Annotated in this window: 51 protein-coding genes, 2 other RNA genes, 1 pseudogene and 1 other annotated feature (1 of these 55 running past the window's edge); of the genes and pseudogenes, 52 read left to right on the forward strand and 2 right to left on the reverse strand. The window is 42.0% G+C overall.

Annotation, left to right across the window (positions count from 1 at the left end; all coding sequences use genetic code 11):
* Positions 1-95: 95 nt before the first annotated feature.
* On the reverse strand, positions 96-1,451 hold the full coding sequence (locus GT508_RS04440) for a radical SAM protein (RefSeq protein WP_161143652.1): 1,356 nt from the start codon (positions 1,449-1,451) through the stop codon (positions 96-98).
* A 613-nt stretch (positions 1,452-2,064) separates the two neighbouring features.
* On the opposite strand from GT508_RS04440, the gene GT508_RS04445 reads away from it, so the two are divergent.
* From GT508_RS04445 to GT508_RS04460, 4 genes are all read left to right on the forward strand, one after another.
* Positions 2,065-2,778, forward strand: coding sequence for an IMP cyclohydrolase (locus GT508_RS04445; RefSeq protein WP_161143653.1), 714 nt, complete (start codon positions 2,065-2,067; stop codon positions 2,776-2,778).
* 24 nt (positions 2,779-2,802) lie between these two features.
* Positions 2,803-3,981, forward strand: coding sequence for a phosphoribosylaminoimidazolecarboxamide formyltransferase (locus GT508_RS04450; protein WP_161143654.1), 1,179 nt, complete (start codon positions 2,803-2,805; stop codon positions 3,979-3,981).
* A gap of 278 nt (positions 3,982-4,259) precedes the next feature.
* Positions 4,260-4,844 (forward strand): manganese efflux pump MntP, encoded by a 585-nt coding sequence (locus GT508_RS04455; RefSeq protein ID WP_161143655.1) that lies wholly within the window; start codon positions 4,260-4,262, stop codon positions 4,842-4,844.
* Positions 4,845-4,933: 89 nt separating this feature from the next.
* A complete protein-coding gene (locus tag GT508_RS04460; protein ID WP_161143656.1) occupies positions 4,934-5,515 on the forward strand; it encodes a TetR family transcriptional regulator in 582 nt (193 codons plus the stop codon).
* Between the two features lie 9 nt (positions 5,516-5,524).
* Here GT508_RS04460 and GT508_RS04465 read toward each other — a convergent pair whose 3' ends face one another.
* Positions 5,525-6,367 (reverse strand): YitT family protein, encoded by an 843-nt coding sequence (locus GT508_RS04465; protein ID WP_161143657.1) that lies wholly within the window; start codon positions 6,365-6,367, stop codon positions 5,525-5,527.
* A 147-nt stretch (positions 6,368-6,514) separates the two neighbouring features.
* On the opposite strand from GT508_RS04465, the gene GT508_RS04470 reads away from it, so the two are divergent.
* The 48 genes and pseudogenes from GT508_RS04470 to GT508_RS04705 all read left to right on the forward strand — a co-directional run.
* Entirely contained in the window at positions 6,515-7,630 is a 1,116-nt protein-coding gene (locus GT508_RS04470; protein ID WP_161143658.1) for a 4-hydroxybutyrate dehydrogenase, read from the forward strand.
* A gap of 61 nt (positions 7,631-7,691) precedes the next feature.
* A complete protein-coding gene (gene eno, locus GT508_RS04475) occupies positions 7,692-9,026 on the forward strand; it encodes a phosphopyruvate hydratase (protein WP_161143659.1) in 1,335 nt (444 codons plus the stop codon).
* Positions 9,027-9,075: 49 nt separating this feature from the next.
* Positions 9,076-9,318 carry a preprotein translocase subunit SecG gene (gene secG / locus GT508_RS04480; RefSeq protein WP_161143660.1) on the forward strand — a complete coding sequence of 81 codons (243 nt, stop codon included), beginning with the start codon at positions 9,076-9,078 and terminating at the stop codon, positions 9,316-9,318.
* A gap of 83 nt (positions 9,319-9,401) precedes the next feature.
* Complete coding sequence (rnr, locus tag GT508_RS04485) at positions 9,402-11,558, forward strand: ribonuclease R (protein WP_161143661.1); 2,157 nt, start codon at positions 9,402-9,404, stop codon at positions 11,556-11,558.
* A complete protein-coding gene (gene smpB / locus GT508_RS04490) occupies positions 11,545-12,009 on the forward strand; it encodes an SsrA-binding protein SmpB (RefSeq protein ID WP_028086856.1) in 465 nt (154 codons plus the stop codon). Before rnr ends, smpB begins: the two co-directional genes overlap by 14 nt.
* A 22-nt stretch (positions 12,010-12,031) precedes the next feature.
* Positions 12,032-12,262: a hypothetical protein gene (locus GT508_RS04495; protein WP_138375637.1), complete on the forward strand. Its 231-nt coding sequence runs from the start codon at positions 12,032-12,034 to the stop codon at positions 12,260-12,262.
* A 196-nt stretch (positions 12,263-12,458) separates the two neighbouring features.
* Entirely contained in the window at positions 12,459-14,213 is a 1,755-nt protein-coding gene (locus GT508_RS04500; protein ID WP_118309255.1) for an ammonium transporter, read from the forward strand.
* 209 nt (positions 14,214-14,422) lie between these two features.
* Positions 14,423-14,773: a transfer-messenger RNA gene (gene ssrA, locus GT508_RS04505) on the forward strand.
* Positions 14,774-15,047: 274 nt separating this feature from the next.
* Entirely contained in the window at positions 15,048-15,926 is an 879-nt protein-coding gene (locus tag GT508_RS04510) for a DMT family transporter (protein WP_117597039.1), read from the forward strand.
* Between the two features lie 87 nt (positions 15,927-16,013).
* Complete coding sequence (locus GT508_RS04515; protein WP_161143685.1) at positions 16,014-16,736, forward strand: response regulator transcription factor; 723 nt, start codon at positions 16,014-16,016, stop codon at positions 16,734-16,736.
* Positions 16,699-17,979: a sensor histidine kinase gene (locus tag GT508_RS04520; RefSeq protein WP_161143662.1), complete on the forward strand. Its 1,281-nt coding sequence runs from the start codon at positions 16,699-16,701 to the stop codon at positions 17,977-17,979. Before GT508_RS04515 ends, GT508_RS04520 begins: the two co-directional genes overlap by 38 nt.
* A 235-nt stretch (positions 17,980-18,214) precedes the next feature.
* Positions 18,215-18,913, forward strand: a complete 699-nt coding sequence (locus tag GT508_RS04525; RefSeq protein ID WP_028086861.1) for an ABC transporter ATP-binding protein — start codon at positions 18,215-18,217, stop codon at positions 18,911-18,913.
* A 14-nt stretch (positions 18,914-18,927) separates the two neighbouring features.
* Positions 18,928-21,240 (forward strand): ABC transporter permease, encoded by a 2,313-nt coding sequence (locus tag GT508_RS04530; RefSeq protein WP_161143663.1) that lies wholly within the window; start codon positions 18,928-18,930, stop codon positions 21,238-21,240.
* Positions 21,241-21,418: 178 nt separating this feature from the next.
* The gene (locus tag GT508_RS04535) at positions 21,419-22,612 is read left to right on the forward strand and encodes an L-aspartate oxidase (protein WP_161143664.1); all 1,194 of its coding nucleotides are present in this window, start codon (positions 21,419-21,421) and stop codon (positions 22,610-22,612) included.
* A gap of 76 nt (positions 22,613-22,688) precedes the next feature.
* The gene (gene nadC, locus GT508_RS04540) at positions 22,689-23,543 is read left to right on the forward strand and encodes a carboxylating nicotinate-nucleotide diphosphorylase (RefSeq protein WP_161143665.1); all 855 of its coding nucleotides are present in this window, start codon (positions 22,689-22,691) and stop codon (positions 23,541-23,543) included.
* A 77-nt stretch (positions 23,544-23,620) separates the two neighbouring features.
* Positions 23,621-24,145: a transcription repressor NadR gene (locus tag GT508_RS04545; RefSeq protein WP_118224914.1), complete on the forward strand. Its 525-nt coding sequence runs from the start codon at positions 23,621-23,623 to the stop codon at positions 24,143-24,145.
* A 65-nt stretch (positions 24,146-24,210) separates the two neighbouring features.
* A complete protein-coding gene (locus GT508_RS04550; protein ID WP_055281304.1) occupies positions 24,211-24,801 on the forward strand; it encodes a TetR/AcrR family transcriptional regulator in 591 nt (196 codons plus the stop codon).
* Positions 24,802-25,105: 304 nt separating this feature from the next.
* Positions 25,106-25,810, forward strand: a complete 705-nt coding sequence (locus GT508_RS04555; RefSeq protein WP_055281306.1) for a DUF5058 family protein — start codon at positions 25,106-25,108, stop codon at positions 25,808-25,810.
* A 24-nt stretch (positions 25,811-25,834) separates the two neighbouring features.
* Positions 25,835-26,506, forward strand: a complete 672-nt coding sequence (locus GT508_RS04560) for a hypothetical protein (RefSeq protein WP_118224913.1) — start codon at positions 25,835-25,837, stop codon at positions 26,504-26,506.
* Positions 26,507-26,528: 22 nt separating this feature from the next.
* Positions 26,529-27,803, forward strand: coding sequence for an amidohydrolase family protein (locus GT508_RS04565; RefSeq protein ID WP_161143666.1), 1,275 nt, complete (start codon positions 26,529-26,531; stop codon positions 27,801-27,803).
* 89 nt (positions 27,804-27,892) lie between these two features.
* Positions 27,893-28,510 carry a cytidylate kinase-like family protein gene (locus GT508_RS04570; protein WP_028086866.1) on the forward strand — a complete coding sequence of 206 codons (618 nt, stop codon included), beginning with the start codon at positions 27,893-27,895 and terminating at the stop codon, positions 28,508-28,510.
* A gap of 448 nt (positions 28,511-28,958) precedes the next feature.
* Complete coding sequence (locus GT508_RS04575) at positions 28,959-29,810, forward strand: putative manganese transporter (protein WP_055281314.1); 852 nt, start codon at positions 28,959-28,961, stop codon at positions 29,808-29,810.
* A gap of 96 nt (positions 29,811-29,906) precedes the next feature.
* Positions 29,907-30,473, forward strand: coding sequence for a DUF6465 family protein (locus GT508_RS04580; RefSeq protein WP_117597052.1), 567 nt, complete (start codon positions 29,907-29,909; stop codon positions 30,471-30,473).
* 91 nt (positions 30,474-30,564) lie between these two features.
* The gene (locus GT508_RS04585) at positions 30,565-31,524 is read left to right on the forward strand and encodes a TMEM198/TM7SF3 family protein (RefSeq protein ID WP_161143667.1); all 960 of its coding nucleotides are present in this window, start codon (positions 30,565-30,567) and stop codon (positions 31,522-31,524) included.
* 107 nt (positions 31,525-31,631) lie between these two features.
* Positions 31,632-32,465 carry a PHP domain-containing protein gene (locus GT508_RS04590; RefSeq protein ID WP_161143668.1) on the forward strand — a complete coding sequence of 278 codons (834 nt, stop codon included), beginning with the start codon at positions 31,632-31,634 and terminating at the stop codon, positions 32,463-32,465.
* Between the two features lie 117 nt (positions 32,466-32,582).
* On the forward strand, positions 32,583-33,857 hold the full coding sequence (gene leuC, locus GT508_RS04595; RefSeq protein ID WP_055281321.1) for a 3-isopropylmalate dehydratase large subunit: 1,275 nt from the start codon (positions 32,583-32,585) through the stop codon (positions 33,855-33,857).
* Positions 33,857-34,348, forward strand: a complete 492-nt coding sequence (locus GT508_RS04600) for a 3-isopropylmalate dehydratase small subunit (protein ID WP_055281323.1) — start codon at positions 33,857-33,859, stop codon at positions 34,346-34,348. Before leuC ends, GT508_RS04600 begins: the two co-directional genes overlap by 1 nt.
* 22 nt (positions 34,349-34,370) lie before the next feature.
* Positions 34,371-35,858 carry a threonine synthase gene (thrC, locus tag GT508_RS04605; protein ID WP_118378265.1) on the forward strand — a complete coding sequence of 496 codons (1,488 nt, stop codon included), beginning with the start codon at positions 34,371-34,373 and terminating at the stop codon, positions 35,856-35,858.
* A gap of 282 nt (positions 35,859-36,140) precedes the next feature.
* Positions 36,141-37,745, forward strand: a complete 1,605-nt coding sequence (gene pckA, locus GT508_RS04610) for a phosphoenolpyruvate carboxykinase (ATP) (protein WP_161143669.1) — start codon at positions 36,141-36,143, stop codon at positions 37,743-37,745.
* Between the two features lie 81 nt (positions 37,746-37,826).
* Positions 37,827-38,007: non-coding RNA, 6S RNA (gene ssrS / locus GT508_RS04615), on the forward strand.
* A gap of 104 nt (positions 38,008-38,111) precedes the next feature.
* Positions 38,112-39,488 (forward strand): SpoIID/LytB domain-containing protein, encoded by a 1,377-nt coding sequence (locus GT508_RS04620; RefSeq protein WP_330576884.1) that lies wholly within the window; start codon positions 38,112-38,114, stop codon positions 39,486-39,488.
* A 117-nt stretch (positions 39,489-39,605) separates the two neighbouring features.
* On the forward strand, positions 39,606-40,430 hold the full coding sequence (locus GT508_RS04625; protein ID WP_055281327.1) for a YihY/virulence factor BrkB family protein: 825 nt from the start codon (positions 39,606-39,608) through the stop codon (positions 40,428-40,430).
* A gap of 54 nt (positions 40,431-40,484) precedes the next feature.
* Positions 40,485-40,712: a binding site (T-box leader), on the forward strand.
* Between the two features lie 69 nt (positions 40,713-40,781).
* Positions 40,782-41,801, forward strand: coding sequence for a phenylalanine--tRNA ligase subunit alpha (pheS, locus tag GT508_RS04630; RefSeq protein WP_028086877.1), 1,020 nt, complete (start codon positions 40,782-40,784; stop codon positions 41,799-41,801).
* A 36-nt stretch (positions 41,802-41,837) separates the two neighbouring features.
* Positions 41,838-44,258 (forward strand): phenylalanine--tRNA ligase subunit beta, encoded by a 2,421-nt coding sequence (pheT, locus tag GT508_RS04635; protein ID WP_161143670.1) that lies wholly within the window; start codon positions 41,838-41,840, stop codon positions 44,256-44,258.
* A 56-nt stretch (positions 44,259-44,314) separates the two neighbouring features.
* A complete protein-coding gene (sppA, locus tag GT508_RS04640; RefSeq protein ID WP_055281331.1) occupies positions 44,315-45,298 on the forward strand; it encodes a signal peptide peptidase SppA in 984 nt (327 codons plus the stop codon).
* A complete protein-coding gene (locus GT508_RS04645) occupies positions 45,279-46,073 on the forward strand; it encodes an RDD family protein (protein ID WP_055281333.1) in 795 nt (264 codons plus the stop codon). The genes sppA and GT508_RS04645 overlap by 20 nt, the downstream gene beginning before the upstream one ends.
* Positions 46,074-46,101: 28 nt before the next feature.
* Entirely contained in the window at positions 46,102-47,127 is a 1,026-nt protein-coding gene (queA, locus tag GT508_RS04650; RefSeq protein WP_161143671.1) for a tRNA preQ1(34) S-adenosylmethionine ribosyltransferase-isomerase QueA, read from the forward strand.
* A gap of 28 nt (positions 47,128-47,155) precedes the next feature.
* Positions 47,156-47,296: pseudogene (locus tag GT508_RS04655) on the forward strand (superoxide dismutase family protein); the annotation flags it as partial.
* 147 nt (positions 47,297-47,443) lie between these two features.
* Positions 47,444-48,583, forward strand: coding sequence for a cobalt-precorrin-5B (C(1))-methyltransferase CbiD (gene cbiD, locus GT508_RS04660; RefSeq protein ID WP_161143672.1), 1,140 nt, complete (start codon positions 47,444-47,446; stop codon positions 48,581-48,583).
* A 65-nt stretch (positions 48,584-48,648) separates the two neighbouring features.
* Positions 48,649-49,407 (forward strand): precorrin-4 C(11)-methyltransferase, encoded by a 759-nt coding sequence (gene cobM, locus GT508_RS04665; protein ID WP_028088208.1) that lies wholly within the window; start codon positions 48,649-48,651, stop codon positions 49,405-49,407.
* 1 nt (position 49,408) lies between these two features.
* Positions 49,409-50,452: a cobalt-precorrin 5A hydrolase gene (locus tag GT508_RS04670; RefSeq protein ID WP_118224898.1), complete on the forward strand. Its 1,044-nt coding sequence runs from the start codon at positions 49,409-49,411 to the stop codon at positions 50,450-50,452.
* The gene (gene cobJ / locus GT508_RS04675) at positions 50,445-51,173 is read left to right on the forward strand and encodes a precorrin-3B C(17)-methyltransferase (protein WP_022416227.1); all 729 of its coding nucleotides are present in this window, start codon (positions 50,445-50,447) and stop codon (positions 51,171-51,173) included. Before GT508_RS04670 ends, cobJ begins: the two co-directional genes overlap by 8 nt.
* Positions 51,170-53,323, forward strand: a complete 2,154-nt coding sequence (cobK, locus tag GT508_RS04680) for a precorrin-6A reductase (protein ID WP_161143673.1) — start codon at positions 51,170-51,172, stop codon at positions 53,321-53,323. The genes cobJ and cobK overlap by 4 nt, the downstream gene beginning before the upstream one ends.
* Positions 53,323-54,765 (forward strand): cobyrinate a,c-diamide synthase, encoded by a 1,443-nt coding sequence (locus GT508_RS04685; RefSeq protein WP_161143674.1) that lies wholly within the window; start codon positions 53,323-53,325, stop codon positions 54,763-54,765. The genes cobK and GT508_RS04685 overlap by 1 nt, the downstream gene beginning before the upstream one ends.
* A 21-nt stretch (positions 54,766-54,786) precedes the next feature.
* Positions 54,787-55,875, forward strand: a complete 1,089-nt coding sequence (gene cobT / locus GT508_RS04690) for a nicotinate-nucleotide--dimethylbenzimidazole phosphoribosyltransferase (protein WP_161143675.1) — start codon at positions 54,787-54,789, stop codon at positions 55,873-55,875.
* The gene (locus tag GT508_RS04695; RefSeq protein WP_055213705.1) at positions 55,872-56,441 is read left to right on the forward strand and encodes a bifunctional adenosylcobinamide kinase/adenosylcobinamide-phosphate guanylyltransferase; all 570 of its coding nucleotides are present in this window, start codon (positions 55,872-55,874) and stop codon (positions 56,439-56,441) included. The genes cobT and GT508_RS04695 overlap by 4 nt, the downstream gene beginning before the upstream one ends.
* Positions 56,413-57,219 carry an adenosylcobinamide-GDP ribazoletransferase gene (locus tag GT508_RS04700; RefSeq protein ID WP_055213704.1) on the forward strand — a complete coding sequence of 269 codons (807 nt, stop codon included), beginning with the start codon at positions 56,413-56,415 and terminating at the stop codon, positions 57,217-57,219. The genes GT508_RS04695 and GT508_RS04700 overlap by 29 nt, the downstream gene beginning before the upstream one ends.
* 197 nt (positions 57,220-57,416) lie before the next feature.
* A protein-coding gene (locus GT508_RS04705) for a bifunctional adenosylcobinamide kinase/adenosylcobinamide-phosphate guanylyltransferase (RefSeq protein WP_006426280.1) crosses the window boundary here: on the forward strand, positions 57,417-57,671 show its 5' portion. It continues 126 nt past the right edge of the window; the window shows 255 of its 381 coding nt (coding positions 1-255); the start codon lies at positions 57,417-57,419; its stop codon lies beyond the right edge, outside the window.

A 57,671-nucleotide genomic window follows, 5' to 3' on the forward strand; every position in this document is an offset into this window, starting at 1 on the left:
GTTTCTTATGGTATGGAACCTGAACAAGAAGCCTTATCTATTGTTTCCTTCAAGGACTGAGAGGCCGCTTCCCCGTTAATAAATTAAATCCCAATTTACTTTTTGGCTTCTAGCCTCTCCGCCCAAAGCTTATCTGCCATTTTGGTCCAGGCTTCGGCATAAGGTTTGCATTTATCGCAGAGATGCTGTACATCTTCCGGTGACTGTGGGTCGGTAGAGTGGGCACCGGTCTCTTTTACCATCTTTGGTAAGCATTCCGGATTCTCAAGCATTGGACATGGGCGCAGCATGTTGTCATTGAATGGCTGTCCTTTTCTGTATGCCTGGAAGATCGGACTCTTTAATGCATCCAGAAGACTGACTTCATGAATATTTGCATTTGAATAATGAATGAATACACAAGGATCCACATCTCCGGCTGCATTGATGTGCAGGTAGTAACGTCCGCCCGCGATACATCCGCCGATGTATTCCGCATCATTCTGGAAGTCCAGACTGAAGATTGGTTTGGAGCTTCTGAAAGCACGGATACGTTCGTATACAGCTTTTCTCTGCTCTGGATTTGGCATAAGTTCCGGAGCGGCGTCATTTCCAACTGGCATATAGTGGAAGAACCAGATGAATAACGCACCGGCTTCGATGATCATATCGTAGAATTCTTCACTTGTAATATCTTTGTAGTTCATACTTGTATAACAGGTTGAGATACCAAATGGAAGGTTGTGTTCTTTTAATAACTGCATAGCATGTTTTACTTTATCAAACACACCAGGACCACGGCGTCCGTCATTGGCAGTTTCAAATCCTTCCAGACTGATTGCAGGAACGAAGTTCTTAACTCTTAACATTTCCTGACATAATTCTTCATCGATCAGTGTACCATTTGTGAAAGATAAGAATTCACAGTCAGGATGACGTTCGCAGATTGTGATGATATCTTTTTTACGTACCATTGGTTCCCCACCGGTATAGATATACATGTATGTACCAAGTTTCTTTCCCTGTGTTACGATGTCATCGATCGTTTCGAGAGAAAGATTCAGTTTATGTCCGTATTCTGCAGCCCAGCATCCGGTACAGTGCAGGTTACAGGCTGAAGTCGGATCTAATAAAATCGCCCAAGGAACATTACAGTCTTCTTTTTCCTCGGTTTCCTTCTGAAGAGCAGAACCCTTCAAAGAAGCGTTAACAATAAAGTTTGTAAAGAAAGTTTTTCGTACACCTGGATCCAGCTCCCATACTTTCTGTGCAAGCTGATACCAATTACCTTTTTCGGCGATACCCTGACGGATCGCATTACGCTGACTTTCATACCAGCCTTCTGGTGCAGCCTTGTCAACGATACTCATAACCTTTGGAATATTAGTTTCAGGATCCTTATCCATGTAGTTAAGTGCTGCCTGAATAGCGGAAGCAAAGGCGGCGTTTTTTACTGTGTCTACAACATTCATAGTGTTACCTCCTCATTTTACTGCATTATATTCTCTTTGCAGTTACCTTATCTTAAAACTTTTGATTTTCAGATTCAAGCAAATGCGACATTAATCGTATATTGTCGTATTTTGGCAATTGCCATGCAAAAAGAATCAGCGTTTATTCAGGCATTGGGCAAATGATAGTTCCTAATTTTTGCAGTTGGAATCTTCATTACCGGAATCTGATAGCGTATGTCCGTTTAAGGAAATATCTGTTGTTGTCTCGTCTCCATAGACCAGGGAAGCTGCGTAATGTTAAAGCTTTTCTACCAGTGCACGGGAGGCTTCATCAATGGAGTAATAAGTGCCGGATTCAAATCTGGCTGCAGCCGGAAAGCAGAAGAGCGGCCATAAGACAAGGCAGTGCGAGTACATGTAGATGTTTCATGAGAAATCCCCCTTTTCATAAAATAAATCTTGTTCTCCGAATTATAACATAGGTCGCTTTTGTGCTTCAAATTGTAAATTGTACTTATAAAAAAACGAACTTTTTTAATTATACTTATAAAAAGGGGTGGAAAAATAAGAAGGTTTTATATATAATAGGGATAGAAACGTTCAAAACCACATAGGAAAAGGAGATGTATTCATGGAAATGTTATCAATCGAGAAGGAACTGCAGGGCAATTCTTACCCGGGACGTGGCATTATTATAGGAAAGAGTGCAGATGGGACAAAAGCAGTAACTGCTTACTTCATTATGGGAAGAAGTGAGAATAGCCGTAACCGTGTGTTTGTAGAAGAAGGGGAAGGCATCCGCACACAGGCATTTGATCCATCAAAGCTGACAGATCCAAGCCTGATCATCTATGCACCGGTACGTGTACTTGGCAACAAGACGATCGTAACCAACGGAGATCAGACGGATACTATCTACGAGGGCATGGATAAACAACTTACATTTGAACAGTCACTCAGAAGCCGTGAATTTGAACCGGACGGACCGAACTATACACCTAGGATTTCAGGTGTTATGCATATTGAAAACGGAACTTTTAACTACGCAATGTCAATCTTAAAGAGCAACAACGGCAATCCGGAAAGCTGCAACCGTTATACATTTGCATATGAGAATCCTGCAGCAGGAGAAGGACATTTCATCCATACATACAAATGTGACGGCAATCCGCTTCCGAGCTTTGAAGGAGAACCAAAACTGATCGCAATTCCGGATGATATGGACGCATTTGCCGGAAGCTTATGGAACAGCCTGAATGCTGAAAATAAAGTATCGTTATTTGTGCGTTATATTGACATCGCAACAGGTACATATGAGACAAAGATCATCAATAAGAACCAGTAAGAGGAATTGATAAGGAGAAGAGATATGAACGAATTAGAACTGAAATATGGATGTAATCCGAACCAGAAACCTTCCAGAATCTATATGGAAGACGGAAGTGAACTGCCAATCAAGGTTCTGAATGGAAGACCGGGATATATCAATTTCCTGGATGCATTTAACGGATGGCAGCTTGTAAGTGAGTTAAAGAAAGCAACCGGACTTCCGGCAGCTACATCATTCAAGCATGTATCTCCTGCAGGTGCCGCAGTCGGACTTCCACTGAGTGATACGCTTGCAAAGATCTACTGGGTAGATGATCTCGGAGAATTATCTCCGCTTGCATCTGCATACGCAAGAGCAAGAGGCGCAGACCGTATGTCTTCTTTCGGAGATTTTATTTCTCTGTCTGATGTATGTGACGTGGATACTGCCAAACTGATCAAACGTGAAGTATCCGATGGTGTGATCGCTCCTGGATATGAACCGGAAGCGCTGGAAATCTTAAAAGCAAAGAAAAAAGGAAACTACAATGTAATCCAGATCGATCCGGATTATGTACCGGCTCCGATCGAACACAAGCAGGTATTCGGTGTTACATTTGAGCAGGGAAGAAATGAATTAAAGATTGACGATGATTTCTTCTCAAATATCGTGACAGAGAACAAAAAACTGACAGAGCAGGCTAAGATTGATCTAGCAATCTCTATGATTACATTAAAATATACACAGTCCAACTCTGTATGTTTCGTAAAAGACGGACAGGCAATCGGTATCGGTGCAGGACAGCAGTCCAGAATCCATTGTACACGTCTTGCAGGAGGCAAAGCAGATAACTGGTGGCTCAGACAGTCACCGCAGGTTATGAATCTTCCATTCGTAGAAGGAATCAGACGTGCAGACAGAGACAATGCGATCGATCTCTATATGGGAGACGATTACATGGACGTGCTTGCAGACGATGCATGGCCGGCAATCTTCAAAGAGAAACCGGAAGTATTCACAAGAGAAGCCAAGAGAGAATGGCTGGACAAACTGACCGATGTTGCACTTGGATCAGATGCATTCTTCCCATTTGGGGATAATATCGAGCGTGCGCATAAGAGTGGTGTAAAATACATTGCACAGCCGGGTGGATCCGTACGTGATGACAATGTAATTGCAACATGTAATAAATATGATATGGTGATGTCATTTACCGGAATCCGTTTATTCCATCACTAATCGGGATATAATATAAGAGACACATCCTAAAGTTGATACTATATATGTCGCAGAAAGCGGGAAGGTTACGTAAGAGCGTAGCTTTCTCGTTTTTTAGATACCAAAGTATTCAGGAATAAAAGAGTTACGGGAGTTACTATATATCATATTTATATATCGAGTATATTTGGTTTTTATACAAATAGAGGAAAATGTAGTACGATTTCGGTATCTATATAGCATTTGTTTCTTCAAAAACGATTCTAAATAGGCTAAAATAGGAGAAAAGAAAGAAGGCGATGCAATTGTCAACGATGGAACTGTTGATTGTATCCGTTGGATTATCGATCGATGTATTTGTGGCGGCGGCCTATATGGGAGCCGGATTTTCAAAGATCAGATGGAAGAATCTGGTCCTCTTAAGCGTTCTGTTTGGCGGTATCCAGCTTGGGGTACTGGTATTTGGAAACCTGATCACATTGTTGCCATTACTGTCTATTACCAGAACGAAGACGGCGGCTGACAGATGGGAAGGTCTGACAGTGCTGATCTTTGCAGCACTTGGCATCTATATGATCCTCAAAGGAATCCGTAAAAAGAAGGTGTTGGAACGCAGAAAAGATGAGATCGAATGGAAGAAAACAACGCTTCTTGCACTGGTAACGAGTGTCGATGCGTTCTTTGTCGGAATGGGACTTGGATTCCTGGATACAGCCATGATCGAAGAGTCATTGGTGTTATTCCCGGTAACGGTTCTGGAAGCGGTAATCGGTATATTTGCAGGATACAGACTGGGACTGAAAGAAAACAGACGTGCATACTGGGTCGGGGGAGCACTCCTTTTACTTGCCAGTTTCGACGTAATTCTCCATTATTATACGTAAAAAATGGAGCAATTTGACGGTAGATTTTGCCGGATAGCAGGGGTATAATAATTTACTACAAGTTATCTGAGAAAAATTAAGGTGATGAGATGGAGCGAAAAAGTGAATTGACAAAAGCACTATTGGGGGAAAAATTTAAAGAACTGGTAGCGAAAAAAGGATTTGAAAAACTGACGATCAAGATGATCACAGATGCAGCAGGGGTAATTCGCCCGACATTTTATAATTATTTTCAAGATAAATACGAAGTGATGGAATGGCTTTTGTGGGAAGATGTATTTAAAGAAGTCTCGAAGCTTATGGAGCAGGAACGTGGAATGGAGTCCTTAAAGCTGCTGTTCCGGAAATTTGAAGAAGATAAGACTTATTACGAAAAAGTATTTGAAGTGACCGGTCAGAATTCTTTTGAGGAGATGTTATATGGACGGATTTTTAATATGGAAGAAATTCTGGTAAAGCATCATCCGTTAAAACATTTAAGTAATATGCCACACGTCGACGAAAAGGTATTTCTGGAATTTCATGCAATATCATTGGTGAATGGACTGAAATATTGGCTTATCCGGGAAAGCAAAAATATTTCGGCGGGAGATGCAATGGAATTTTATCAGTATATGATGTCACATTCAATCCTGGATCTGTTGGACATTGAGAATACGGAGAAAAAATAAAGGGTTTCACTACACAGAGTGGAACCCTTTTCCTATAATCTCGCTGGTATTGGATATCAGTAAGAATGCACCAGTTGTATGAGCTTTTATGAAATTACGAAGCTTGATTGCTTCATTTGGACTAAGTACAGTCAGGATGATATATTTGTCATCGCCTGTGAAGGCACCCTGTGCGAGTACGATTGTTGCACCTCGTTTCAGGTCATTTTTGATAAATTCACAGATTGGTTCCGGCTCGCTGCATACCACGTGGAAATACTTCGAGCGGTTCAGACTTTCAATCAGACTGTCGATCAGTGTCGAACGCATCGTAAGACCGAGCAGTGAATAAAGACCCGTCTTAATGTCAAATACGAAGAAACCGGCGATTGTGAATAAGATATCGGAAGCAAGCAAGCCTTTTCCGATGTCAACGCTGGTGTATTTCTTCAATATCATGGCAATAACATCCGTGCCCCCGCTGGATGCTCCGATATTGAACAGAATGGCCGAACCGATGGCAGGAAGTACAATCGTGAAGATCAGTTCCAGCAATGGTTCGTTGGTAAGCGGGTGGCTCATTGGATAGATACGTTCCAGTCCGGACAGCGTGACAGAAAGTAGGATACTACTGTATGCAGTCTGTGCAGCAAATTTTTTTCCGAGAACGAAAAGCCCTATGATCAGAAGGAGCATATTCGCAATGAAGGAAAAATCACTGGCCGAAAGAGGAGTGAACTTGGCAACGAGTACCGCAAAACCGGTGATACCACCAAACGTGAAGTTGTTGGCGAACTTGAAAAAGTAGATACCCACTGCCATGATCAACGTACTGACAGTGAGTAATGTAAAGTTTTTTAAATGTTCTTTCATTTGAAAATTCCCCAGTTTTCCTTTTGTAATTATTAAATTTTTATATCCTCAATGATTGTAACGCTCATATATGGAAAAGTCAACGGATTGGTGATATATTATTAAGAGACAAAATATTCAGAAAAATGACGGGGAGGACAAGAAAAAATGAAACTTTTTTGGCAGAAGGCGGAAGTTCAGAAGTTTGAGCACGCAAAAGATTTTGCAGAAGAATATAATATAGGAAAGAAAGACTTTATTCTTGCAAGTAAAAGCACGTATGAAGCGTATTTTGCAGCGCTTGGATTAGAGGCACATGTAGAATATAAAAGCAAATATGGAAAAGGTGAGCCTACGGACGAGATGATCGATGCATTACTGGCAGATTTCCGTAAGACAGACTGTGACAGAATTATTGCAATCGGAGGAGGAGCAGTTATCGATATGGCTAAGATCCTGGTGCTCGCAGGAGATTATAGTGCGGAAGAAATCTTTGGAAGAAAGGTTCCGCTTAAGAGAGCAAAAACGTTGATCGCAGTACCAACTACGTGTGGTGCGGGTTCTGAGGTCTCGAATGTATCAATTGCAGAATTTACAAAGCTGCATACCAAGATGGGGCTTGCTGTCGACGAGATTTATGCAGACCGTGCGGTATTGATTCCGGAATTGCTGACAGGACTTCCATATTCATTTTTTGCAACGAGTGCGATCGATGCATTTATCCATGCGATTGAATCTTATGTGTCTCCGAAAGCTACTTTGTATACACAGATGTTCAGTATGAAGGCAATGGAGATGATCATGGAAGGCTTCCGTAAAATTGCAGAACATGGAGAAGCATTCCGAATGAATCTGCTGGATGACTTCCTGACGGCAAGTAACCTTGCCGGAATTGCATTTGGCAATGCCGGAACGGGAGCGGTACATGCCATGTCTTATCCGTTAAGTGGTGTCTATCATGTTACACACGGAGAAGCAAATTACCAGTTCCTTACAGCGGTATTTGCAAAATATCAGGAATTGGATCCGGATGGAAGAATCAAGAAATTAAATAGTTTCTTAAGTAATGTTTTAGAGTGCGATGCAGACTTGGTATATGTGGAGATCGGAAAACTTTTGGATCAGATCATTGCAAGAAAACCATTGCATGAATATGGAATGAAGGAAGAAGAGATCGAGAGTTTTGCTAAGACTGTAGAAGAGACACAGCAGAGACTTCTGAATCAGAGTTATGTAAAACTGACATGGCAGCAGATGGCAGAGATTTATAAAGAACTGTATTAAAGGTTGAATGGTTTATTCCGCATCGGAACATACTATCCTTCATAAGAGGAGGATAGAAATAATGTATAAGTATTTACCCATTACGGATGTATACGCAAGAGAAATACTTGATTCAAGAGGAAATCCGACGATAGAAGTGGAAGTGCTGGCAGGAGATGAATTCTGCGGTCGGGCAAGTGTGCCATCCGGTGCATCGACCGGAAAGTATGAAGCACTGGAATTACGGGATAAAGAAGAACGGTACGGAGGGCTTGGCGTACAACAGGCAGCAGATCATGTTAATGCAAGGATTGCACCGGAAGTGATAGGTATGAACGTGTTGGATCAGGCGGCAGTCGATCAGACGATGATCAGGCTTGACGGGACAAAGAACAAGTCCAATCTCGGAGCCAATGCCATGCTTGGCGTGTCTCTTGCGACTGCAAGAGCAGCGGCCGGGGCGCTTGGACTGCCGCTGTATTCGTATCTTGGCGGTACGAATGTAAAGAAACTTCCGGTTCCGATGATGAATATCATGAACGGTGGAAGACATGCAGATAATACGATCGATATTCAGGAATTTATGATCATGCCTGTAGGTGCAGGAAATTTTAAGAATGGACTTCAGATGTGTGCAGAAGTATATCATGAACTGAAACAGCTTTTGAAACAGCTGGAATATAGTACTGCAGTGGGAGATGAAGGTGGATTTGCACCGGATCTTCATAATGCGGATGAGGTTTTGCGCCTGATGGTAAAAGCGGTAGAGAAAGCAGGATACCAGCCGGGAAAAGAAGTTGCGATCGCACTGGATGTAGCTGCATCGGAATTGTATGATAAGAATTTTAAGAAATATGTTTTCGACGGTGAGGCGAAGAAAAAAGGGTACAAGATTGTCCGTTCAGCAGAAGAACTGATTGATTACTATGAGGAAATGATAGAAAAATATCCGGTTGTATCCATTGAAGATCCGTTGGATGAAGATGACTGGGAAGGATGGAAAACTCTGACAGACAGGATCGGAGAGCGGGTACAGTTAGTCGGTGATGATCTGTTCGTGACGAATACCCGAAGGCTTGCGAAAGGAATACGGAGAAAAGCAGCCAATGCGATACTGATCAAGGTAAATCAGATCGGGACTTTGACAGAAAGCTTTGAAGCAGTGAAGATGGCGCAGAATGCAGGATATAAGACTGTGATCTCACACCGGTCAGGAGAGACTGCAGATACCTTTATTGCAGATATTGCAGTAGCGGCAGAGGCAGGGCAGATTAAGACCGGGGCTCCATGCCGGTCAGAACGGGTGGAAAAATATAATCAATTGCTGAGGATTGAAGAAAGACTGGGAGATGTGGCTGAGTATCAGAACCCATTTGTACAAAAGACGGATGAGTTGAAAGATTCACTTGCCTTATAAGAAACCCTGTGATAAAATAAATGTGGTTTATCCGCAGGAGGTGTGAATAGTGGACATTTTAAAGATTGTATTAATGATAATATTTGCAATAGACTGTATCGCATTAACCATAATCGTGTTAATGCAGGAAGGTAAGTCAGCAGGGCTTGGTGCCATTAGTGGTATCGCTGATACTTACTGGGGACAGAACAAGGGACGTTCTATGGAAGGTGCACTGGTGAAGTCTACAAAATTCCTTGCGATTTTGTTTATTGTACTGGCAGCAGTGTTGAATTTAAAAGTATTTGCATAGGATAGAGCATATTTTTAGAAGATGAAAGGGACACTCCTGTATGGGGGTGTCCCTTTTTCAACGATGCAGGAGAGTATATAAATATGAGTAAGAAATTTGATAAGAGAAAAAAAGTCGTTTATGACCTGATTTGCGACGATTTATATACACCGATGAAATTTAAAGAACTGGCCATGCTTCTGCGTGTGGCAAAAGAAGACAGGGATGAGCTGCGCCAGATACTGGAATCACTGGAACAGGAAGGAAAGATTTATCTTTCCAAGAGAGGAAAGTACTGTAAAGGACATGCAAAGCGTCTGACCGGTGTATTCCGTGCAAGCCTTAAGGGATTCGGTTTTGTTGTACTGGATGAAGATGGTTCGGCAGATGTATTTATCGGAGAAGATGATATCTGTGGGGCGTTCGACGGAGACCATGTCGAGATTGTGCTGACAAAAGAGCCGGAGGGAAGAAGCCGTGAAGGAAAGATTGTGAAGATCCTGGAGCGTGGACTTTCGAAAGTGGTCGGACTGTATCGTATGAAGCCGGGCAAAAAGTTTGGATTTGTAATTCCGGATAATCAGAGACTGGATCAGGATATATTTGTACCGGTTGAAAAATCAAGAGGAGCAGTGGACGGACATAAAGTTGTAGTGGAACTGACTTCTTATGGAGAAAATGGGAAAAAACCGGAAGGAAAGATAGTGGAGATCATCGGACATCTGAATGACCCCGGGACGGATATTATGTCAATCGTAAAGGGGTATGATCTTCCGGTAGAATTTCCGGATAAAGCGTTAAGACAGGCAGAACGCGTAGCAAAGCCGGTCAGTGAAGCGGATATGAATGGAAGAAAAGACTTGCGTGACTGGCAAATGGTCACGATCGACGGGGAAGATGCAAAGGATCTGGATGATGCCGTGTCACTGGTAAAAGACGGTGAAAATTATATTTTGGGTGTGCATATTGCAGATGTAACAAATTATGTGCAGGAGAATAGTGCACTTGACAGAGAAGCTTTAGAAAGAGGAACCAGTGTTTATCTCGTAGACCGTGTAATCCCGATGCTTCCACATACGCTTTCGAACGGAATGTGTTCATTAAATGCAGGTGAGGACCGGTTGGCATTGAGCTGCATTATGACGGTAGATCCGTCAGGAGAAGTGATTGCCCACGAGATTGCCGAGACGGTAATCCATGTGAACCGCAGGATGTCTTATACCAGTGTGAAAAAGATCCTGACTGATCATGATGAAGCTGAAACAGAAGAATACAGGGAACTGGTTCCGATGTTTGAACGGATGCAGGAGCTTTCCGGTATTTTAAGAGCCAGAAGAAAGAAACGAGGCTCGATTGATTTTGATTTTCCGGAGACCAAGATGATTCTGGATGAGAACGGAAAGCCGGTCGATATCAGACCATATGACAGAAATGTTGCGACGAAGATCATTGAAGATTTTATGCTTCTGGCAAATGAGACGGTGGCAGAAGACGGTTACTGGCAGGAACTTCCATTTTTATACCGGTCCCATGAAACACCGGATGAAGAAAAGATCCGTACGCTGGCAACATTTATCAATAATTTTGGATATTCTATGCACATAGGAGTAAATGAAATTAGACCAAAAGAAATTCAAAAGTTGCTTACAAAAGTAGAAGATACTCCGGAAGAGGCAATGATCAGCCGACTGGCATTACGTTCCATGAAGCAGGCAAAATATACGGTGGAGAATGATGGACATTTTGGACTGGCAGCTAATTATTATACACATTTTACTTCTCCGATCCGTAGATATCCGGATCTTCAGATTCACCGGATTATCAAAGATAATCTGCGGGGAAGAATGAATGCGGATAAGATGGAACATTACCGGTCTATCCTTCCGGAAGTGGCAAAGCGTTCCAGTGAGATGGAGCGTCGTGCAGATGAAGCAGAACGTGAGACAGTCAAATTAAAGAAAGTAGAATATATGCAGGCGCATATAGGAGAAGAATTTGAAGGTGTGATATCAGGAATAACAAAATGGGGCATGTATGTGGAACTTCCGAATACGATAGAAGGTCTGGTTCATGTAACGAATATGACGGATGATCATTATGAATATAATGAAGAACGCTATGAGATGATGGGTATGCATACACGGAAAGTGTATAAACTAGGCGAAGGACTAAGAGTCCGGGTGCTGGATGCAGACCGTCTGATGCGTACGATTGATTTTAAGATTGTAAATCAGGGAGGTGCCGGAGATGGCGAAGAGTAATGACAAGATGGTTGCAAACAATAAAAAGGCATATCATGATTATTTTATTTTGGATAAGATCGAAACAGGAATTGCTCTGCACGGGACAGAAGTGAAATCACTCCGTATGGGAAAATGCAGCATAAAAGAATCCTTCATCCGTATTGAGAACGGAGAGGTATTCATATATGGTATGCATATCAGCCCTTATGAAAAAGGAAATATCTTCAATAAAGATCCGCTCAGAGTCAGAAAATTACTTCTTCATAAATCAGAGATCAACAAACTGATCGGTAAGACAAAAGAAAAAGGAATGGCGATCGTGCCTTTGAAAGTCTATTTTAAAGGAAGTCTTGTAAAAGTAGAGATCGGTCTGGCAAAAGGTAAGAAATTATATGATAAACGTCAGGATATCGCAAAGAAAGACCAGAAGCGTGAAGCAGAACGCGATTTCAAGATGAAACTCAGATAGAATACAGACAGGAGAGGACAAAATGGTACCGACAAAGAAAGAAGAATTAAGAGATCTGGTCACACAGACTACAATGGAGACTTATGAGGAGCTGACTCCGCATCTGGTACAGCTCATTAATGAGACAAACAGCAATCCGAAACTGACAGAGAGCCAGAAACAGGATGAGATTTCTTTACATATGATGGGATTTGTAAAATCCTGTACCAATGAGATTATCATTGAAGTGCTTGGAGAAATCCTTGGATTGTGAAATTGTGGAAAAAATATGAGAAAAATAAAATCTGGTTGTGATAATTGAACGAAATTATATATAACAACAGAAAAATATCAGAAAATTCCTTGACAAAGAAAGTTCTGAGCGTTAAACTACGGGACATAAAGCAAGGGCGCTTCGAAAATAATATTTCGAGGCGCTTTTTTTTTGACAAGATGAAGGAGGAACTATTATGACAAAAGAAGTATTATCAGCCATACAGGATGCTGTAGGCACGCAGGTATTTGGAATTTGGTTTCTGATAGGTGCAGCATTGGTGTTTTTCATGCAGGCAGGATTTGCGATGGTAGAGACAGGATTTACCAGAGCGAAGAATGCAGGAAATATTATTATGAAGAATCTGATGGATTTCTGTATCGGAACTTGTGTATTTATCCCGCTTGGATTTGGAATTTTACTTGGTGAAGATGCACTTGGTGGATTTATCGGAACTCCGACACTTGGAATTTTTACAGATTATGCAAATTTTGACTGGTCTCATTTTGTATTTAACTTAGTGTTCTGTGCAACAACGGCAACAATCGTATCCGGAGCAATGGCAGAACGAACAAAATTCTTATCTTATTGTATTTATTCAGCTGTTATTTCAGCTATTGTATATCCAATTGAAGCACACTGGATCTGGGGAGGCGGATGGCTTGCAAGTCTAGGCTTCCATGATTTTGCCGGATCATGTGCAATCCATATGGTAGGCGGTACAACTGCTTTTATCGGAGCTGCAATGGAAGGTGCCAGAATTGGTAAGTTCACAAGAAATAAAGAAGGAAAAGTCACAAAAGTACATGCATTTCCTGGACATAATATTGTAATCGGTGCACTTGGATGCTTCATTCTCTGGTTTGGATGGTATGGATTCAATGGTGCGGCAGCAACAACCGGATCACAGCTTGCTTCAATTTTTATGGCAACAACGATCGCACCTGCAGTAGCAACGGTTGTATGTATGATCTTTACATGGGTCAAGTATGGAAAACCAGACGTTTCCATGTGTCTGAATGCTTCGCTTGCAGGTCTGGTAGCAATTACAGCACCTTGTGATGTTGTAGATGCAGCAGGATCCGTTATTATCGGTGTTGTAGCAGGACTGCTGGTAGTATTTGGAGTATGGTTCTGTGATAATGTAGCTCATGTGGACGATCCTGTCGGTGCAGTTGCAGTTCACTGTTTAAACGGTATCTGGGGAACAATCGCAGTTGGTCTTTTTGCAACAAAGACAGCACCGGAATGTACACTCAAAGGTCTGTTCTACGGTGGAGGGTTCCATCAGCTTGGATTACAGCTTCTTGGTGTTGTAAGTGTTATGGCATGGACAATTGTGACTATGACAATTGTATTCAAAATAATTGATAAAACCGTTGGACTGAGGGTATCAGAAGAAGAAGAAATTGTTGGTCTGGATTCAAAAGAGCATGGTCTTGCATCTGCATATGCAGGATTCAGCTTGATGGATATCACAGAAGGAAGTATGAGTGTCAATGAAAATACAGAGCTTGGTGAAAATGATTATGATGAAGCGTCAGATGTACAGCGAGCAGCATCTGTCAAAGTAACCACACCTGTAGATCCGTCAACAGGTATACATAAAGTAGTCATCATTGCAAAACTTTCAAGATATGAGAAACTGAAGACAGCCCTTAATGATCTTGGTGTAACAGGTATGACCGTCACCCAGGTTATGGGATGTGGAGTTCAGAAAGGTGCAGGTGAGAAATACCGTGGAGTTGAGATGGATGTAACGGTACTTCCAAAGGTTAAGGTAGAAGTTATCGTCGGAAGCATTTCAGTAGAGAAAGTGATTGACACTGTGAAGAGAACACTTTACACTGGGCATGTCGGAGATGGAAAGATCTTTGTTTACAATGTACAGAAAGTTGTGAAAGTTCGTACCGGTGAGGAAGATTACGAAGCATTGAAGGATGTAGAGTAAGGAGAATGTTTACGGTATTATACTGATTTGCAGCGAAAAGAGATGTATATGATATAATTTCATGTACGTCTCTTTTTAGATGATTTTTATATTTGTTTTTTAGTTTGTTTTTTAGATTACATAAGAGGCTTGACAAATAAAACAACTTGAGATTATAATTAAATTTACGTAAAGACAGTCTGCAGACCAGAAGAAAGCATTTAGATTTAGGGCTTGTACTGGTTTCGACGGGGGTCTGGAAGTTGGAGAAGCCATCCGTAGCGGGACACTACGTTAAAAGTTCCACTTAAATATAAACGCAGACAATACAGAATTAGCGTACGCAGCCTAATTAGGCCGCAGTCGGCCCCGGATCATCCGCTGTCCGGGTCACCGGCTTCAAACAGGCGGAGCACTTCGTTTCCAAAGCTTTGAGGAGATGGAAGAACTTATGAAGCTACTAAAGTGAGGAACCTGTCATTAGGTGCCGCATGGAGGGAATGTTAATATAATGACTGTGATGGGAGATGCTCGAATGGATGGGCTTTCGGACGCGGGTTCAACTCCCGCCAGGTCCACTATAATATTAAGTAATACGGAGAACGTGTCATGGGCGGGTTTTCTTATATACTTAAGAACACAGAGGAAAGTCATAGTTTCTGAAGAATCGGTAAACTAGGGCTTTTCTTTTTATTTACGCGAGCAACGAGCCAAAGTCCGTGCTTGCACGAGACCTTGGCGACTGCCGCGATAACTTGAGAAACTCGCGAAGCGTGTTTCTCATAGTTCGTAATTATGAAAAACAAGGAAGCAACAAAATAAGAGAAGAAACAAATAGATTAACAGGAGGGTATTATGAGTGAGAAATCATTGAGTAAAAATACAAGAAAAAATGTGATCCTGCTGCATATTGCAGTTATGTGCTTCAGCTTTTCGGGAGTGATCGGTCAGTATGTACAGGTACCGGCAGTACAGGTGGCAATGGGAAGAGTTATCTGTTCTTCACTGCTTTTGCTGGCAATATCTCTGGTCTGCAAGGATAAGCTGACGCTTGATTCAAAGAAAGATTATGGTCTTATGATCATGACAGGCGTGGTAATGGCAATTCACTGGTCAAGCTTCTTTCAATCCATCCAGACATCGTCTGTAGCAATTGGAACGATTACATTCTCTACATTCCCGCTGTTTCTGACGTTTTTAGAGCCGTTATTATTTCATGAGAAGATTCGTGGCAGGAATATTTTGAATGCACTGATTCTTCTGCTGGGAGTATTGATCACAATTCCGGAGTTTTCTGTGGAGAATAAAGTAACGGTCGGAATCATCTGGGGAATGATTGCGAGCTTTACATATGCAGTGATGACATTGTCGAACCGGTATTTTGCCAACAGATATAAAGGACGTACAATCTGTCTATATGAACAGGGAACAGCAGCTGTTGCACTGCTTCCGGCACTGGGATTGGTGAAAGCGGACTGGCGTCCGGTGGATTTTGCAGGAGTTGTAACGATTGGCTTTTTGTGTACGGCAATTGCATATTCTTTATATGTAACGGCGCAAAAGGGTGTGAAAGCACAGACAGCGGGAATTATCTCAGGAATGGAGACGGTGTATGGCATCGTATTTGCACTTCTGTTCTTAAGAGAGATCCCGACAGTCAGGGAACTGGTCGGAGGAGCGGTGATACTTGGAATTGCATTTTATTCGTCCCTGCACAGTGAGGATGAATTGTAAGAAATTTTTAAGAATTGTATCGGGAAATATTTAAATCATGAGCGGTATAGTATGGCTGTAAAGAAAAAGAGGGGAGAGACGAAAGAAATGGAGGAAGAAAAAATATTAGTAGTAGATGATAACAAAGAAATCGTCTATTCCATCAGTGAACTGTTAAAATATGAAGGCTATGAGACTTTGAAAGCTTATGACGGTATGGAAGCACTGGATATCATGGAGCGGGAGAATGTAGACCTGATCCTTCTGGATGTGATGATGCCAAGACTCAATGGTCTGTCAGCGCTGATGAAACTGCGTGAGAAAAGTAGGATCCCGGTGATCATCCTGTCGGCCAAGACAGAAGAAAGTGATAAGGTGTCGGGACTTACGCTCGGAGCAGATGATTATATCGAAAAGCCATATAATCCGGCAGAATTGATTGCAAGAGTGAAAGCACACTTACGCAGATACCGTGTATGGAGTAACATGGAAGCGGAAAAAAAGAAAGATCCGGATCAGATTGTGAATGGCGGACTGGTACTTGATAAGAAACAGAGAGTGATCTTTGTTGAAGGAGAAGAAGTGCATCTGACGGCAACGGAGTATAAGATCCTGGAGCTATTGATGGCGCATCCCGGGCAGGTATTTCCGGCGGAGCAGATCTATGAGAATGTATGGCAGGAAACAGCAGATTATGCAGTAGAGAATACTGTAATGGTACATATCCGTCATATCAGGGAAAAGGTGGAGATTGATACGAAGAAGCCAAGATATGTAAAGGTGGTGTGGGGAATTGGATACAAAATGGAAAAATATGGTAAAAGCAATTAAAAAGTTTATAAAAGAATATTATGATTGCATATTTGGAGCTCTAATGTTTATAATTGGAAGCTTCCTGTTCTTTGTGATGTTAGTGAACAGATATTATTTCAGTACATGGGGCGTATGGAGAATCTGCCTGATCGGCAATATCCTGGTGCAGCCGGGAATCTGCCTGCTCGTACGCAGGTATATGAAACTGAGATATCGGAACTGGAGTCAGAAAGGGAGTGCAGAGACCTATCTGCAGGATACAGAAGACAGTATTTATTATCAGACCTGGAAGGCGAAAGAAAAACAGTCGGAAAAAAGATTCCGGAATATACTGGCGGTAGAACTGTCGGCAGCATCGGCATATCTTTTCTTTATCAGTTACAGCAGCGGATGGGGATGGAATTATGCAGCCGGATATATGATGGTAGCAACGGTGTTTATAGAATATATCTGCTGCCGGGAAGTGATCCAGAGATACTGGAGAAATGAGCTGGATCAGATCATGGAGCAGACGGAGAGCTTCTTTCAGAAGCGTCTGGAACAGGCGCTGGAGATTGAACGGAAGAGTCTGGAAAAGGTATCGAGAAGTGACCAGTTAAGAGTAGACTTGATCACAAATGTATCGCATGATCTGAAGACACCGCTGACTTCCATCGTTGGATATCTGGAACTGATCAAAAAAGAAGAATTAAGTGATGTAGTGAGGGACTATGTAGACGTGATATCGACAAGAGCAGGAAAGCTTGGTGAGATGATCAACAGCCTGTTTTCGCTTGCAAAAGCGAGCAGTGGGAATGTAGAACTTCACAAAGAAACTTTTGAGCTTAATCGTCTGATGGAACAGATATTTGCAGATATGGATGACCGGATAAAAGAAAGCGGGCTGAAATTTGTAACTCAGCTTACGGAAGAAGATACGGAAATTTATTCTGATAATTCATATTTTTATCGGATCTGCCAGAATTTGGTGGAAAATGCGCTGAAGTATTCGGCGAAAGGAACCAGGGTATTTATAAAGACATATAAAAAGGAAGCGGGTACAGATCAGAAAATGGTATTGGAGATTACGAATACATCCGGATATGAGATGGATTTTGAAAAAGAAGATATCATCGAACGGTTTTCAAGAGGCGACAAGGCAAGAACCAGTGAGGGTAACGGACTGGGACTTGCAATCGTAAGTACCTATGCGAAAGCACTGGGAGGAGAATTTGATATTAAGATCGACTGTGATCAGTTCAAAGCGATTGTTTCGATATAAGAAAATGTAATAAGAAAAAGAATCAGGATAGGTTCAGATAAGTTGAGAATGAAAAGGATGACATAAGTAGAGAGTCATCCTTTTTTTAATACCAAATATGCAAAAATATAAAGATAAATTAGGAAAAATCTGACGAAAATTCCGGATGAAGACATTCTAAAAAAGGATTTCGTTGACAAATAAATAAGTTTAAACTAACATTGGTTACAGGAAGGTAACTGAAGGGAGGAGAATTATGTTTCTGGAAATAAGAGGAATCAAAAAATCATTTGGAACAGGAGACAGCCGCGTAAATGTGTTGAAAGGGCTGGATCTGAATATAGAAAAAGGGGAATTCTGTGTCTTACTGGGGCCATCGGGGTCTGGTAAATCAACATTACTGAATATCATCGGAGGAATTGATGGTGCGGACGAGGGCAGTATTACAATCGAAGGTGAACGTCTGGAAGATATGACAGAGAAAAAGCTTTCTATGTATAGAAGAAAGCATTTGGGATACATATTCCAGATGTATAACCTGATACCGAATCTGACGGTACGGGAGAACATTGAAGTGGGGGCATATTTAAGTGAGCAGCCATTAGATGTGGATGAATTATTACATACGCTGGGACTTTACGAACATCAGAGAAAACTGCCGAATCAGTTATCAGGAGGACAGCAGCAGAGAACTGCAATCGGACGGGCGATCGTCAAGAATCCAGATATTCTGTTGTGTGATGAGCCGACCGGCGCATTGGATTACCATACATCAAAGGAAATTCTGAAACTGATCGAGACGGTCAATCAGAGATATGGCAATACGATTATTATGGTTACACATAATGATGCGATCAAAGACATGGCCGACAGAGTAGTGAAGCTCAGAGATGGAATGATCCGGAAAAATTACAGAAATGAAGTGAAGATTCCGGCAATCGATCTGGAATGGTAAGGGGGACATGACAAATGAAAAGTCCTTTAAGAAAAAGATTACCACGGGAACTTAAAAGTGAATTTGGAAAGTATTTAGTTGCCTTCGCCATGATGGCGATTACAATTGCATTTGTATCTGGATTTCTGGTGGCAGATGGAAGTATGATTCGGGCGTACAATGACAGTTTTCAGAAATATAATATAGAAGATGGGTATTTCCGGACGAAAAAGAAGCTGACTACAACTCAGAAAGAAGACATCGAAAAATCGGATGTAAAAATATATGAGAATTTTTATATAGAACAAAAGCTGACGAACGGAAGCACTGTGCGGTTTTTTAAGAACCGGAAAGATGTAGATAAGGTATGTCTGATGAAAGGAAGGATGCCGGAAAAGTCTGGTGAGATTGCCGTGGACCGTATGTATGCAGAGAATAACAGCCTGGAAATCGGAGACAGGGTAAAAAGTGGAAAGAAGGCATTTCGGATTACGGGACTTGTGGCTCTTTCGGATTACAGTGCATTATTTCAGAATAATAATGATACGATGTTTGATTCTGTAAAGTTTGGAGTGGCGATTGTTACAAACAAAGATTTTGAAGCATTAAACCAGGTGAAACTACAGTATAATTACGCCTGGGTTTATGATAAAAAACCGGAAACAGAGAAGAAAGAAAAGAAAATGGCAGAAGATCTGATGGAAGACATGACTGGTATTGTGACTCTGGAAAGTTTTGTGCCGCAATTTCAGAATCAGTCGATCTGTTTTACCGGGGATGATATGGGAAGTGACCGTGCGATGATGGTTATGCTGCTTTACATCGTAATGGCAATTCTTGCATTTGTCTTTGGAATTACGATCAGTAATACGATAAGAAAAGAAGCCGGAGTTATCGGTACGCTTCGTGCATCCGGGTATACAAGACGTGAACTGATCATACATTATATGTCGCTTCCGGTTGTGATCACGCTGATCGGTGCGCTTGTTGGAAATATTCTTGGATATACGTTATTAAAGCAGGTATGTGCCGGTATGTACTATGGAAGTTACAGCCTTCCGACATATGTAACGATCTGGAATGCGGAAGCATTCTGGATGACGACGGTTGTGCCGGTTATTATTATGCTGACCATTAACTCTGGTATTTTATATTACAAATTAAGGCTGTCACCACTTAAGTTTATAAGAAGAGATCTTTCTTCTCGAAAACAGAAGAGAGCGGTACATTTGAGCACAAAGCTTGGAATTTTCCGAAGATTCCGTCTGAGAGTTATTTTCCAGAATATCAGTAATTATATGGTGCTGTTTGTAGGAATCCTGTTTGCCAATCTGTTATTATTCTTCGGATTGTTGCTGCCATCCGTATTGGATCATTATCAGGAAGAAATTCAGGGAAATATGCTGGCGAAATATCAGTATATACTTGAGGTTCCGACAGAGGCAATGAGTGGAAGTAAACTGGAAAGTTTACTGGCGCTGATGCAGTATTCCAACGGGACAGAGACAGAGAATAAAACTGCAGAAAAATTCAGCGCATATACATTAAATACAATTCCGGGACAGGCGAAGAGTGAAGAAGTGATGCTGTACGGAGTAGAACCGGACAGCAGATATATCAAGGCAGATCTGGGGAAAGGAGTCTATGTATCAGCTGCATATGCAGACAAATATCAGGTGGAACCGGGAGATAAGATCACGTTAAAAGAGAAATACGAGCGGAAACGTTATACATTTAAAGTAGACGGAATCTATAATTACAGCGGAGCTGTCAGTGTATTTATGAGTCGTGATAAGCTGAACAGGACATTTGATCTTGGAAATGATTATTATGCAGGGTATTTTTCAAATACAAAGATCAGGGATATTGATGAGAAATACATCGGCACCGTGATTGATCTGGAGGCATTGACGAAGGTTTCGAGACAGCTGGACGTATCTATGGGAAATATGATGGGACTGGTCAATGGATTTGCAGTCATGATCTATATGATCGTCATCTATCTGTTGTCAAAGATCATTATCGAGAAAAATGCACAGTCTATCTCTATGACAAAGATACTTGGATATACGAACGGAGAGATCAGCAGGCTGTATATTATGTCGACAATGCTTGTGGTTATCATAGAACTGCTTATAAGTCTTCCGATTGAAAAGGCAGTAATGAATGTGATCTTCCGTGCAATGATGATGTCAAGTATGACAGGTTGGATCACATTGTGGATCGATCCGAAAATATATGTGGAAATGTTCCTGGTTGGATTTATTACCTATGTGGCGGTAGCACTTCTGGAATATCGGAAGATCAAAAAGGTTCCGATGGATGAAGCGTTGAAGAATGTAGAATAGGAAAAAGCAGAAGGCATGAAATCAAAGCCGGCTTGTATGTGTAAAGAATAAATACAACAACTGTCTTGTCACATGTAAATAACAGTGGTATAATGTGAAAAGTTTAAGCAGTCAGAAGAATATATGTGGAGGGACTGTCCGTAAACGGAAAGCAGTATAGAAAAGAGGATGTTGTATTATGAAACTGAATGCAGATGTAGTAATAGTTGGAAGTGGGGTTGCCGGACTTTTCAGTGCCTTGAATTTACCTGAAGAACAGGAGATCATATTAATTACCAAATCGGATCTGGAAAGCAGTGATTCTTTCCTTGCGCAGGGGGGAATCTGTGTATTAAGAGATGAAAAAGACTATGACAGTTATTTCGAAGACACGATGAAGGCCGGACATTATGAGAACCGGAAAGAATCTGTGGATATTATGATCCGTAATTCCAGAGATATTATTAATGATCTTGTGAAATACGGTGTAGAATTTGAAAAGAAGGACGGAAAATTTGCCTATACAAGAGAAGGCGCACATTCCAGACCGAGAATCCTGTTTCATGAAGATGTGACGGGAAAAGAGATCACCAGCAAGCTGCTTGCGCAGGTGAAAAAGCTTGAGAATGTAAAGATATATGAATATACAGAGATGACGGATGTAATCATCGAAAATGGGAAATGTGTGGGAATCAAAGCAGAGAATGAAAACGGAACATACGAAATCTATGCGGAGAATACAATCCTTGCAAGCGGCGGAATCGGTGGAACATACCAGCATTCGACAAATTTTCCACATCTGACAGGAGATGCGATTGAAATAGCAAAGAAACACAACATTCGTCTGGAACATCTGGATTATGTACAGATTCATCCAACGACATTATATTCGAAGAAACCGGGAAGACGTTTCCTGATCTCAGAGTCTGTACGTGGAGAAGGTGCGGTTCTTTATAATAAGAATAAAGAGCGTTTTGTAGATGAGTTGCTGCCGAGAGACGTGGTGACAAAAGCAATTAAAGAAGAGATGAAAAAGGATGGGACCGATTATGTATGGCTTTCTATGGAACATATACCGAAAGAAACTATTTTAAATCATTTCCCGAACATTTATGAACACTGTCTGGAAGAAGGCTATGATGTAACAAAGGAATACATTCCGGTCGTACCGGCACAGCATTATTTCATGGGTGGAATCTGGGTTGATTCGGATAGCAGGACGTCTATGGAGCATCTGTACGCAGTTGGAGAGACAAGCTGCAATGGTGTTCATGGTGCGAACCGCCTGGCAAGTAATTCCCTTTTGGAAAGTCTTGTATTTGCAAAACGTGCAGCAACAAAGATCAAAAAGGAAGAAACTAAGAAAAATTTGTCTGAACGAAAAGTAGTGTAAGATGGTATAATGAGTGCAGCGTGTGAATGCACGGATATGAAAGAGATAAATACAAAGCAGGGTAAAGGAGCACAACATGAATAATATAACAATGACATTACAGGTAGATCATCTGATCATGGAAGCATTAAGAGAAGATATTTCAAGCGAGGACGTGACCACCAATGCGGTCATGCATGAAGCTGTAACAGGAGAAGTAGATCTGATCTGCAAGCAGGATGGAGTGATTGCAGGGTTACAGGTATTTCAGAGAGTTTTCGAATTGTTAGATAAAGACACGAAAATAGAATTTTTCTGCAAAGACGGTGATGAAGTAAAGAACGGGCAGTTAATGGGAAAAGTAACCGGAGATATCCGTGTCCTTCTTTCCGGAGAGCGGGTTGCACTGAATTATCTGCAGAGAATGAGCGGGATTGCAAGTTATACACGTTCGGTGGTTTCACTTCTGGGAGAGAGCAAGACAAAACTTTTAGATACCAGAAAGACAACTCCGAATATGAGAATTTTTGAAAAATATGCAGTCAGAGCAGGCGGCGGATATAATCACCGTTATAATCTGTCTGACGGTGTTCTGTTAAAGGATAATCATATCGGAGCAGCGGGAAGTGTAGCAAAAGCTATTAAGATGGCTAAAGAATATGCACCATTTGTACGCAAGATTGAAGTAGAAGTGGAGAATCTGGATATGGTAAAAGAAGCGGTAGAAGCGGGGGCAGATATTATCATGCTCGATAATATGTCCACAGAGGAGATGCAGGAGGCAATCCGCATCATCGATGGACGCGCGGAGACTGAGTGTTCCGGTAATGTAACAAAAGAGAATATCGGCAGACTGACTGCGCTTGGTGTAGATTATATTTCCAGCGGGGCATTGACACACTCTGCTCCAATTTTAGACATTTCCTTAAAGCATCTTCATGCGGTATCATAATGTAGTTACTGTGTATAGAGAAAATACATGGACAGGCAGATCATTTAGAAAAAGAACATGGGAGGTGGCAACAGGAAATGCATGGATCTGAAAGAAGAGAGCAGATAATCAGACAGATTCAGGAAAGTAAAGCCCCGGTATCCGGAACAAAGCTTGCTTCCTTTTATAATGTCAGCCGTCAGGTGATCGTGCAGGATATTGCACTGATCCGGGCAGCAGGATATGAGATCATATCTACAAACCGAGGCTATATATTGAATCAGCCGAAGACAGTGTGCCGGATATTTAAAGTCCAGCATACGGATGAACAACTGGAAGAAGAACTGAATACGATCGTTGATCTGGGAGGATGTGTGGATAATGTAATGATCCATCACAGAGTCTATGGAAAAATGGAAGCGGAACTGGTCTTAAATTCCAGAAGAAAGGTTGGCGCATTTATGGAAGATATCCGGAGCGGAAAGTCAAGTCCGCTTAAGAATATCACATCTAATTATCATTATCATAAGGTCAGTGCCGACAGCGAAGAGACGCTGGATCTGATCGAGCAGGAACTGAGGGAAAAAGGATTTCTGGTAGAGGAAAGACGACAGGTAGTGTAAATATTTCTTGCATTTTTCAGAAAGATTGTATACGATAAAATATAAAGTGAAATGTGAGGAATGAGATGGCGGGAATAAAAAAAGGTGCAGAGCTAAGACAGAAAATTATTGATACAGCATGGGAACTGTTTTACGAAAATGGTTATGAGAATACGACAGTAAATGATATCATCCGGAAAGTGGGAACTTCAAAAGGTGGATTTTATTATTATTTTAAGGCGAAAGAAGATTTGTTGAATTCCTTGTACTCCGTTTTCGACCGGGAATATGAAAAATTTTATGAAAATATGGACCAAAATCAGGACAGCCTGATGAAGTTGAAACAGCTCAGTCAATATGTGTCGTATTTTATTGAAGGAAATGTATCAGCAGAACTTCTGGCTGCACTTTACCAGTCACAATTGGCAAAAAAAAGTCAGGATAATTTTTTGAATCCGGACAGGTATTATATCAATCTTGTCAAAAAGATCATATCCGAGGGTCAGAAAAAAGGGGAAATCCGGACAGATATATCTGTAGAGGAGCTGGCGCATGATGTGCTGGTTCTGGAAAGAGGGATTATTATGGACTGGTGTGTCCAGAATGGTTCATTTTCGTTAGGATATTACGGAAGCCGCAGTTTTGACCTGTATATTGAATTTATGAGAGTAGGTTAAATAATAAAAGAAAAAAGATTACAGCAATGTATTTTGCTGTAGTCTTTTTTTATACCCAAGGATGCAATAGAAGCTGTTTGAGAAAAGTAATCCGTATTTTATAAAAAACAGACTGAGGTATGTATCTGCAAGTACGGATGAAAGACGGGAAAAGAAAGAAAATAAATGTAAAAACATACAATAAATAAGAAATGTATAGGTAAAATAGAAAAGAAGTCAGATAAATTGATTGACAATGACAGGGAGAATTGTTAATATTATAACTAACAACAGACCACGGTTTCTAAAAGAATGGAGGAGAAATATGGTATATACAGAGATATGTAACGCTGTGTGGATGTATCTGTGGGTAGGAGCCTTGTTACTGGCAGTAATTTTACAATGTCTGGTATTTATGAAAAAAGCCTGGAAACACGCTTTGGAATTAGGACTTCGGCCGGAACAGATAAAAAAGGGCTTAACAACAGGAATCACGATCAGCATTATGCCGACTTTGCCGGTATTGTTAGTTTTACTTTCACTTATGCCTTTGCTGGGCGTTCCGCTTCCGTGGTTGAGATTGTCAATCATAGGATCCGCATATTACGAGACCTATGCAGCGACCACAGCATTGGAGTGTGTGGGAGAAACAATGAAATTAAATGAATACAGTGCCGTAGGATGGGTAGCTGCAGCGTGGGTTATGACGATTGGAGGAAGCGCCTGTGTATTATGGTCATCCCTTGCAATCAAACCGATTTCCATGTTGTATGAAAAGGCCGAAAAGATTGATATGAAATTAGTACTTTCAATTGGAGCAGGATGTCTTGCCGGAGTTATGGCATATGTATCGGTATCTTATGGATTTAGTGCAATGTCAACAAAAGGCGTTGTGTTCTGTATCAGTTTCGCCGTTGGTGCATTGCTAGTGTGGATACATAACAAAAGACCGAAGGCCAAATGGTTGTCGGATTATCTGATGACGATCAGTATGCTGGTTGCGATGGCGGCAGCCTGTATCATCTTTTAATGAAAGAGAAAGGATGTGGAAAACATGACAGATAATGGATATCACAGGTGGATACACCGGTTTGGAATTTCATCGAGCTTGCTTTTGTTTGTGGCGATGACTGCATTTCCGGTGGCAATTAGTTTTGTATATGGAATATGGCCGGATTTTAAAGCGTTATGGCCTGGATTTGTTGCAGTGATTTTATTTATGGCACCATATTGGCCGGCCGAAACGATCGGATATATGTCGGTAATGGGACCGGGAGCGTTATATATGTCCTACATTACCGGAAATGTTACAAATCTCAGAATGCCGGCAACGATTGGAACGATTAATTCACTGGGAATTAAACCGAATACCGATGAATGTCATACAATGGCAATCATTGCATGTGGAGCATCTGTAATTACAACCGTTGTGATCGTAGCGTTAGGTGTTGTGATTGCAACTCCGCTTGCACCGGTTTTGGAATCTCCGGTGATTAAGCCTGCATTTGATTATGTTGTACCGGCATTGTTCGGAGGTCTGGTTGCGCAGACAGTTCTGAAAGGGAAAAAACAGTTTTTGTATTTTCTGGTACCATTGGCGATTTGTCTGTTTTTCTGTTATTTTACCGCAGTAAACAGTGCATATTATATGCTGATTGCGATTGCAGTATCGGTAATCATCTATGTGATGGATTATAAAAAAGAAAAACAAAAAGAAGTAAAATAGTGTTCATGGAAAGGAGCAGCGTATGAGTAAGTATACATATATTATTTGTGGGAAACTTTATAATGGTATAGATGCGGAATTCAAAGAAGGATATAAGATACTTGTCAAAGACAATAAGATAGAGGCTGTTGGCAGAGAAATTCCACAGCCGGAGACAGCAGAAGTGGTGGATCTTTCGGATGCAACCGTTACGCCGGGAATGATAGATGCGCATATGCATATGGATTATATAGACTGGCACACAATAAGAGAAGAAGTATATACTACTTCAGAAGAAGCAAAAACGATCGCGATCATCAGAACTGCACAGAAAACACTTTCCAGAGGATTTACAACAGTCAGACATCCGGGAGGAATTACTTCGAATGGTTTTGGAGTTCTGGATGTAAAAAGAGCAATAGAAAAAGGGTATATCACAGGATCGAGAATTGTGGCAGCACCTAGATTTCTGTGTGCGGCAGGAAGCCATGGTGATCTGTCGCAGGGATTTGCAAGAAATCCAGAATTATCTAATATAGTGCAGAACCTGAGATTGAGTCTCGGAGCCGGAAAAGATTTCTTTGTAAATGCGGTCAGAGAAGAGATAAAATATGGTGCGGATTTTATTAAGATCATGGCAACGGGAGGCTTCTTTACGCCATATGATAATCCGTCACAACAGCAGATGAATGATGAAGAGCTGAAAGCAATCATGGATACTGCCCATGAATGGGGAAAGACTGTTACAGCACATGTATATAGTGTAGATCATATGCAGAAACTGATAAAATTCGGAATTGACGGAATGGAACATTGTTCACTTATGGATGAAGAAACGGCACAGATGATCATAGATAATGATGTATATGTTGTTCCTACATTCTGCCCGTACGAAGAAGCGGTACATTATGATCCGGTTATGATACAGACCAAGCAGGAAGAATATAGAATTAAACTGGAATATTATAAAGACGCATTGCAGGAAGGTCGTGAAGTGATCAAAAATTGCAAGTGTAAGTTAGGATACGGCACGGACATGGTTGCAACACATCAGAATTATGAAAGTGGATATGAATTTAAAGCGTGGATGGAGAGCGGCATGGGCACTTTCCGTACCTTACATGCGGCAACAAAGGTTAATTCAGAGATACTTCAGCTGGAAGATAAGATCGGTACACTGGAACCGGGAAAATATGCAGATATTGCAGCATGGAAAAGAGACCTGATGACAGATCCGTATGCATTATTAGACTGTGCATTTGTTATGAAAGAGGGAGTAATCTATCCAACAGAAAAATGCGAGGAATTAACTGATTAATCATTAAAAACATATGGTATTTTCTGACGAATCAATGTATAATGATAGACAAAGAAATCGTGATACTTTCATCCGAAGGAGGGATACCTATGACGACACATAAGATCATAACAATAGGCAGACAATTTGGAAGCGGCGGACATGAGATTGGCAATCTTCTTGCAACAAGACTGGATATTCCGTTATATGATAACAATCTTGTCAGAATGGCAGCAGAGAAGATGGATATCAGAGAAGAGACAGCAAAGGCGATTGATGAGACTTCTCTTAACAGTTTCGTATCCAGTTATCTGATCACACCGATGGGATATTCTTCCTATATTAATTCGGAAGAATATGTGCAGCCGTTATCTGAGCAGATGTATGAACTGCAGACGGAGATCATCAAAAAACTTGCAGAACGTGGGCCATGTGTGATCGTGGGCAGATGTGCAGACTATATCCTGAAGGACAATCCAAACTGCATTAACGTATTCATCTGTGCTGACCGGGCTGACCGCATCAAACGTATAGCGGAAAGATACGATGTGTCTGAGAAGAAAGCTCTGGATCGCATCAAACGTATGGACAGAGAACGAAAATATTATTATGAAACTCATACAGGACAGGAATGGGGAAGCATCAGTTCTCATGACATATTACTGAATGCAAGCCTTCTTGGAATCGAAGGAACGGTTAATGTGCTGGAAGGAATCTATAAAAGATAACGGACAATGAAATGAAAGATGTAATAAGAAATGAGCGGCGTATGCCGCTCATTTCTTATTGCCCTTAAACATTATGATTCAAATCCAAGTACCGTTTCTGTATTCTGAATATCTGAATATAATTTCAGATGCATGCCTTCTGTATGGCATACTTTTACAATATCCTCATACTCTTTGCAATCCGGAAGTATTTTTATAAGCATGTTAGGCATATTATGAAAAATATTACGGTTAAATATACAGGGATCATTCAAAAGTACTCATATGGCCACATCCTTTCTGTAAAAATAGTCTGTATATAATGTATTATACAGAAAAAAAGAGTGAAAATTACAGGATAAATGAGAAAAATATACAAAGTAAGACTACATATTTTGCTTGAAAAATACGACCATAACATCTAGAATAAAAATGTTATGAAAAAAAGAATAAAGGAGAGACGGTAGATATGGAAATGTTTATTGATATATTACTGGATGCGGCAATCGATTGTGTGAAGATGCTTCCATTCCTGTTTCTTGCATTTCTGCTGATAGAGGCACTGGAGCATTATTCCAGTGATTTTACAAAAAAACTCATGGTGAAAGTAGATAAGGCAGGACCGGTTGTAGGAGCAATCGTAGGATGTGTCCCTCAGTGTGGATTTTCGGTTATGGCAGCAAATCTGTATTCAGGCGGAATCATTACGGTTGGAACATTGATCGCAGTGTTTCTAGCCACATCGGATGAGGCAATACTTATTATAATGGGAAATCCGGAACATGCAGGAAAGATCGGTGTGCTGCTTCTGGCAAAAGTGATCATTGCAATTATTGCAGGATATCTGGTAGATATTTTCTTTAAAAAAGAAATTGCAGTGCCGCATCATGAAGGAGAACTCTGTCATGACTGTGGATGTCACAATCATTCGGCTGGAATAGTAAAACCTGCACTTCGCCATACGGGAAAGATTTTTTTGTATCTGTTTGTATTTACGTTTATTTTAAATCTGTGTATTGACATACTTGGAATTGACAAGATTTCAGCTATGATGCTTGGAGATACTGTGTTCCAGCCGGCAATTGCGGCTTTGATCGGCCTGATTCCAAATTGTGCGGCATCCGTGATTCTGACACAGCTGTATCTGAGTGGAGCAATTTCTTTTTCCTCTGTGATTGCGGGACTTTGCACGGGAGCCGGTATCGGGCTTGTAGTATTGTTCAAAGTGAATCCGGATAAGAAGGAAAATATAAAAATTATAGCAGTATTGTATGTGATTGCTGTGATCGCAGGTCTGATCCTGGAGCTGACCGGAGTGTAGAATGCTGTCTGTGGCATAGAATTGCATTTTTGGAAGAATGTGTTATAATATTGACAACTAGGTGATGAGGCTTAGAGAGATTTAGGAGGAAATGAAATGGCTACAAAAAAAGTAACAACAGCAACCACAAAGGATGTAACTGCAAAAGTAACTGCACCAGTGACAAAGACATCAGAAAAAGCAGAGACAACGAAGAAAGCAGAGACAGTAAAGGCAGTGGCAGCAACAGAGCCGAAGAAGATAGAGAAGGAGCCGGTAAAAACAGCAGCTCCAAAGACCGAGCCAGTAAAACCGACTACAAAAGAAGAAACAGCTAAGCCGGAAGCAAAGAAGGCCGAGAAAAAAGTTGAAGACAAAGCTGTAAAGACAGAATCTGTCAAGAAAGCTGAAGCTGAGACAAAGACAGCAGCAAAGAAGACGACAGCAAAGAAGACAACTGCGAGAAAAACAACAGCAAAAAAAGAAATCAAAGTAAGTGCGTTTGTAGAATACTTTGGAAAACAGGTAGAAGAAAAAGATATGATCGCAAGAGTAAAGAAGGCATGGACATCTTCTGGAAAGAAAATCGGAGATATCAAGACGATGGAGTTATACATAAAACCAGAAGAATCTGCAGTATACTATGTTATTAATGGAACAGAGACAGGAGCAGTAGCATTCTAGAGGCGGATATAAGGAACCAAAGGCTGTGAATCTTCGGAGGCACAGTCTTTTCTATTCTTAAAGCATAATAAGGGGCAAAGGAGAAACGGGTATGAATATGGAGAACTTTACATCAGTTTTTAATTCGGCAGATGGGCCCACGAGTATATTTGTTGCAGGGAAGACACCGGAGATAATGGGTGTGCTGATTGCGATTGTTGTAGTGGGTGTGATTATTTCATTGTTTGGTCTGAAGCTTGTAAGAGTACTTTCGGCGATGATGGGACTTGGAACCGGAGCAGTGATCGGAGCAGTGATCGGAACAGTGGCAGGTCTTGATACGACAAAGATGGTTGCGACAATTGCCGTGTGCGGAGTGGTATTGTGTATCATGTGTGCAGTACTACGAAAATTCGGAATATTTATTATGACTTTCTTGGGATCATGGGGGACATTTGTTACCCTTGTGGAAGCGCGGTCAGTTATAGTACTTGGAATCTGCGCAGCGGTTGCACTGGTCATCGCAATACTGACAGTCATCTTTGCGGAATTCCTGGTCATCTTTGTAACCGGTATTGTAGGAGGAGTGGAAGCAGGAATGGCACTTCCGTTTCTTCTTGGGATGACAAAGATTGGCTGGATCGGATATGTAATGAGTGCAGCGATCGCAGTAATTGGCATCACGGTTCAGACAATGATGCAGTCGAGAAAGATCGGAAAGAGGGAAAAAATATTTTCGAAAAAGATCAAAGAACAGGTTTCGATGGAATCGGAAGTAGAAAAGGCCAGAATGCTTCTCGATGATGGAGATGTGGAAGAATCTCAGGAGGAAGAAACGGAAGCCGGAGATCAGGGAGATCAGGGAGATCAGGGAGAACCGGAAGAGACGGTGACAGAGATATTTGACATAGACGATGATAAGCCGGAGCCGGAAGATACAGATGATGAGGAAAATGTAGATGTCAAAATGACGGATGTGCCGGAAGGCGGATTCCTGGATGAAGATGATGTCGAGATATTCGAGACAGACGATTCGGATGTCGTAGTTCTTCATGCGGATGATATTGACTAAAGCAAAAAATATATACCCGTTGCAGAAAATTAAGATCTGCAACGGGTATTTTTGTTATAAGGGATGTGCTATAATGTTGCTAAGAATAAAGTTAAGGAGGCTTACTTATGAAATTGGATATGCATTGCCATGTGCGGGAAGGCTCAGTAGACAGCAGGGTAAGCTTGGACGAATACATCACAACCCTGAAGAAAAAAGGATTTGACGGGATGCTGATCACAGATCACGATACGTATCATGGTTATCGTCATTGGAAATATCATATGAAAGGCAAGGTACATGAAGATTTTGTTGTGTTGAAAGGAATCGAGTATGATACTCTGGATGCGGGACATATCATTTGTATTATGCCGGAAGGTGTAAAGATGCGTCTTCTGGAAGTAAAGGGACTCCCGGTGTCAGTTCTGATTGACTTTGTGCACAGACACGGAGGAATTCTCGGACCGGCACATCCATGCGGGGAAAAGTATCTGAGTTTTACTAATACGGGAAGGTTTTATAAATCACCGGAACTGATCAAAAGGTTTGATTTCATTGAGGCGTTTAATGCATGTGAATCAGCAGAATCGAATGAAGGAGCAAGGAAACTTGCAGAGAAATACAAAAAGCCGGGAATCGGCGGAAGTGACGCACACAGACCGGACTGCATAGGGACAGGCTATACCATTCTTCCGGAAAGAGTGACCTGTGAGACGGAACTGATCGCCCTGATACGGAGTAAAGCGGCAATTGAGGCCGGAGGCGTGTTGTACGGAAAGACAGCCAAAGACAAGATGGGACCGGCGCATAAGATCCTGACGTATTCATTCTGGTTCTATAATAAGGGCGGGGCACTTCTGAAAAAACGAAAAAGAACCTTGAAAGGAAAGATTGAAAATCCGGCAACACCGATTGATCCGATTGAAATTCCATACCTGCATAATATAAAAAAACAGAAATAAAAAGAAGATGTATTTTTGAAAAATTATGCATTAAAATTTATAATTTCTTGCATGCCCTTTTTTACTGTGCTAAAATACAGTATAAAATTATGAGAATCAAGGAGGTAGAGATTCGTTATGGGAATGACGATGACACAGAAGATATTGGCAGCACATGCTGGTCTCGACAGTGTGACAGCCGGTCAGTTAATAGAAGCAAAATTAGATGTAGTCATGGCAAATGATATTACAGGTCCTATGGCATTACCAATCTTCAGACAGATGGCAGATAAAGTATTTGATAAAGATAAAGTAGTTCTTGTTCCGGACCATTTTACACCGAACAAAGACATCAAGTCTGCGGAGAACTCAAAAGCAATCCGTGAGTTTGCCAAAGATCAGGGGCTCAGCTGGTATTTTGAACAGGGAAAATCAGGAGTAGAACATGCAATTCTTCCGGAAGCAGGAGTGGTTGCAGCAGGTGAATGTATCATCGGAGCAGATTCGCATACTTGCACATATGGTGCACTTGGTGCATTTTCGACAGGTGTCGGAACGACGGATATTGCAACAGGTATGGCAATGGGAGAACTGTGGTTCAAAGTTCCGAGTGCGATCAAGTTCGTACTGACAGGGAAACCGGGCAGATATGTAAGCGGTAAAGATATCATCATTCATATCATCGGCAAGATCGGTGTAGATGGTGCGCTTTATAAATCTATGGAATTTACCGGAGACGGAATCAGGAATCTTTCTATGGCAGACAGATTCACAATGGCAAATATGGCGATCGAAGCCGGAGCCAAGAACGGAATCTTCCCGGTAGATGAGAAGACAGAAGAATATTTAAAAGAACATACAAAGAAAGACTATCATGTATATGAAGCGGACGAAGATGCGGAATACGAAAGTATTGTAGAGATTGATCTTTCAGAAGTCCGTCCAACCGTTGCATTTCCACATCTTCCGGGAAATGCGAAGACAATTGACGAGATCGAGGCAATGGAACCGATCAAAATCGATCAGGTTGTGATAGGATCCTGTACAAACGGAAGAATGGAAGATATGAGAAAAGCAGCTGCCATTCTTCAGGGACATACGGTTCATCCGGATGTACGTGTTATGGTCATTCCGGCTACACAGAAGATATACAAACAGTGTATCAGAGAAGGTCTTCTGGAAATTTTCGTAGACGCAGGATGTGCAGTCAATACACCAAGCTGCGGACCTTGTATGGGTGGACATATGGGCGTTATGGCAGCAGGAGAAAAATGTGTATCTACAACAAACCGTAACTTTGTAGGAAGAATGGGACATGTAGATTCTCTGATTTATCTGGCATCACCGGAAGTAGCAGCAGCAAGTGCGATCGCAGGATACATCGCAAATCCAGAGAAAGTAGGTGACAAATAATGAAAGCTTTAGGACATGTTTTTAAATACGGCGATAACGTAGATACAGACGTAATCATCCCGGCAAGATATCTGAATTCTTATGATGCACAGGAGCTTGCGAGCCATGCAATGGCAGATATCGATCCTGAATTCGTCAATAAGGTACAGCCTGGAGATATCATTGTTGCCAACAAGAACTTTGGATGTGGTTCTTCCAGAGAACATGCACCGTTATGTCTTAAGACAGCAGGTGTCAGTTGCGTTATTGCAGAGACATTTGCAAGAATTTTCTATCGCAATGCGATCAACATCGGACTTCCGATCATTGAGTGTCCGGAGGCTGCAAAAGCAATTGAAGCAGGTGATGAAGTAGAGATTGATTTTGACAGCGGTAAGATCTATGACAGAACAAAAGGAACAGAATTCAAGGGACAGCCGTTTCCAGAGTTCATGCAGAAACTGATCGCAGCAGGCGGACTGGTAAAATATACAAACAGTAAGAGAAAGTAATCATAATAAGGAGAGCGTTGGCATGGGTTTATATTACAAAAGTACAAGAAATTCTAATCTGAAAGTAACAGCATCAGAGGCAATTCTGAAAGGACTTGCTCCGGATGGCGGACTTTTTGTACCATCAGAACTTCCAAAGCTGGATGTAACAATGTCAGATCTGAAAGGAAAGACATATCAGGAGATCGCATATCTCGTAATGAAGCAGTTCCTGACAGATTTTACAGAAGAGGAACTGAAAAACTGTATTGATAAAGCATATGACAGCAAATTTGACACAGAAGAAATTGCGCCGCTCGTAAAAGTAGATGATACTTATTACATGGAATTGTTCCATGGTGCAACAATCGCATTCAAAGATATGGCATTATCAATCCTGCCGCATCTGATGACAACTTCGGCAAAGAAGAACGACGTTAAAAATGAGATCGTGATTCTGACTGCAACATCCGGAGATACAGGAAAGGCCGCACTTGCAGGCTTTGCGGATGTGGAAGGAACGAGGATCATCGTATTCTATCCAAAGAATGGTGTCAGCAAGGTACAGGAACTCCAGATGGTGACACAGAGAGGAGAGAATGTAAACGTAGTAGCGATCCATGGCAATTTCGATAATGCACAGAGTGGTGTGAAAGCGATGTTCGAAGATACAGAACTGGCGGAAGAACTCGCAAAGAAAGGCTATCAGTTTTCATCAGCCAACTCTATCAATATCGGACGTCTGGTTCCACAGGTGGTATATTACGTCAATGCATATGCAAAACTTCTGGAAAATGAAGAGATTGAAGATGGTGAAAAGATCAATGTGGTAGTACCGACAGGTAACTTTGGAAATATCCTGGCTGCATATTATGCAAAACAGATGGGAGTACCGATTGATAAGCTGGTATGTGCTTCAAATGACAATAAGGTATTGTTTGACTTCTTCCAGACAGGAGATTATGACAGAAACCGTGAGTTTATCCTCACTACATCCCCATCCATGGATATTCTGATCTCCAGCAATCTGGAACGTCTGATCTACAGAATCAGCGGGGATGATGATCAGAAGACGAAGGATATGATGGAAGCATTAAAATCCGCCGGAAAATATACAATCACAGAAGATATGAAGGAGCGTCTTGCTGATTTCGCAGCAGGGTACGCAACAGAAGAAGAGTGCGCAGAGAATATTAAAAAAGTATACGATAAGACAGGATATGTTATGGACACGCATACAAGTGTAGCGTCGTATGTATGCGGCTGTTATCAGAAGAACAGTGGCGACGATAAGAAATGTGTGATCGCGTCGACTGCAAGTCCGTACAAATTCGTGAAGAGTGTGATGAGCGCAATCGATCCGAAGTATGCTGATCAGGATGAATTCAGCCTTCTGAGTGTTTTGGAAGAAACATCCGGACGTGAGATGCCACAGGCAATCAAAGATATTCTGAATGCTAATATCCTGCATGATCTGGAATGTGATGCAGATAAAATGAAAGACACAGTAAAGAATATTTTAGAAGTATAAAACTTTATATTAAAAATAAATAAAATTCATAATCGATAAAAAATACTAAATGCAAGGTTTCTATAAAAATCTTGCATTTTTGAACTATATAAAAGAATAAAAGCAGAAAAAATAACGGATTAAGATATAGGAGTTGCAAAATAGTGCTTTGAAAAGATTGTTAAAGTGTTGACTTTTGCGCAGAAAAATGCAATAATAAGGCAAATGCTGTTGTGGGAGAGTATGAAAAACCAGAATTTATAAATATACAGCAGTAAATAAAAGAAAAGAGGTTAAATGAAGATGGCTAAAATCGATTTAAGTAAGTATGGCATTTCAGGAACGACGGAAATCGTGCACAATCCTTCTTATGAATTATTATTTGAGGAAGAGACAAAACCGGAACTGGAAGGTTTTGAAAAAGGACAGGAAAGTGAACTTGGTGCAGTCAATGTAATGACAGGTATCTATACTGGACGTTCTCCTAAAGATAAGTTCATCGTAGTTGATGAGAATTCAAAAGATACTGTATGGTGGACATCTGATGAATATAAGAATGATAACCATCCTGCAACACAGGAAGCTTGGGACGCAGTAAAAGATATTGCAATCAAAGAACTTTCTAACAAGAAACTTTATGTTGTAGATGCATTCTGCGGAGCAAACAAAGACACACGTATGGCAATCCGTTTCATCGTAGAAGTAGCTTGGCAGGCACATTTTGTAACAAATATGTTCATCAAACCTTCAGAAGAAGAACTTGAGAATTTTGAGCCAGACTTCGTAGTATACAATGCTTCTAAAGCAAAAGTTGAAAATTACAAAGAATTAGGACTGAATTCAGAGACAGCAGTAATGTTTAACATTACAAGTAAAGAGCAGGTTATCGTGAATACATGGTACGGCGGAGAAATGAAGAAAGGTATGTTCTCTATGATGAACTACTTCCTCCCACTTAAGGGAATGGCTTCTATGCACTGCTCAGCCAATACAGATCTGAACGGAGAGAATACAGCAATCTTCTTCGGACTTTCAGGAACAGGAAAGACAACACTTTCTACAGATCCTAAGCGTCTTCTGATCGGTGATGACGAGCACGGATGGGATGACAACGGAGTATTTAACTTTGAAGGCGGATGCTATGCTAAGGTTATTAACCTTGACAAAGAGTCTGAGCCGGATATCTACAATGCAATCAAGCGTAACGCACTTCTTGAGAACGTAACACTTGATGAAAATGGAAAGATTGATTTCGCAGATAAGAGTGTAACAGAGAATACACGTGTATCTTACCCGATCAATCATATTGAAAATATCGTGCGTCCTGTATCTTCAGCACCTGCTGCTAAAAATGTAATCTTCCTGTCAGCTGATGCATTCGGAGTACTTCCACCGGTATCTGTACTGACACCAGAGCAGACACAGTACTACTTCCTGTCAGGATTTACAGCAAAACTTGCAGGTACAGAGCGTGGAATCACAGAGCCTACACCTACATTCTCAGCTTGCTTCGGACAGGCATTCCTGGAACTGCATCCTACAAAATATGCAGAGGAACTTGTTAAGAAGATGGAGAAGAGCGGTGCAAAAGCATACCTGGTTAACACAGGATGGAACGGAACAGGAAAACGTATCTCTATCAAGGATACACGTGGAATCATTGATGCCATCCTGAACGGAGACATCAAGAATGCTCCAACAAAGACAATTCCATACTTCAACTTCGAAGTACCTACAGAACTTACCGGTGTTGACACAGGAATCCTTGATCCTCGTGACACATATGCCGATGCAGCTGAGTGGGATGAAAAAGCAAAAGATCTTGCTACAAGATTCATCAAGAACTTTGCTAAATATGAAGGAAATGAAGCTGGTAAAGCTTTAGTTTCAGCAGGACCACAGTTATAAGAGACACTTATCTATCTGATTAAAATCAGACAATTGTAAAGGGTTGTAAAATCCATGTAAATGGGTTATAATAAGTGCAGTGGAAACCTGAAATGTTCGATACTCTTGTAGTTTTGAACCTACAATACTTTAAACGGGAGTCTTACATCTCTGTAATATGTCAGGCCATCGACTTTGCAGTGGAAGGCAGAAAAGCAGATGCGGATACCCACCTAGCGGGTGCTAGGAGTCAGAATACAGGAACCGGCATTTTGGGGAATATACAAAAGATAAAAGACAGTCGTTTTAACGGCTGTCTTTTTTTGAAATCGCCATCAGGTTCAGGTAAGCGGATCTGAGAAAGACAGTCAAAGAAAGGAAAATAAAGTGCGGAAACGGAACAACAGGCATTATAGCATCTACATTGCATGGATTTTATTGCTGCTGTGTCTGATTACAGGGCTGAAATCCGGGTTAGAAAAAAATGCAGCCGGAAAGAAGGAGTCCTATCCGGGAATATCGATTCAGAGCCGGTGGGAAGAATTGTGGAAAACAGTATCATCGAAAGACAGAGAGGAAGAAAGTGAAAGTAAAGACAAAACCCCGGAAAAGGATGCGGATTCTCAGAGAAATATCCGGGTATTGATCATGACAGATGGATATCAGCAGATCGTACATAGAGAGGTAGAAATCAGTGCAGCGGGAGGCTTAAGAATTGAAAAGAAGGATGGGCTGGAAGAAACTGCAGGAAATGAAAAAATTAAGATCACAAAAGAAGATACGGGATTTCAAAACGGAAAGATCCGTATACAGGCAATTGATGGAGGAGAGATAACCGTTCGCAGCATCAGGCGGGGCTATGGGAATCCGTCTTATGCAGGTGCGTTGGATCTGTATGCCACATCAGAAGGGGTTGTGATGGTAAATGAACTTCCGCTGGAGAATTATCTGTGTAAAGTGGTTCCGAGTGAGATGCCTGCATCATATCAGAAGGAAGCATTAAAGGCCCAGGCGATATGCGCAAGAAGTTATGCATACCGGCAGATTATGGATTATGCATATCCGGAATATCAGGCTCATGTGAATGACAGTACGGATTACCAGGTGTATAATAATTCGGCATCGCAACAAGCTGCAACAGAGGCTGTACAGGAGACGGCAGGAAAAGTATTGAAATATAATGGAAATATTATAACCGCCTATTACTATTCGACATCCTGCGGAAAGACAACAACGATGGCTGCGTGGGGAACGAAAGAGAAGGCAGAAAATGCATATCTTCAGTCTGTAGAAGTGAAAGATCAGACAGGTGATTATGAGAAAAATCTTCCATGGTACCGGTGGGAAGCAGATATAGATCAGAATACATTGTCCAAAATGATCGCAGAGAATACAAAAAAGAATATAGGAACTGTTCAGTCACTGGAGGTGACGAAAAGCGGACCGGGCGGTGCAGCGTTACAGATAAAAGTATCAGGAGATCTGGGAACAGTTGTTGTTGATACGGAAAATAAGATCCGCAGAGCACTGGGGGGAAGCGGATATGAGATAAAGAAACAGGACGGGACAGCTGTAAAGGGAAGCAGACTTCTTCCGAGTGCCTTTTTTAAAGTAGAAAAGAAAGGAAACATCTTCAAGATTAAGGGTGGTGGATATGGACACGGTATTGGCATGAGTCAGAACGGAGCAAATGAAATGGCAAAAAAAGGAAAGAATTATCAGCAAATACTGCAAATGTTCTATCCCGGAACGACAATTGAATGATAAGTATAATCAATGAAAAAGTATTTGAAAAAACATAACAAGAAACAGAATAATTTCTAATAGACAAATAAATGAAAATCGGGTAGAATATAGAGACGAATATTTTGGGAGATAAGAATGAAAAAAGTTAAGTTTCTATATGATAAAGTAATGGAAATAACCGGACAGGTCGGAAAAGATCATGTAGGTGCCTATGCTGCACAGGCAGCGTATTTCTTTATGCTCAGTATGATTCCGATCATTTTACTGCTGATTACATTGGTACAGTATACACCGGTTACGAAGGCAGATGTTATGACAGCGGTTCTTCAGGTGTTTCCAAAATCCGTAGACAGTCTGATCACATCGATCGTTAATCAGGTTTATAATCAGTCCGGCGGAATCATCTCGCTGACTATTATTGTTGCACTCTGGTCAGCCGGGAAAGGGGTGCTGGCACTGACGACAGGTTTGAACTGTGTCTATGACTGTAAAGAGACACGTAATTATATTATTTTGCGAATACGTGCAACCTTTTATACAGTGGCATTTATAATTGTGATCATTTTTCTACTGGTATTATCGGTGTTCGGTAATACGTTGAATCTGTTTGTAACGGAACACTATCCGGTGATGGAACGCTTGGTGGATCAGATCATGCGGATTCGCGGAATCATCACGCCGGTATTACTGTTTGTATTTACGATGATGATCTATAAATTCCTGCCGAACCACATTGTACAGTTGAGAATCCAGCTGATGGGAGCTGCATTTTCAGCAGTCGGATGGATGATCGTATCCTGGATTTTCTCGGTCTATCTGGATATTTTTAAAGGATTTTCATCAATGTATGGGAGTCTGACAACGATTGTATTGATCATGTTGTGGCTGTATTTTTGTATGTATATCTTACTGCTGGGCGGAGAAGTAAATATGATTTTGCGGGATATGGAGCAGGGGTAGAATTTCTGACTTGACAACTCTGAGCCATATGATACAATAATTAAGTATTATGAGATAAAGGCAATGACCGTGTAAGTAGTGAGCCATTTTCCGATAGAGAGAGGGAATCAACAGGCTGAAAGTTCCCTTGGGTTCAGATGGTAAATGAATTTCCCGCGTGAGCTGTGTTCTTGAAATAACAGTAGAGAACGCCGTATGATGCACGTTACGCAATAATGAGTGTCCGTAAAAGTTTTTACGGGAATCAGGGTGGTACCACGGGTTATATGTCTCGTCCCTTTTGGGGCGGGGCTTTTTTAATACCAAAAAGCATACGCTGATATAAAGATATGCGGAGAAAGGAAGAAAATGATGAAAGAAAGACTGCAGAACATCAAAGATGAAGCATTGAAGGCAATTGAAGCTGCCGATATGCCGGAAAAACTGAATGATGTGCGTGTAAAGTTCCTTGGTAAAAAGGGAGAACTTACCGCTGTATTAAAAGGTATGAAAGACGTTGCACCGGAGGACAGACCGAAGGTCGGACAGATGGTAAACGAGACAAGGGCGGCAATTGAAGCTGTTCTGGAAGAAAATAAAGAAAAGATGGAAAAGGCAATCCGTGCAGAAAAGCTGAAAAAAGAAGTGATCGATGTTACACTTCCGGCTAAGAAAAATTGTGTCGGACACCGTCATCCGAATACAATTGCACTGGAAGAAGTAGAGCGTGTATTTACAGGTATGGGATACGAAGTCGTAGAAGGACCTGAGATCGAGTATGATGAGTACAACTTCCGTAAACTGAACATCCCGGACGGACATCCGGCAAAGGATGAGCAGGACACATTCTATATTAATAAAGACATCGTGCTCAGGACACAGACATCTCCTGTACAGGCACGTATTATGGAGCAGGGCAAGCTTCCAATCTGTATCCTGTCACCGGGACGTGTATTCCGTTCAGACGAAGTAGATGCAACACATTCACCTTCTTTCCATCAGATCGAAGGACTGATCATCGACAAGAATATTTCATTTGCTGACTTAAAGGGAACACTGGAAGTATTTGCAAAAGAATTATTCGGAGAAGACACAAAGACAAAATTTAGACCACATCATTTCCCATTCACAGAGCCAAGTGCCGAGATGGATGTAAGCTGCTTCAAATGCGGTGGAAAAGGATGCCGTTTCTGTAAAGGATCCGGATGGATCGAGATCCTCGGATGTGGTATGGTACATCCACACGTACTGGAAATGTGCGGAATTGATCCGGAAGAATATACAGGATTCGCATTCGGTGTAGGACTGGAACGTATCGCACTTCTGAAGTACGAGATCGATGATATGAGACTGTTATACGAAAATGATATCAGATTCTTAAAACAGTTCTAGCGAGCACAAGTAATAATACGAAAAGGAGATTTATAAATGAATACTTCATTATCATGGATAAAAGCGTATGTTCCGGATCTTGATGTAACAGCTCAGGAATATACAGATGCAATGACTTTGTCTGGTACAAAAGTCGAAGGTTTTGAAAAATTAGATGCGGATCTTGATAAGATCGTGATCGGACAAATTGACAAGATTGAGAAACATCCGGACGCAGATAAGCTGATCATCTGTCAGGTAAATATCGGAACAGAGACGATTCAGATCGTAACAGGTGCTCCGAATGTGAAAGAAGGAGACAAAGTACCGGTTGTATTAGCAGGCGGACGTGTGGCAGGCGGACATGAACCTGGACAGCGCGTAGAAGGCGGGATCAAGATTAAAAAAGGAAAGCTCCGCGGCGTAGAAAGCGATGGTATGATGTGTTCCATCGAAGAACTTGGTTCAAACAGAGAGATGTATCCGGAAGCTCCGGAATACGGAATCTATATCTTCGACGATGATGCCGTTGTAGGCGAGAGTGCGATCAAATCACTTGGCCTCGATGATGTCGTTGTAGAATATGAGATCACATCTAACCGTGTAGATTGCTTCAGTGTTGTAGGTATTGCAAGAGAGGCAGCAGCTACATTTAATAAAGCGTTCTATCCACCTGTTGTCACACCAACAGGAAATGATGAGAATGCAGCAGATTATATCAAAGTAACCGTTAAGAATCCGGAACTTTGCCCAAGATATTGTGCAAGAATCGTAAAGAACATTAAGATCGGACCATCTCCAAAATGGATGCAGAGACGTCTGGCTTCTGTAGGAATCCGCCCGATCAACAACCTGGTTGATATTACAAACTATGTAATGGAAGAATACGGACAGCCAATGCATGCATATGACCTTGATACGATCGAAGGAAAAGAAATTGTAGTGCGTACTGCAGAAAAAGGTGAGAAATTCACAACTCTTGACGGACAGGAAAGAGAGATGGATGAATCTGTACTGATGATCTGTGACGGTAAGAAATCCATCGGTATCGCAGGTATCATGGGTGGAGAAAACTCTATGATCACAGACGATGTTCAGACAATGTTATTCGAAGCAGCTTGCTTTGATGGAACCAACATCCGTAAATCAAGCAAGAAGATCGGACTTCGTACCGATGCCTCCGGTAAATTTGAAAAAGGACTGGATCCGAACAATGCAGAAGCGGCCATCGACCGTGCATGTCAGCTGATCGAAGAACTCGGAGCCGGTGAAGTTGTCGGAGGAATGGTCGATGTATACAGCAAGAAGAAAGAACCTGTAAGAGTACCATTTGATGCAGATAAGATCAATAAACTTCTCGGAACAGACATTTCCAAAGAAGAGATGCTTGGATATTTCAGGAAGATTGATCTGGAATTCGACGAAGAGACAAGCGAAGTCATCGCTCCTACTTTCCGTCATGACTTATTCCGTATTGCTGATCTTGCAGAAGAAGTTGCAAGATTCTATGGATATGATAACATTCCGACCACACTTCCAAGCGGAGAAGCTACAACAGGAAAATTATCATTCAAGTTAAGAGTAGAGCAGGTTGCACGTGATATCGCTGAGTTCTGCGGATTCAGCCAGGGAATGACATATTCATTCGAAAGCCCGAAGGTATTTGACAAGCTTCTAATTCCGGAAGATTCTGATCTTCGTAAGGCTATTCCAATCATGAACCCACTGGGAGAAGATTATAGTATCATGCGTACATCTTCTTTGAATGGTATGCTGACATCACTTGCAACAAACTATAACAGAAGAAATAAAGACGTAAAATTATACGAACTGGCTAACATTTATCTCCCAAAGGCACTTCCACTTACAGAACTGCCGGATGAAAGAGTACAGTTCACACTTGGTATGTATGGCGAAGGCGACTTCTTCACTATGAAGGGTGTCGTAGAAGAGTTCTTCGATAAAGTAGGACTTCATAAGAAAGAAAAATACGATCCGAATGCAGGAAAATCATTCCTTCACCCGGGACGTCAGGCAAACATCATTTATGATGGTGTAGTAGTCGGATATCTTGGAGAAGTACATCCGGAAGTTGCAGATAACTATGGAATCGGAACAAGAGCCTACATTGCAGTAATCGATATGCCAGAGATCGTAGCAAGAGCAACATTTGATCGTAAATATACAGGAATTGCAAAATTCCCTGCAGTGACACGTGACATCAGTATGGTAATGCCAAAAGAGATTTTGGTAGGACAGATTGAAGATGTGATCGAAAGCAAGGGCGGTGAATATCTGGAAAGCTATTCACTGTTCGATATTTACGAAGGTGCTCAGATTAAAACAGGATTCAAATCTGTTGCATATTCTATCGTATTCCGTGCAAAGGATAAGACTCTGGAAGATGCAGATGTATCTGCAGCTATGGACCGTATCTTAAAGGCACTCGAGGGTATGGGAATCGAACTTCGTAAATAAAAAAACATTCATTCATATCAGATAAAAGCTCGGTAAAAAGAGCAAGAGGATTACGTATGAAGAAAAAACAGATCATAGGTCTGGTAGTAGCGGCAGCACTGTTCGTTGGAGTCAGTGCTGCCAGCGTATTTACCAATACAATTTCAAAAAATCTGCTTCAGAACAGTGCAGATGATATAATTAATCTCGGAGGTTCGTATCAGTTTAATCCACCGTCTGAAGATTATATTGCAATCGTAAGAGTAGAAGGTACGATCCAGGAACAGAGTGGAAGCAGTACACTGGAGGCATCCAGTGGATATCAGCATGATTCAACGATGAATTATATCGATGAATTGATGGATGATTCTAACAATAAAGGAATTCTTCTGTATGTAGATTCTCCGGGAGGAACTGTCTATGAATCCGAAGAACTGTATCAGAAACTGAAAGAATATAAAGAGACAACAAAACGTCCGATCTGGGATTATATGGCACATTATGCGGCATCCGGTGGATATATGGTGTCTATGGCATCGGATAAAATCTATGCAAATTCGAATACAACGACCGGTTCCATCGGTGTGATCATGTCAGGATATGATATGTCCGGGCTGTATAAAAAGCTTGGAATCCGTTATGTAAGTATCACGAGCGGAAAGAATAAGGACAGCAGCAAATTTACGGACGAGCAGATTGCTATTTATCAGGATCAGATCAATGAAGCTTATGAGAAATTCGTGAATATCGTGGCAGACGGCCGTGATATGTCAGTGGAGGATGTAAAGAAACTGGCAGACGGAAGAACTTATACTGCAAAGCAGGCGAAGAACAACGGTCTGATCGATGAGATCAGTCTGTATCCGGATATGAAAGATGCAATGAGCAAAAAACTTGGAACATCTACATTTTATGAGATGGAATCAGATGAAGGACTTTTGCAGTCGCTGTTTTCCAAAGCAGAATCATTAGTTCCGAAGTCAGAAGCGCAGGTTCTGACGGAAACCGCCAAAAGTGTAGAAAGCGGGGTGCCGATGTACTATGCAGAACAGTTACGATAATCAGGAGAAGTTAGCCAGACAGAACAGTTGCTGTGCCAGTGGGAATCTGGAGTATGCAGGGTTCTGGGTGCGGATGGCGGCTTATATGATCGACAGTGTGGTAGTATTTGCAGGCCTCCTGATCGTGCGGCTGATATTTGCAGGTATCTCACTGGCTGGCGGTGGTGCGATAACGGGAACGGATATCCTGTTTCATTATTCGTTGAAAGATATCATACTGTATGCTCTGAAAGTGTTATATTTTATTGCATTTACCTATCTGACAGGAACGACACTTGGAAAGAAAGCGATGAATCTCCGGGTAGTTTCAAAAAATCCGGAAGAGAAGCTGACACTGTTCAATGTGGTGTACCGCGAGACGGTTGGAAGATTCTTATGTAGCCTTCCGGTGAATATCGGTTATATTGTTGCAGGAATTGATTCGGAAAAACGTGGATTTCATGACCTGCTTTGTGACACCAGAGTGGTCTATCAGAAGAAGATAAAAGCATGGATGGCGCAACCGGGAACAGTTGTACCAGAATGTGAAAAGCCAAATGTAGAAGAGCAGAAACAGCAGACATCAGAGGGTGAGCTGTCAAAAACGCAGGAAAATGTCCAAATGAAAGAGTCTGGGATACGGGAATTGAAAAAAACAGAAAATACACAGAGTTCTGTAGTTGAGAAACTGGGAAAACCAGTGTATAATGGCTATCGTCTGGTAGAAAATAAATCAGAAAAAGAAATAGCTTCAAATGCAACTGTAAATGAAAACATATCAGAAAAAGATACGTAAAGAATAAAAGGGAAAGGAATTCATAATTATGAAACGTCAGGATTTTTATTATGAATTGCCGGAAGAACTGATTGCACAGGATCCGCTTGAGGATCGTTCGAGCTCCAGACTTCTTGTCCTTGACAAGGAGACCGGGGCTTTTTCCCATCATGTATTTAAAGAAATCACAGAGTATCTGCATGAGGGAGACTGTCTGGTAATCAATGATACAAAGGTTATTCCGGCAAGACTGATTGGTTCCAAAGTAGAGACCAATGCCAAAATCGAAGTATTATTATTGAAGAGAAAAGAAAACAACGTATGGGAGACGCTGGTAAAACCAGGTAAGAAAGCAAAAGTCGGAGCAAAGATTAGTTTCGGTGATGGCCTTCTGATGGGAGAAGTCATTGATGTGGTAGAAGAAGGAAACCGTCTGATCAAATTCGATTTCGACGGAATTTTTGAAGAAATCTTAGACCAGCTTGGCCAGATGCCGCTGCCTCCATATATCACACACCAGCTGGAGGATAAGAACCGTTACCAGACGGTATATGCAACTCACACAGGTTCGGCAGCAGCACCGACGGCAGGACTGCATTTTACACCGGAACTTCTGGAAGAGATTAAGGCAAAAGGTGTGGATATTGCGAGAGTTACACTTCATGTGGGGCTTGGAACATTCCGTCCGGTAAAAGTGGATGAGATTACCGAGCATCATATGCATTCGGAATTCTTCATGATCGATGAAGAAGCGGCTGAGAAGATCAATCGTGCAAAAGAGACGGGACACCGTGTTATCTGCGTCGGAACGACAAGCTGCAGAACGGTAGAATCGGCAGCAGATGAGAATGGACAGCTGGAAGCGAAGAGTGGATGGACACAGATATTCATCTATCCGGGCTATAAATTCAAAGTACTGGATTGTCTGATCACGAACTTCCATCTTCCAGAATCTACATTAATCATGCTGGTATCTGCGCTTGCAGGACGGGAGCACGTGCTTGCGGCTTATGAAGAGGCTGTGAAGGAGAGGTACCGGTTCTTTTCATTTGGGGATGCGATGTTTATTCAGTAGAGTTGCTATTTAATGCATTAAGCGGTTGATACCCGGCCGGACAATCGTACTTCATGAGATGCCGGATGACTTCAAGACCCAGCCGTCCGGAGATTCGGGAATGAAGATTGCATGCGGTGAAATCAAAGCATGGGAACAAGAATGTAAGAACAAAAATGGTAACGAATAAGTGGAGAACCGTCATACAGATAATTTGACATGTAAGTATGAAAACGCTAAAATTGGTGGAGGAATGTAGAAAACTGCAGTCCTCCATTTTTGCGTCAGGGGATATTAAAAAAACCAAAACCTCGCTCCCTGATGGAAAGGAGTCCATATGCCGAAAAAAGAATTAGCAAAAGGGTATACAACCGGAACCTGTGCACAGGCTGCAACGAGGGCAGCAATGCAGATGCTTTTTACAGGTGAAAAAGTAGAGCAGGTGTCGGTAGAACTGCCGCAGGGAGAAAAGCTGCAGTTGGATATCACGGATATACAGAGAAAATATACAGACAGGGAATTGCCGGATATGGTATCCTGTGCGGTCAAAAAAAACAGCGGAGATGATCCGGATATCACGAATGGAGTACTGGTTTACAGTCAGGTAAGGCTTTCTGAAACAGGACAGATTCATATTGATGGCGGGATCGGGGTAGGAAGAGTGACCAGGCCCGGACTGAATCAGCCGGTGGGAGAAGCCGCAATTAACCGTGTGCCAAGGCAGATGATAAGAAAAGAAGTAGAAGAAGCCTGTGAAGAGGTTGGCTATACCGGTGGAATTGATGTAGAGATTTCGATTCCGGAAGGGACAAGACTGGCAAAAGAAACATTTAATCCAAGACTTGGAATAGAAGGAGGACTTTCAATACTTGGGACAACCGGTATTGTGAATCCGATGAGTGAACAGGCGCTGATCGATACCATTGAAGTAGAGATGAAGGTATGCCTTGCGGAAAAGTACAGGTATCTGATCATTGCACCGGGTAATTACGGATTGGATTTTCTGAAAGAACAGTATAGTATAGAAGAAAATGATGTGGTAAAATGTAGTAACTATATTGGTCAGGCCATAGATATGGCGGTAGAACAGGATTGTAAAGGTGTCCTGCTGGTCGGACATATCGGGAAACTGATCAAGGTATCCGGCGGAATCATGAATACCCATTCCAGATGGGCAGACTGTCGGATGGATTTATTCGCCACGGCCGCATTGAGAGCGGGAATTGCCGGAGAGAAGGCAGTCGAATTTCTCGACTGTGTGACGACGGATGATGCATTGGAGAAATGCAGCGAGGAAGAACGAACACGCATTATGGAAAAAATCATGATGCGTATGGAGGAATATCTGAACTACCGGGGGAAAGGAGAGATACAGGTGGGAGCGGTCACGTTTTCCAATGTATACGGAATCCTTGGAAAGACAGAAAAAGCAGAAGAACTGATAGAAAGATTCAGAAAAGAACGACATATACAATAGATACCAGAGTATGCAGGAGAAGTTGCTGGTGGCAGGTTCTTTGCAGGACAGGAAGGAGTCGGAAAATGATACATTTTGTGGGAGCAGGTCCGGGAGCCGAAGATCTGATCACGGTCCGTGGACAGCGTTATCTGGAGCAGGCTGATGTGGTGATCTATGCGGGATCACTGGTGAATCCGGGGCTGTTAAAGAGTACAAAGGAGACATGCGAGATATATAACAGTGCGAAGATGACACTGGAAGAAGTTCTGGAAGTGATGGAACAGGCAGAACGGGAACAGAAGATGACGGTTCGGCTGCATACAGGTGATCCGTGTCTGTACGGTGCAATCCGGGAACAGATGGATCATCTGGATGAACTGGGAATTGCGTATGATTCCTGCCCGGGTGTCAGTTCCTTCTGCGGGGCAGCAGCGGCACTGAATCTGGAATATACACTTCCGGAGGTGTCACAGAGTGTTGTCATCACACGTATGGAAGGAAGAACACCGGTTCCGGCGAAGGAAAAGGTTGCAGCGTTTGCAAGTCATAATGCGACGATGGTACTTTTCTTAAGTACAGGACTTCTGGAAAAGCTGGAAGGCCAGTTGATAGAAGGCGGTTATAAAGAAGATACGCCGGCAGCAATTGTATACAAGGCAACATGGCCGGAGGAAGAAAGTTACATCTGTACTGTCAGTACACTGGCAGAGACTGCGAAAGCACATGGAATTACAAAGACAGCATTGATCATCGTTGGGGATGTGGTGACACATCATGCGTATGAACGTTCGAAACTGTATGATCCGGAATTCACCACCGAGTTCCGTCAGGGAGTAAAATAAGATGAAGATTGCAATGATCAGTTTTACCGGAAATGGAAGAAGACTGGAGAGATCTTTAGCACATGAACTGGAAAAAGAAGGACACCAGGTGCTGCAGGCGGTAAAATGCAAAGAACTGGAATCGGACAAGGATGCGGTAAAATGCAGTGCCAGAGAATGGACAGGTGAACAGTTCCGGACGCGGGATGTACTGATCTTTATTGGAGCAGTACAGATTGCCGTGCGCTTGATCGCATCTTTTATAGGATCAAAGACAACAGATCCGGCGGTACTGGTACTGGATGAGAAAGGACAATATTGTATCCCGATCCTGTCCGGGCACATTGGCGGAGCAAATGAGATGGCTGAAAGAATTGCAGAGATGGCAGGAGCACTGCCTGTGATCACAACAGCTACAGATATCCGGGGAAAATGGGCAATAGATGTATTTGCCAGAAAGAATCATCTTTATATAGAAGATATGCAGAAGGCAAAGCAAATTTCGGCAAAGATTCTGGAAGGAAAGACAGTCGTGGCCGCGATTGAGAGCGGAAGAGATTCGATAGAGGGTACTGTGCCGGAAGAAGTGAAGATCGTACCGGAAACCTATGAGAATCCAGATATCTATATCGGGATATATGAACGAAAATTAAGCAGTCATGTATTAAGGCTGATACCACAACGGATCACGGTGGGAATCGGCTGCAGACGGGGGATATCCGCAGAGCAGATAGAACAGCTGGTGGATAAGATACTGAAAGAATCACATATTAATAAGAAAAGTATTGGCAGGATCGCAAGCATTGATCTAAAAAAAGACGAAGAGGGATTGCTTACATTTTGCAACAAATATAACATAGAGCCGGAATTTTATCCGGCAGAAGAATTAAAAAAAGTAGAAGGAGAATTCAGTGTTTCTACATTTGTAAAAAAGGTTACCGGAGTGGATAATGTATGTGAAAGAAGTGCTGTATATACAGGTGGTACACTGCGGATCAGAAAACAGGCAGAAAATGGTGTGACAGCAGCATTTGCCTGGGATAATTGGAGGGTGAAGTTTGAATAAGGTATATGTGATAGGAATGGGACCGGGGGCATATGAACAGATGACGGTGAAAGCAGTCCGGACGCTGGAAAAATGTGATGTGATCGTCGGATATACCGTATATATCGAATTATTAAAAGAATATTTTCCGGATAAGAGATATCTGACAACGTCCATGAGACAGGAGGCAGCACGGTGCAGGATGGCATTCGAAGAGGCAGCAAAAGGAGCTGTAACGGCAATGGTATGCAGCGGAGATGCCGGGATATACGGAATGGCAGGACTGATGTATGAAATCGGTGAGGAATATCCGGAAGTCGCGATCGAAGTAATCCCGGGAGTGACAGCGGCACTGGGAGGTTCTGCGGTACTTGGAGCAGCAGTCGGACATGATGTCAGTCTGATCAGTTTAAGTGATCTTCTGACACCGTGGGAATTGATCGAAGAAAGGCTTCGCTGTGCGGCAAAAGCTGATTTTGTGATCTGCCTTTATAATCCGTCCAGCAGGAAACGCAGTACCTATCTTGCAAAAGCATGTGAGATCATGCTGGAATATAAGGCGGAAGATACCGTCTGCGGAATAGTGAAAAACATTGCCCGCGAGGGAGAAACGATGCAGACACTGACACTGAAAGAATTAAAAGAGACAACAGTAGATATGTTCTCTACTGTATTTATCGGAAATAAACAGACAAAAGTAATTCGGGAAAAAATGGTTACACCAAGGGGATATCGTATATGAAAGACAAAAAGATTCTATTATATGCAGGGACAACAGAAGGAAGAAAATTAGCATCTTATCTCGGAAGAAGAGGCGTAAGACTGCACGTCTGTGTGGCAACCGCTTATGGGGAGAGTCTGCTTCCGGAAGAGAAGAATATAACGGTGACACACGACCGGATGGACAGTGGGCAGATGGGCGAGTTTATGAGGGTGTTTGAGCCGGATTATGTGATCGATGCAACGCATCCATATGCCAAAGAAGTGACCAAAAACTTGAAAAGTGCCTGCGAGGTTATGCAGGTTCCGTATTTAAGACTGGTCAGGGGAAGTGAAGAGACCAAAGAAAGCATCTGTGTGGAAAATATGGATGAAGCGATAAAGTATCTGGAAAAAACAGAAGGAAATATTCTGGTAACAACAGGAAGCAAGGAGCTGGAATCCTATACAAGACTGACGGATTACGAAAGCCGGGTATATGCGCGCGTTCTGTCTATTGGCCAGGTGGCAGTTAATTGTGAAGAACTTGGATTCTCCGGACGTCATCTCATCTGTATGCAGGGACCGTTTTCTACGGAAATGAATCGTGCCATGTTAAAGGAATATGATATTGCTTATATGGTAACGAAAGAATCAGGACTTGCAGGCGGATACCCGCAGAAATGTCAGGCTGCACTAGAAGCCGGTGTGAAAATGGTTGTGATCGGAAGGCCGGAAGAAGAAGAGGGAATGAATTTTGAAGAAATGTCCAAATTCCTTCAGAAAGAACTGGAACTGGATAATCACTGGAAAGTTACACTGGTGGGAATCGGTGCAGGTGCCAGAGACCAGGTTACACTGGAAGCAAAAAGATGCTGTCAGGAAGCAGAACTTCTGATCGGAGCAGGCAGGATGATCGAGGCAGTGGCAGAAGTCGGACAGACCATATATGAAGCATACCGCCCGGATGAGATCATTTCTTATATCAAAGAAAATCCGGAATATGAAAATGTAACGATTGCGTTGTCCGGTGATACAGGATTTTACAGCGGTGCGAAGAAGATTCTGGAATTGACGAAAGATGACCCACAGATTGAGACAAAAGTGGTGCCTGGAGTATCATCCATCATATATTTTGCATCAAAGCTTGGCGTAACATGGGAGGATGCGGCACTAGTAAGCCTGCATGGAAGAAAAGAAAATCTGATGGCGGTCATTAAGGAGAATAAAAAGGTATTCGCCCTTGTAAGTAATGCAGAAGAGATCCGTCAGATCCTGACAAAAATGACGGAATATGGAATGGGCGAAGTAACAGTCAGGATCGGGACAGAACTTTCTTATAAGAATGAAGAGATTCAGACAGGAACAGCAAGATCACTGCTTCATTACAAAGGAGAGAATCTGGCGGTCCTTTATATTGAAAATGAATCCGGCGGCGAAAGCCCGGTGATTCCGGCAATTCCGGATGATACATTTGTACGTGGCGATGTACCGATGACCAAGGAAGAAGTAAGAAGCATTTCGATTGCTAAACTTAAGATTAAGAAGGATGCAGTTGTATATGATGTCGGAGCAGGAACAGGCTCTATTTCCGTAGAGGCCGCCATGGTTGCAACGCAAGGTAACGTCTATGCAATCGAACAGAAAGTGGAGGCGCAGGAACTGATCCGTGAAAATGCAAGGCGGATGCACGTGGATAATCTGCATGTGATAGAAGGTATGGCGCCGGAGGCACTGGAAGAACTGCCGGCACCTGATTGCGTATTTATCGGGGGCAGTAAAGGAAAGTTGTATGAAATCCTGGATGCTATCCGGAAGAAGAACCCATTTGTACGGGTGGTGCTCAATGCAATCTCACTCGAGACGATGATGCAGGTGTTAAAATATACGGAAGAGAATGAGATAGAAGAGGCGGAAGTCATTCAGGTAGCGGTAAGCCGTGCGAAAAAAGTGGGCAGTTATCATATGATGAATGGACAGAATCCGATCTATGTGATCAGCTTTACGAGCAGACCGGCAAAAAAGGAAGCAGATCCGGAAAATGAAGACGATTTCGTTCTGGAAGAAATCAATCTGGACGAGGTGGAACCGGAAGATATGACCGGAGATATTGTGGAGGATATTACGAAAGTGATCTCTTTAGGGGATCTGACACCGGAGAAAATCCGGGAAGAAATGGAGGAATCTGAGTAATGAAACTTCCTAGAATTCTGATTACTGCGATGAGAAGTGGCGCAGGTAAAACCATGCTGACCTGCGGAATATTGAAAGCAATGAAGATGCAGGAGATAAATCCTGCGTCTTTTAAGTGCGGGCCGGATTACATTGATCCAATGTTCCACAAGACTGTGATCGGCATCAGCAGCTATAATCTGGATTCCTTTTTGTGTGGAGAAAATGGAGTCAGAGAGATCCTGAAAAAAAATGGTGCCGGAGCAGATATTTCCGTAATGGAAGGTGTTATGGGATACTATGATGGGATCGCAGGGATCTCTTCAGAGGCGAGTGCTTATGACATTGCCAGAATTACCGATACCCCGGCTGTGATGATCCTGGACTGTAAAGGACTAAGCGTGTCTGCAGTGCCGTGTATCCAGGGGTTTTTGCATTATAAAGAAGACAGCCGTATCAAAGGCGTAATTCTGAACCGTTTGTCTCCGATGATGTATGGAAGAATGAAAGAGATGATCGAGGTGCAGACAGGAATCAAAGTCTACGGCTATATTCCGGTTATGAAAGATTGTGCACTGGAGAGCCGTTATCTGGGACTGAAGCTTCCAAAAGAACGAAAAGATACGGAAGACAAACTCACAAGACTGGGAGAACAGATTCTGAAAAGTGTAGATATCGCAGGCCTTCTGGAACTGGCAGAAAATGCACCGGAGCTGCAAGAAAAGAAAACGCAAGGATATACATCAGAAATGGTAGAAAATTTGGCAGAAAATGCACAGTATAGTACAGAATCGGTTAGAACAAAAGATACGGTACGGATCGGGATTGCAAGTGACGATGCATTCTGTTTTTTCTATCAGGATAATCTGGAACTGCTGCAGGAGATGGGAGCGGAACTGATTCCTTTTTCTCCTCTTTACGATAAGCAGATTCCGGAAAATCTGTCGGGACTTTTGTTCTATGGCGGTTATCCGGAACTATATGCAGAAGAACTAAGTAAAAATGAGTCAATGAAGACGAGTATTAAAAAAGCATTGAACGGCGGAATGCCATGTATCGCGGAGTGTGGAGGATTCATGTACCTGCAGGAATATATCAGAGATGAAAGCGGCACAGAATTTCCAATGGTTGGATTTTTAGAAGGGAAAAGTTATCCGACAGGTTCCTTAAAGCGATTCGGCTATGTTACCCTGACAGGGGGAAGAATATTCGGTAAAGAAGCAGGAGGTATCCCGGCACATGAATTTCATTATTATGATTCAGAAGTATGCGGGGAAGCATTTTTGGCGGAAAAACCAATGTCAAACCGTTCGTGGAAATGCATGATCAGTACCGATACGGTACTGGCAGGATATCCGCATATTCATTATTATGGAAATGAAAAGATTCCGGAGAACTTTCTGGAACAATGCAGAAGATGCAGGGAACAAGAGAAAAGAGCTAGGGAAAGAGATAGAACATAGAGAACAGAGAGGATAAAAAGCATGGCAGAGCAAAGTTTAGAACAACTGGAACAGGAATTCCATCAGATCGTATCTGGCATTCATCCGGCAGATGTAGTAACGAAAGGAAATGCGCAGAAAAAGTGGAACTCCATTGCGAAACCGTTACACAGTCTGGGAAAACTAGAAGATCATATTATGCAGATTGCGGCACTGACCGGCGATACAGACGTGAATCTGAACCGGAAGGCGCTGATCGTGATGTGTGCGGATAACGGAGTGGTAGAAGAAGGTGTAACGCAGACAAGACAGGAAGTAACTGCAATTGTTGCAGAGAATTTTCTGACATGTAATACCAGTGCGGCGATCATGTGTAAAAAAGCCGGTGTAGACATCTTTCCCATCGATATCGGTATGGCAGCGGATACAAAAGTCCCAAGATATAAAACGGCAAATGGAACCGCAAATATGACCAAAGGTCCGGCTATGACAAGAATGCAGGCGTTACAGGCAATCTTAACCGGGATCCATCAGGTGAAGGAAAAGAAGGAAGCCGGATATAAGATCATTGCTACCGGAGAGATGGGAATCGGAAATACGACGACCAGCAGTGCCGTGGCTTCCGTACTTCTGGGAGACGAACCGGCAGAGATAACGGGACGGGGAGCAGGACTGACGAACGAAGGATTGGAAAGAAAAATACACGCGATCGAGAAGGCGATAGCGGTCAATCGTCCGAAATGGGATGATCCGGTGGATGTACTGGCAAAAGTAGGCGGATTCGATCTGGTGGGAATCACCGGACTCTATCTGGGAGGTGCTGTATATCGAATCCCGATTGTAGTTGATGGATTTATCTCAGCGGTTGCGGCACTTGCGGCCGTCAGAATCTGTGAGTGGGTCAAAGATGCGATGATTGTGTCACATGTCTCGAAAGAACCTGGAATGCAGAAGATCCTGAAAGAGTTACACATGGATGCACCATTGCATGCAGATATGTGCCTGGGTGAGGGAACCGGAGCTGTGGCATATCTTCCGGTGCTGGATCTTGCGGCAGAAGTGTATGGACGGATGAGTACATTTTCAGAAAATGACATCGAAGATTATAAAGAATTAGGTGAGAAAGAATGATACATCTGGTGACAGGTGGAAGCGGAAGCGGTAAATCTGAGTATGCGGAGAACTGGCTGACAGGCAGAAATAAGAAGGATGGTACTTACATATATATTGCAACCATGCAGCCATACACAGAAGAAACGATGAAAAAGATTGAAAGACATCACAGGCTGAGAGCCGGAAAAGGATTCCGGACATTGGAAAAATATACAGATCTATCAGAACTTGAGATACCAAAGAATCAGGGAATCCTTCTGGAGTGCATATCGAATCTGGTGGCCAATGAGCTTTACAGAGAAGATGGTACATTGAATGATTTAAAAGAAACAAAAGAAAAAGTATTGGCAGGAGTACGCAGACTGAGCAATTCTACGACACGTCTTGTAATTGTTACAAATGAAGTGAACGCAGATATAAACGGCTATAGCGAAGAGACGGAAAAATATCGGGAATGCATCGGAATGGTGAATCAAAGTCTTGCAGAGCTTGCAGATATAGTAACGGAAGTTGTGTATGGAATTCCGGTATGCATTCGTAAGGAGCAAAAGAAGTATGAAGAGTATAAAAAGAATATGGAATAGTTTCAAAATTGCGTTTTCCATGTACAGCAGGATTCCGATGCCGCGCAGCGAATGGACAGATGAAAATAAATCGTATGCAATGTGTTTTTTTCCATGGATCGGTGCGGTGATCGGACTTTTGTCTTATGGAGTGTTTCGGTTTTCAAAATGGTTTGATGGGAATGGAGGAGGAAATTATTCCTTATTTTTTGTAATATTTCTGATCCTGATCCCGGTATTTATTACGGGAGGAATTCATCTGGACGGATTTCTGGATACACAGGATGCGCTGAGTTCCTGGCAGACGAAAGAGCGACGTCTGGAAATACTGAAAGATTCCCACGCAGGAGCATTTGCTATCATTTCATGTACCATCTATTTTCTGATGTATATTGGCGTGTATTCTTGTCTGAGTGTACGGAGTATGGAAGTGATCGCATATAGCTTCATGCTATCGAGAACATTGAGTGGACTGTCTGTAGTTACATTTCCACAGGCAAGGAAGAAAGGTATGGTGGCAGATTTTTCGGAAAGTGCATCGACCAGAATTACAAGAATGGTATTGGGCATTTATCTGATTGTACTGTGTTTCCTGATTCCACTGACTGGAGGGATCTGCGGAATCGGATGTGTGATCTCGGCAGGCGTGGTATTTGGATATTATTACCGGATGGCGATGAAGAATTTCGGCGGTGTGACCGGGGATCTGTGTGGATATTTCCTGCAGGTATGTGAACTTGTGATGGCGCTTGTCGTGGTAGTAGTGGATATCGTAGTAAAAAGCGGAATCATCAAATGATGAACAGGCTGGATAAAAGTGTGGAAAGAATGAAGAAAACAAGTGGCAGAAAGAAAACAGCAGAGAAATAGTAGAAAATAACAGAAAGATGAAAATACAGGATTGGAGGAAGGCAAGTGGCAGAAAGAAAACAGCAGAGAAATAGTAGAAAATAACAGAAAGATGAAAATACAGGATTGGAGGAAGGAAAAGAAGTCATGATCATGATAATAGGCGGCGCATATCAGGGAAAACTTGCATTCGCAAAGAAAATCTACCCAGATGTCACATGGGCAGACGGTGCGGTATGTACGGAAGAAGAACTATATAGCTGCGAAGGGATATATCATTTCCATCAGTATATCGAAAGAAAGATAAAGGAAGGAGAACCGATAGATGATCTTGCAGAAGAACTGATTCGGAAGAATCCGGAACTGATCCTGATCACAGATGAGATCGGATACGGGATCGTG

It is taken from the genome of Dorea sp. BIOML-A1, from assembly GCF_009875615.1.
GTDB classification, from domain to species: Bacteria; Bacillota; Clostridia; order Lachnospirales; family Lachnospiraceae; genus Dorea_A; species Dorea_A amylophila.

What these genes read in the sequence shown, in the direction of transcription:
- GT508_RS04440 (WP_161143652.1), bottom strand. Translation starts at nt 1,451, where the DNA reads ATGAATGTTGTAGACACAGTAAAAAACGCCGCCTTTGCTTCCGCTATT.
- GT508_RS04445 (WP_161143653.1), top strand. Translation starts at nt 2,065, where the DNA reads ATGGAAATGTTATCAATCGAGAAGGAACTGCAGGGCAATTCTTACCCG.
- GT508_RS04450 (WP_161143654.1), top strand. Translation starts at nt 2,803, where the DNA reads ATGAACGAATTAGAACTGAAATATGGATGTAATCCGAACCAGAAACCT.
- GT508_RS04455 (WP_161143655.1), top strand. Translation starts at nt 4,260, where the DNA reads ATGCAATTGTCAACGATGGAACTGTTGATTGTATCCGTTGGATTATCG.
- GT508_RS04460 (WP_161143656.1), top strand. Translation starts at nt 4,934, where the DNA reads ATGGAGCGAAAAAGTGAATTGACAAAAGCACTATTGGGGGAAAAATTT.
- GT508_RS04465 (WP_161143657.1), bottom strand. Translation starts at nt 6,367, where the DNA reads ATGAAAGAACATTTAAAAAACTTTACATTACTCACTGTCAGTACGTTG.
- GT508_RS04470 (WP_161143658.1), top strand. Translation starts at nt 6,515, where the DNA reads ATGAAACTTTTTTGGCAGAAGGCGGAAGTTCAGAAGTTTGAGCACGCA.
- eno (WP_161143659.1), top strand. Translation starts at nt 7,692, where the DNA reads ATGTATAAGTATTTACCCATTACGGATGTATACGCAAGAGAAATACTT.
- rnr (WP_161143661.1), top strand. Translation starts at nt 9,402, where the DNA reads ATGAGTAAGAAATTTGATAAGAGAAAAAAAGTCGTTTATGACCTGATT.
- smpB (WP_028086856.1), top strand. Translation starts at nt 11,545, where the DNA reads ATGGCGAAGAGTAATGACAAGATGGTTGCAAACAATAAAAAGGCATAT.
- GT508_RS04495 (WP_138375637.1), top strand. Translation starts at nt 12,032, where the DNA reads ATGGTACCGACAAAGAAAGAAGAATTAAGAGATCTGGTCACACAGACT.
- GT508_RS04500 (WP_118309255.1), top strand. Translation starts at nt 12,459, where the DNA reads ATGACAAAAGAAGTATTATCAGCCATACAGGATGCTGTAGGCACGCAG.
- GT508_RS04510 (WP_117597039.1), top strand. Translation starts at nt 15,048, where the DNA reads ATGAGTGAGAAATCATTGAGTAAAAATACAAGAAAAAATGTGATCCTG.
- GT508_RS04515 (WP_161143685.1), top strand. Translation starts at nt 16,014, where the DNA reads ATGGAGGAAGAAAAAATATTAGTAGTAGATGATAACAAAGAAATCGTC.
- GT508_RS04525 (WP_028086861.1), top strand. Translation starts at nt 18,215, where the DNA reads ATGTTTCTGGAAATAAGAGGAATCAAAAAATCATTTGGAACAGGAGAC.
- GT508_RS04530 (WP_161143663.1), top strand. Translation starts at nt 18,928, where the DNA reads ATGAAAAGTCCTTTAAGAAAAAGATTACCACGGGAACTTAAAAGTGAA.
- GT508_RS04535 (WP_161143664.1), top strand. Translation starts at nt 21,419, where the DNA reads ATGAAACTGAATGCAGATGTAGTAATAGTTGGAAGTGGGGTTGCCGGA.
- nadC (WP_161143665.1), top strand. Translation starts at nt 22,689, where the DNA reads ATGAATAATATAACAATGACATTACAGGTAGATCATCTGATCATGGAA.
- GT508_RS04545 (WP_118224914.1), top strand. Translation starts at nt 23,621, where the DNA reads ATGCATGGATCTGAAAGAAGAGAGCAGATAATCAGACAGATTCAGGAA.
- GT508_RS04550 (WP_055281304.1), top strand. Translation starts at nt 24,211, where the DNA reads ATGGCGGGAATAAAAAAAGGTGCAGAGCTAAGACAGAAAATTATTGAT.
- GT508_RS04555 (WP_055281306.1), top strand. Translation starts at nt 25,106, where the DNA reads ATGGTATATACAGAGATATGTAACGCTGTGTGGATGTATCTGTGGGTA.
- GT508_RS04560 (WP_118224913.1), top strand. Translation starts at nt 25,835, where the DNA reads ATGACAGATAATGGATATCACAGGTGGATACACCGGTTTGGAATTTCA.
- GT508_RS04565 (WP_161143666.1), top strand. Translation starts at nt 26,529, where the DNA reads ATGAGTAAGTATACATATATTATTTGTGGGAAACTTTATAATGGTATA.
- GT508_RS04570 (WP_028086866.1), top strand. Translation starts at nt 27,893, where the DNA reads ATGACGACACATAAGATCATAACAATAGGCAGACAATTTGGAAGCGGC.
- GT508_RS04575 (WP_055281314.1), top strand. Translation starts at nt 28,959, where the DNA reads ATGGAAATGTTTATTGATATATTACTGGATGCGGCAATCGATTGTGTG.
- GT508_RS04580 (WP_117597052.1), top strand. Translation starts at nt 29,907, where the DNA reads ATGGCTACAAAAAAAGTAACAACAGCAACCACAAAGGATGTAACTGCA.
- GT508_RS04585 (WP_161143667.1), top strand. Translation starts at nt 30,565, where the DNA reads ATGAATATGGAGAACTTTACATCAGTTTTTAATTCGGCAGATGGGCCC.
- GT508_RS04590 (WP_161143668.1), top strand. Translation starts at nt 31,632, where the DNA reads ATGAAATTGGATATGCATTGCCATGTGCGGGAAGGCTCAGTAGACAGC.
- leuC (WP_055281321.1), top strand. Translation starts at nt 32,583, where the DNA reads ATGGGAATGACGATGACACAGAAGATATTGGCAGCACATGCTGGTCTC.
- GT508_RS04600 (WP_055281323.1), top strand. Translation starts at nt 33,857, where the DNA reads ATGAAAGCTTTAGGACATGTTTTTAAATACGGCGATAACGTAGATACA.
- thrC (WP_118378265.1), top strand. Translation starts at nt 34,371, where the DNA reads ATGGGTTTATATTACAAAAGTACAAGAAATTCTAATCTGAAAGTAACA.
- pckA (WP_161143669.1), top strand. Translation starts at nt 36,141, where the DNA reads ATGGCTAAAATCGATTTAAGTAAGTATGGCATTTCAGGAACGACGGAA.
- GT508_RS04625 (WP_055281327.1), top strand. Translation starts at nt 39,606, where the DNA reads ATGAAAAAAGTTAAGTTTCTATATGATAAAGTAATGGAAATAACCGGA.
- pheS (WP_028086877.1), top strand. Translation starts at nt 40,782, where the DNA reads ATGAAAGAAAGACTGCAGAACATCAAAGATGAAGCATTGAAGGCAATT.
- pheT (WP_161143670.1), top strand. Translation starts at nt 41,838, where the DNA reads ATGAATACTTCATTATCATGGATAAAAGCGTATGTTCCGGATCTTGAT.
- sppA (WP_055281331.1), top strand. Translation starts at nt 44,315, where the DNA reads ATGAAGAAAAAACAGATCATAGGTCTGGTAGTAGCGGCAGCACTGTTC.
- GT508_RS04645 (WP_055281333.1), top strand. Translation starts at nt 45,279, where the DNA reads ATGCAGAACAGTTACGATAATCAGGAGAAGTTAGCCAGACAGAACAGT.
- queA (WP_161143671.1), top strand. Translation starts at nt 46,102, where the DNA reads ATGAAACGTCAGGATTTTTATTATGAATTGCCGGAAGAACTGATTGCA.
- cbiD (WP_161143672.1), top strand. Translation starts at nt 47,444, where the DNA reads ATGCCGAAAAAAGAATTAGCAAAAGGGTATACAACCGGAACCTGTGCA.
- cobM (WP_028088208.1), top strand. Translation starts at nt 48,649, where the DNA reads ATGATACATTTTGTGGGAGCAGGTCCGGGAGCCGAAGATCTGATCACG.
- GT508_RS04670 (WP_118224898.1), top strand. Translation starts at nt 49,409, where the DNA reads ATGAAGATTGCAATGATCAGTTTTACCGGAAATGGAAGAAGACTGGAG.
- cobK (WP_161143673.1), top strand. Translation starts at nt 51,170, where the DNA reads ATGAAAGACAAAAAGATTCTATTATATGCAGGGACAACAGAAGGAAGA.
- GT508_RS04685 (WP_161143674.1), top strand. Translation starts at nt 53,323, where the DNA reads ATGAAACTTCCTAGAATTCTGATTACTGCGATGAGAAGTGGCGCAGGT.
- cobT (WP_161143675.1), top strand. Translation starts at nt 54,787, where the DNA reads ATGGCAGAGCAAAGTTTAGAACAACTGGAACAGGAATTCCATCAGATC.
- GT508_RS04695 (WP_055213705.1), top strand. Translation starts at nt 55,872, where the DNA reads ATGATACATCTGGTGACAGGTGGAAGCGGAAGCGGTAAATCTGAGTAT.
- GT508_RS04700 (WP_055213704.1), top strand. Translation starts at nt 56,413, where the DNA reads ATGAAGAGTATAAAAAGAATATGGAATAGTTTCAAAATTGCGTTTTCC.